Below are 57,671 nucleotides of genomic sequence, written 5' to 3' on the forward strand. Positions count from 1 at the left end.
AGATCGCCAACCATCTGGCCAAGCTAGCCAGGTAGGGCGATCTTTTCTGTTTCTGGTTAGAGACGTCTCAGAGTTATACATTCTTGATCCAGACTAGCTCGAAAAACTAGGCTTTATAAACAGCCTGGCCGCGGCACATTGGATGCCGCGGCTTTCTTTTTATGCTTTCACCCGCTCGCTAACGTCAAGGCAGTTCAACACCTTCTCCTGCAGCATCCGGGCCGTATAATAATAATGATTGCTCGCCTCATAGCCGATCCGGGAATCGCGCAGCATCAAATCGTACAGACGGCGGGCCGTCTCCAGCTCCAGCTCCGCGAGCTCCGTCATCCGGCGCCGGGACCGCTCGCGGTCGTCCGGATTGTCCGCATTAGCCAGCTTCTCCCGCTCGCGGACGAAGGCGATCTGTAGATAGGTGCTAAGGAAATGATAATAGCTTCCGAGCGATACATGCACTAAATCGGCGTACGCCGCCATTCGGCCCTCTTCCACGAGCGGGCCGGCTTCGGCCAAAGCCTCCAGCCCTTCTTCCCAGCCCTCCACCAGCTTGCGGAACTGCTCCTCGAACGTATCGGCCGGATAAATCGCGCGCCACCTGTTCACATCGTCGTAAGGAAATCCGACCATCGTGGCGGAATAACCGGTCGGCTGCACATGAAGCAGGTTCGACGGTCCGTAGTTTTGCGGAGCCGTATACAGCACCGACACATGAAACGGAAACTCGCGGAACGCTTTGCTGAATGCGGCCGTAGCCCGGGCGATCCCGTTCCCCGCTTGGTCCCCGAACTTGGCGGTCAACCAGTCGCCCACGCCCGCACCGGCCCCGCCGCTGACGCTCTGTTCCGGATCAGGTCCAGTCGTGCCTCCGGCGGCCGATCGTTCCGTCACCCAATAATTCTGTGAGGCCATCTCCAGCGTAGGTGACGGATAGCCGCCGAGCGTCCAGCTCAGCATCAGGCCGCTGACGCCTTCCCGGTTCAAGTTCTCGATATGCTCGCGGACGAGATCGAATACGGGCAAATACGGAACCGCCGAGCATTCCCACGAGTTGTTGAACTGGACTTTGGCGTAGGCCGGCAAGCCGTTCGCCCGGGCCGCTTTCCATATGCTTCGGGACTTGTCGCTCGGACCGACGAGAGAAATCGAATAATCGATCACTTGCCCCGCTACGCCGGCTATGTTCGTCGGCATTTCATCCTCGCTGACGTTCATGACGGCCATCCCTTCGGGAAGAAGCGATATGCCCCGCTCGAGCTTCTCTTCCGTAAACCCGAGCGATTTCCGCCAAGCCCACGCGTAGTTGACGATATGGGCATCCGGCTTCGCGCTGCGCGCTCCTTCGACAATGAGACGGTTTACTTCGGAGACGACCTCTTCTTCCGGACGGGCGGCACAGCGCGGACAATCCGTACGTCCGTTAGCCGCTTTGGAGTAGCAGTTGGTCAAATTCTCCGACATCGTAATCGTGTACAAGCCGGCCAGCTCCGGGGCCGCGCGGAATAGAGCGGCAGTCCCTTCCTTTAAATAACGCTGCACCTCGGGATGCGACGTGCACATCGAAGCATACGTACCGCTCGTTTGGCCGCGCCATTCCGGCCGGTTCTCGAAAAATTCGAGCGGCATCGAACGGGGCTCGTTGAAATACAAGTAGACGCCGATGCCGTAATCCGCCGCACGCCGAGCGAGCCTGCGCAGCCCTTCGATTCTTCGTTCCCACCCGACCGACATTTCCGGAGCTTCCGCGAACGGAACGAGCTGGTACAGCACGCATTGCAGCCATATCGCATTCACCCCGACCTTCGTCAGCCGCGCTAGCAGATCGTCCGGATAAGGGTCCAGCTCCGGGTCGAGCAAAGGATCGCCGTATACGGCAAAATAAGAATAGAGCAGCCGGAACTCGTATCGCGTATCGCGCCGGACGACACCGCGGGCAAGGTGCGGACCGCCCCGCTCGTCCATCTCCGCCGCCAACCACAGCAAGCCGCGCAGCAGCCCGTTCTCGTCCGAGGCAGTAACCCGGATGACGCTGTCCGTCACTTCGACGGCATGGCTTTCTTTCAGCTTCCCCGGAAGCGGCCCGATTTCGAGCTTCAATTCCGCCGATTCGCCTATGCTCGCGCTATCGCGAACATCCAGCTTGATACCCCATGTACGTTCGTGCTCGTCCGCGAACCGTTCGGCAAACTTGCGAACGCGCGGACGGCCTTCCGGAACGATAATGGCAAAGCGGTCGTCGAGCAGCGTCCTGCCCGCGCCCGACTTCTCTTCGCCGCCCGCCCGCTGCGGCCGCATCGTCGCGGCGTTCCGCGATTCGTGCAGAAAATCGAACGGCTTCGCCGGTTCCGTCACGGCCGGCAGCACGAACTCGCCGCTGGCCTCCTCTCCCGCAAGCCCCGGCTTCCGGAACGGGAGCCGATTCATGCCGGCCGGCGCCTCTCCCGCAGGCGGAAAATGCGCGCTCAGCCGCTCGCGGAGCCGCTCGGTCTCAAGACGCTCTTCTTCGCTCAGCGGCCGATAATGCACCGGCGGAACGGCCGGCTTCAGGCTGCCCATCTTGATCCATAGAAAATCGTCCTCCTGAAGCGCGAACGCCAACTGCTCCTCGGTCCAATCCAGCAGAGTAAGCAGCTGCCCGTAAGGCAGCAGATGCCAATTAGCCCGCAATATCGTAATATATCCGCGCGTCAGCCAGGCGGGATCGGCCTCCTCCGGTACCGGCAAGCCCATTCCGCGAGCAACTTCTTCCAGCTCGGCGACAGTCGCTTCTAGCGTGCGCGCCAGCCGTTCAGAGGGGACAAGACCCCAATTGCGCCATACAACCGCTTGCAAGCGTGTCGGAAAATGAGGATAAGCCAACGGCTGCCGTTTATCGGTTTCGGCAAAATGCTCCAGCTTCATAGTCGTAAGCTCCTTTCATCGGACCAACAAAGAAATATAATAATTTATATTTTATATTATATATAATGGTTGAATAGTTCAAGGCAAACTTTATCGATTCCACATCATTATTTCGGGACGCAAAGAAAAGGACTGCGCAGAACCGAACGCGTCCTCTCCATAATCTTTCGCCTCCGCGATCCGAACCGATGCGCGGTTGCGGCCTATACGCCGATGCCGGCAGGCTGCTTGCTCATCCGGCCGAGCGTCTTGTGCATCCAGATCGCGGCCTGGCTGCCTTCGCCCATCGCGATCGTCACCTGCTCCGAATGAACGCCGATGTCGCCAGCGGCCCATAAGTTCGGAACGGTCGTCATCTTCGTGCGGGCATCGGTCATAATATGACCGTTCTCGTGCCGCTCCGCCCCGAGCTGTTCGGCCAAGCTCGAACGGACTTCATTGCCTCCGAACGCAATAAAGCCGCGGTCCGCCCAAATCTCCCCACCGCTCGCGAGCATGACCCCTTGAAATAGGCCGTCATTCTCCTCCAGCACTTCCCGGATTGGCTCCGCGATAACGACGATGCCTTTCTCCCTCAAGCTTCTCGCAAGCTCCGCGGCAATCGGCTTTCGTTCGTGATTGATGAACAACAGCTCGTCGGTCCGCTCCGACAACGTAAGCGCCATAGCCGCTCCGGAGTCGCCCGAGCCCATTACGAGCGTCTTGCGATTCCGGATCTCGAACCCGTCGCAATCGGGACAAACGTAAACCGTCTTTCCGAGACACGGCACAAGACCGGGCAAATCGGGAAACCGGTCCATAATCCCCGTGGCCAGCAGCACTGTCCTCGCCTTGTATGCCCCGTCCCGTCCCTGAAGCACGAACAAGTCCCCAACGCGCTCCGCCTTGACGATTTCGTCCTTTACGAACTTAACTCCGGTCTTTTCGGCTTGGCTGCGTCCCAACCGGCGGAGCTCCATTCCGGATACGCCGTCCGGCCATCCGAGCACGTTATGATAGCTGCGGCATAATGCCGAACGGCCGCTGTCCATATCGGCCACAAGCGCCGAATGCCCGTATCGCCCGATTTGGATCGCCGCCTGCAGTCCCGCAATCCCTCCGCCTACAATGAAGCAATCGTATACGGTCGTCATCATCCGCCCTCCATATTATTTCATCTTCGCTTTAGTATGTCCTTCTCTCTGGCGCTCTTACGCGACAATTGATAAAATAGTAGAGGAGCCGCCTATTTCCGACGGGATACGGTCTTATTCGCAGTTCCCATTGTCGAATACCTGTGTTAAAATGAGTATTCCGGTTGGGTATATCTGGTAGTGCAGGTGTTATTTAGCGAATCATGATTTGCTGACTTTTCGTTTACATAGAACAAAAGCTGCTTATGTCTGCATGGACGTGCGGAGTAACTGTAATTTCAGCGAATTTACAAGGTTTCAGCAACATTTCGGCGACAATTTCGTCGAATAAGTGAGACCAATTACGTGAACTTTTACGCAAAATGTCGAAATTGAGGTGAATGCAATGAGTACGCCGATCGAAGCGAACGTCGCCCCTTCCATCGCTTCGGCACGAAGCGCCAAGACGGCCAAAACGGCCAAGTCGACCAAAAAATCGTACCTGTTGTTTTTCTCCAGCTGGTTTCTCCTGATCGCCTCGGGCGTGCTGGGAACGATGCTGTATACGGAGCATCTGAAGACGCAGCTCAGCTCGCACCTGGCCAGCCAGACGGAAGCGCAGCTTCAGACGATGCAGACGCAGTACCAGCAGCAGCTGGACCAGTTGAAAGCGAGCGTCACGACGGACATTTCGGCTTTGCAGGCGAAGGTCGATTCGTTCAATGAGCTGCTCGCCTTTACGAAGGACAGCGCCAACAGCAAAACCGACAACAGCAACCAATTGTATACCCAGCTGGCGGAAGTGAAGAAGAAGCTCGACGAGCTGAAAGCGAATTTGGATGTGCTGAAATGACGACCCGCGAACTTAACCGCTTTTTCCTGCTGTCCTGTGCTCCGTTTGTCGGCATGCTCGTATGGCTTGTATCGGCCAGCTTCACGCTGGACATGCCCGAGCTCAAACTTCCTTCGTTACATATGTTCGCCATATCCAACGAGGCGAATACGGTTCAACAAAACCTCGAGAAAGCAAAAGGCAATGCGGTCGCCACGAAGAGCACGATCGAGAAGTTTTACCAGCTGTATGAGCAAAGCGCGGCCGATACGGCCAACATGCTGAAGCTGGCGACGGCCCAAGCCGCACGTCCTTCGCTCATTTTCGACAGCCGCATCGCCGCCGAATTCGGCAAGCCGACCCGTACGGTCAGTTCGGCCAACATCGATTTGAAGCTGTATCAATTCGCCGATCCGAATTATCGAGGCTATGCGCTCAAAGTCGATATGAAATCGGACAAAGCGATGAAGATGACGCTCGGCAAAGATAAAATCGGCAGCTCCGAGACGACGCTTGCAGCCGCGAGCCGATACGGCGCCGTGGCGGGAATCAATGCCGGCGGTTTTGCCGATACGGACGACGGCAGACGGTTTCCGCTAAGCACGACGATGCTGAACGGCAAATATGTGTACGGCTTCGAGCCGACCTTCGACAATTTGGCCTTCGTCGGGCTCAGCACCGACCGGAAGCTGATCGGCGGCAAGTTTTCCCGGCAGGCCGATTTGGACAAGCTGAATCCGTCGTTCGGCGCGACATTCGTACCGATTTTGCTGAAGGGCGGAGCGAAGCAGCAAATCCCGGCTCAATGGCAAAATTCGCCTCGGCGGGCTCCGCGCACGGTCGTAGGCAATTTCGGCAACGACCAGCTGCTGTTCCTCGTCGCGGACGGGTATGACGAACGCGGCGGTTCCGGCGCGACACTCGCCGAGCTGCAGGACAAGCTGGCGAAGCTTCGCGTCGTCGACGCCTACAATTTGGACGGGGGAGGCTCCACCTCGCTCGTCTTCGAGGGCAGAACGATCAACAATCCGTCAGACGGACGGCTTCGTCCGCTGCCTACGCACTTTTTGTTTTTCAAATAAGGATGCGGAAATGTGACGCAAATGTTCACAATTCGGCCGTTTTCTTTTCCAGGTCTATTGGTTATAATAGGTTTAGCTTGTCACGGTATTTCGACTGGGAGGTGCACCAGACATGGAAATTTTCGCCTCGTCTACGTTCTGGCTTGTCATGACCGTATTCGTATTGTACATCGCAGCCATTCTGACGTCTTCTTACAACGAAGATAAGACGAAAGGCTTGTAATCGTACCGGCACAGCCGACGCAACCGATGCCGCTCTACCGCACTCATCGTGCAGGCAGAGCGGCTTTTTGCGTTCACCGGCATTTCGCTCTCTCGACGATCCACAGGGCAAGCTCGGCAGGACCGACCGTCTCTTCCCCGGTAGCCATATCCTTCAAACGAACAAATCCCGCCGCCGCTTCATCCGCACCGATCATAACGATGAAGCGGACTCCTTTCGCGGCTGCGGCAGCAAGCGTCCGCTTCAGCTTGCGCGACCCGCTCTCCACTCTGGCCCGAATTCCTGCCGTACGGAACATGGAGGCCGACCGCAGCGTCTCGGCAATCGTATCGCCGATCGGGACGAAACATACCGCCGGAGCATCGAAACCGGGATCACCGGCTCGCAGCAGTTCCATGATCGAATCGAGGCCGAACGAAATGCCGACCGCCGGATACCGTACGTCCTCGCGTCCTACAAGCTTCCCGATGATCGCATCGTATCTCCCTCCGCTACCCAAGCTCGACTTGTATGATCCGTCAGCCGCGAATATTTCATACACCGTTCCGGTATAGAAAGACAGCCCGCGGGAGAGGAAAGGATCGAACCGGCATATTCCCGCAAGCCCCGTATCCCGCAGCAGCGTCAGCAGCTTCCGCACTTCCGTCGTTCCGGTCGTGCCCGCAAGGGCGAAACGCTCAACCAAAGCTTCGAAACCCGAAACGTCTTCCCGAATGAGCCGAGCAATCCCGGCTGCCGCTTCCGGGTCGGGCAACTTGTCCCCAAGCTCGCTCAGTACACCGTCGACCCCGATTTTGTCGAGCTTGTCGAGCGTAAGCATGACCGACAACGCGCTTTCCCCGCTGATGCCAAGACCGCACAGAACGTCTCCGAGAAATCGCCTGTTGTTCCAGCGTATGACGATGTCAATCCCGAGCTCCCGGAATACGTCGGCTGCAAGCCCGATCAGCTCCACCTCCGCCTCGGGCCCTTCCGTCCCGGCAACATCCGCATCGCACTGCGTAAATTCGCGCAGCCGTCCGCGCTTTACGGGACCGTCGCGGAACACTTTGCCGATTTCATACCGTTTGTACGGCAATTCCAGACCGGGATTCATCGCGACCACTTTGGCGAAAGGCACGGTCAAGTCGTAGCGCAAGCCGAGGCTTCGGCCTCCCTGATCGGTCAGATGGTACATTTCCCGCATAATCTCTTCCCCGCCCGCATATTTCGATCCAAGCAGCGACTGCTCGTTCAGAATGGGCGTCTCCAGCGGCTCGAAATCGTACAGCGCGAATTGCCGCTCCAATGCTGCCCGGATCCGGTTTCTCAGCTTCTGCTCCCCGGCGCGGAAATCGAATGTTCCTTTTACGTTTTGCATAATCCCTCTCACCTCTACTTGGAATTAAAAACAAAAAACGCGCCGGACCTCTTGGTCCCGCGCGCGTCGTATGCCGCAGGGAGGCCAACGCGAATAGCGTTAGCCCGCCCCGTTATATCGTAAGGGGGTGCTAACGCTTCTTGTGATGATGAAGTTGTGCGAACCGGAACTGAAGCTGTAATCGTGTCATGACCGTCCGCCTCCTTCTGCGTAATGGTTCTCATTATAGCTCTCCGGAGCGCGACTAGCAATACCAAAACAAAAAAAGCACCCCCGACTTCATTGCGGTGATGCTTGCGTCTTTCGTGCAGTCTCACTTCGGTGATGACGCAAAGTCATTGTATATAACAATTACAAGGAGATTAATGTCATTTCCTTCAAACAGTTCGCACAAATGTGCTTCTCCTTATACTCCGTAACCCCGTTCATTTCTCCGCAAAACACACATTTGGGGCGATACCGCTCCAATAATATGTGATCGCCGGAAACTAAAATTTCCACGGGATCCCCTTCGTTCATGCGGTATCTTTTTCTGAGCGATTTGGGCAATACGATTCTGCCCAATTGATCCACTTTCCGTACAACGCCTGCCGGTCTCATCTCGACTCACCTCGCTTTTGCCTATGAAAGCGGGACGATTTTATCGCCTAGACGCTTTCCAGCATAATAATTCGCCAAAAGCACACAAATTCCTTCTTTTCGACTAGGTCTTTATGCCAATTTGAGATATTTCTGTAAGACGCTCTCCGGGATCGGAGCAAGCGCCGCATCATTTGCATGCAAACGCAAAAAACGCCGGTCGGACAGCTTGCGGCCAATGCCCGGTACGGCGGTTCTTTGTTCACTTCAGTCCCAGGAATGCCTTCTGCCGCAAGCCTTCGAACAGGACGATCGCTGCGGAATTCGATAAATTGAGCGACCGGACGGCATCGGTCATCGGCATCCGGATGCACGTCTCCCGGTTCGCCTCGACGATTTCCGGAGGCAGCCCCTTCGTTTCTTTGCCGAATACGAATACGTCCCCGTCTTCATATTCAAATTCGGTATACAGCTTGTGCGCCTTTGTTGTAGCAAAGAAAAACCGCCGGCCGTCAAGCGCTTCGCGAAGCTCCCCGAATGAATCGTAATAACGGACGTCGACCGAATGCCAATAATCGAGTCCCGCGCGCTTCAGCGTCTTGTCGTCCGTCGAGAAGCCGAGCGGCCGGACCAGATGGAGGGGCGTTCCCGTAGCCGCGCACGTCCGGGCGATATTGCCGGTGTTGGCTGGAATTTCGGGCTCGACCAGTACGATATGAAAAACCAAAACTAACCTTCTCCTCGCTGTGGAACCTGTCTCGTGATGCAGCTTGATGACATAACAGTCCCCGGATAATCGATAAACATAAGATTATTATACATCAATTGTTTCAAAAATTTTAACATCCATTTTACGAAACCTTAATCTTCGCTTTATCATTGGGGCTCATAATGAAGGTACGATAATCCGAAAATGTTCCTCCATTACACTCGCAAAGGAGAAGAAGATGATAAAGAAGAAAATACTGGTCGTTGATGACGAGCCTTCCATCTCCATGCTTATCGATTTCAATTTGAAACTGGTCGGCTTCGAAGTATTGTGCGTATACGACGGCGAAGCCGTATTCGAAGTCATTCCGCAGTTCCGTCCCGATCTGATCGTGCTCGATCTGATGCTTCCGAAGCTGGACGGCATTCAAGTGTGCAAACGGCTCCGCGAACAAAACAACTTCGTGCCGATTATTATGTTGACCGCGCTGCAGGACTTGTCGGACAAGATCGCCGGGCTTGATAACGGTGCGGACGACTATATGACGAAGCCATTCAGCCCTCAGGAGCTCGTATCGCGCATTCAGGCGATTATGCGCCGGACAGGCGCCCTGCCCGCGGCCGAGCCGGAGACTCTGCATATCGGACCGATCCGCATTCAGCCGGAGCAGCGCGAGGTGCTGATCCACGATCAGCCGATCGAGCTGACGCCGAAGGAATTCGAGCTGCTGCTGTTTCTGTGCAAGCACCGGGGCAAGGTGCTTAGCCGCCAACAGCTGCTGCACGGCGTGTGGGACTACCATTTTATCGGCGATACGCGTATCGTCGACGTCCACATCAGCCATCTGCGCGACAAAATCGAGAAAAACGCCCGCAATCCCGAATATATCGTCACGATCCGCAACGTCGGCTACAAGCTGATGGAGCCGGTAGTCAAGGAATCGCTGGCCTAAGGGAGCCCCCTAATGATTCCTAAGACACCCTCCCTAGGAACCCAAGTCATAGCTCCTTGAGCATTTTCTTGAAGCTGTCGAGCATGTTCCGGCAGTTGGACAAATCCGCCGTTTCCGCCATATAAGGGGTGAAGGAGAAGTAGCCTTTATAGGAACGCTTCAGCAAAATCGAAGCCAGCTCCTTCACCTCCGCATTTCCTTCCCCCGGGAGAACGGCCGTCCCGTCCTTGTACAAGCCGTCGTTCACCCGCAGAAACCGGATATCCCCTTTCAGCTTGCTGTTGTAGTAGACGTGAAAAAACGGATGAGCATTCATGTGGACAAACTCCAGCGGATTGAAGACGATTGCGGTGTTGTCGTCTTTAATCCGGCTGTATACGGCCGTCATCGAGCGATCGTCGGACAAGATCGACCGCGAGTCGTTTTCGATGACAAGGCCGATCCCGTAGGCTTTGGCGGTTTGAACGAGCCGGCGCAGCGGTTCGATCTCGGCTTCCGCGTCCGCCCCTTGGCCGCTCACCGGCACTTTCACGTTCTCCGCCTGCAGCATCAGCGCTTTGGCAAAAAGCTTCTTGTAATAGTCGTAGTCGGCTGCCGGCTTGCTGCCGTTCAGCAGTACGATTTTTTTGTGATGCTCGATAAGCATGCTCCGATACCGCTCCAGCTCCCCGCCGGTCAGCTCGGCAATAAGCTTCCCGCCCGCTTCGTCGTTGATTTCCATGTACGGAATTTGGAGCTCATCGCACATGTCGATCTGCTCCGCCAATCCCGCGGCCGCTCGCTCGTCCGGCCTTAGGCTGAAATTAAACATAGTTCCCGCCCTTTCTCCCAAAATAATGACAAGAGTCGGTCCGTCACTCTTCAACCGCGCAAATTTCGCACGTCCGGTCGGCGCATCCGTTCCCCCGGTATCTCGCATAATCGATCGTCTCATCCGTGTACAGCAGCCGCGACCAATGACAGGAGTTGCAATTCGGATTACGGCAAATGAAAAAGAGCGGATCGGCCCTGAGCAGCTCCAGCCCGATATCGAACACGCTGCGGACATCCATCACGAGAACGGCGGCATTCCCGATTCTCCCTTCGACGATTGCATCCCGCTCGCGCAGAACCGGCGTCAGCTTTAGAAAATCGCGGTGGCCGGGCGGAAACTTGTGCAAAGTGAACGTCTTATGCTCATGCCCTTCGATATAAGTTGGAGCGGGGATCGTTGCCGTTTTGAGATAACGGGCGTCTATCTCTTCCTCCAGCGCGTGCATAATCGTATTCCGGTCCATGTCGACGCCGAGCAGCATCACTTTGCCGCCCATATCCCGTATTTTATAATAAGGCGTTCCCGGACCGCAGCCGGTTTCGCACCGCTCATGACCGGCAGTGATCCATTCCGCCTGCTTGCCGACGGCCGCCACCGAATGAACGGGATGCAAGCTCCGGCGCGCGTCCGGTCTTCGTCTGAACGTTTCCGATATTTTGCCGACCGCCGACGGAGTCGATGCCGCATCGAAAGGCTCCGTCCATCCGGTCAAGGTGGACATGACGATCGTGCCTTCCGGACCGACGGCCTCGAGAAGCGCATCGACGACCGCACCCGCTCCTCCTTCGACATAACCGATGCTTGTCAGCGAGCTGTGGACGAGCACGATGTCGCCTTGGCGAATGTCCATCAGCCCGAGAGCCGCTACCATGTCCCGCTTATTTACCATCCCCGGTCTCCTCCTCCATCACGATCGCCCGGCACGGAACCGCGCTTGTTCCCGGTATATGGAGCGGCAGCGCCGTCAACCGGACGTCCGGCCTCCTCACAGCTTCCAGATTCACACACGGTGCCAGCATCAAAATGTCCGCCGCGAAAAATTCCGAAAAAAACCGCTCGGACTTCGTCAAATGGTCCCAGCGCGGAAAATCGCTTCCGAGCAAAAACGGCTTTTTGCCGATCAGCCATTTCATCGCTTCATAGGTGAAATACGGCGAACGATCGAGATAGCAGCCGTCCATCCAATGCTTCCCCCAGCCGGCCGCCACCAATACCGCATCGCCTTCGACAATCATGCCGCTGCCCGGGCAGCTCTCCAGCATGGAGACGTCTATGGGCACTCTCGATTCCGCGTCTTCAAATAGGCGCTCATCCAGCTTCAGCACGATACAGCGTATATCGACCAGCTTGGCGACCGGAATGTCGGCAACGTAGTAGCTGCCCTCGCCGCCGTAATAGTGGGCCGGCGTCTCCAAGTACGTCCCCGTCTGCGAATGCAAGCCTTCGAACACTTCGGCGTACACTTCCGCCTCGACCCAAGAGACGCGGTCAAGCGCTCTCATCCGGAATTTCGGAAACGGCTCCTCGTAGTTCCACATGCCGTTTCGAATCGCCCCGGTTATATCGATCACGTTCATCGGCTGCCTCCTTTCGCGGGCTGCCGCCGCGAAGCCGCGCGCACCCGTTCTGCTTTTCTCGTCTAGGATGTCACTAAACCGATGGACTTGCAATAGTGAAAATCGCCGCCATATTTGTCCGAAAACGTCGTTTGACCCGCTTGCCTGTCCGCCGCCGATCGTTCATAATAGTAGCCATATTTGTCGATCCCCGCCAAACTCGGAGGAATCCCGTTCATGAACCTATTCCGCTGGAGAACGCTGCTCGTTACAGGCTCTTACTACAAACGTTTGATCGGCTTCGGATTTTTGACCGTGTGCGTTCCGATTGCGCTGGTCGCCTTTTTCTCCTATACGTTGATATCCGGTCATTTGCAGCGGGAAGTAAACCGGGCGAACCTGGAAATGATCGGTCAAATGCAGCAGCGGATCGACGCTTCTCTCCAATGGGTATCGAAGACGGTCCGGGGACTTATTCTGGACCCCGAGCTCCAGCAATATATTTACCAGAACGACCGGAGCCGCTACATCGATATGATGCAAATTACGGACAGACTGAATGCAATATCCCGCTCCATCGAATACGACAATGCCGTCAATTTGCTGCTCCCCGGTGAGCATATAATATTATCAACATCACGCGGTTATGAGACGGTCGACGACTTGGCCGGCCAATATCCGTTTCTGAATTCTATCGGTTTGGACTCCAAGCCGAAGTGGATCGTGAAAAAGAACGAGCGCGCTGTCACGTACGTGCAGCCGCTCCCTTTGTTCACGAACGTGCCGCTCGCCTATTTGACGATCGACATTCAAGAAAACGCTTTACAGTCGATCTTAAGCTCGACGGAGCAATTGCGCTCGGGTCCTATTGTACTGCTGGACGAAGCCGGCACCTTAATCTCCTACTCCGGTCCATCGGCCGGCATCGGACAAGTCGGGGAACGCGTGGACTGGATCACGCAGATCATGGAAGGTCCGGAACAGGCAGGCGTACGTGCCGGCATAGTTCCGCTGGATCGTCCGTCCGCCCAGATCGTTTACTCCAAATCGCCGACTACCGGCTGGATTACCGTGCTGCTCGTACCGACATCGGCCATGAACGCCATAAAGGCGGAGGTCGCGTACACCACGCTGTTCATTTGCCTGATCGCTTTCGTCGCCGGAATATTGCTGCTCTATTTCAACTCCCGCAAGCTGTACGCCCCGATACGCAGTCTGCTCAAGCAGCAGCTCGTTCCGGACGGGAGCTATCCGGTCGACACCCGCGGCAAAATCGACGAATGGAGCTGGATTCGTCAGGAATGGGGCAGCCTAAAAGACCAACTCGGCCGGTTCTATGAACGATCGAAGCAGGACGAAACCGCACTTCGGGAATTTTTGTTCCTCAATCTCCTATACGGCCATTATGACAATGAAAGCCGCGATCGAGTCGGCGAATTGTGCGCGCAGCACGGCTTGAATCCGGATGCCGGATGGGACGTCATGATCGTCGAGGCGGAGAACTACGAGCTGCACGGCCATTTCGGGAAAGAGGATCGTTCCTTGGTTCTGCTGGCCATCTCCAGCGTATGCCAGGATATTCTGAACCAGCATAATGCAGGCTGTCATTTCGTCTACGGCCTAGAGACCGTTCATGTCATGATCGTCATGCAAACCGCCGGACGCACGACGGACGCGCACGACCGGACGATGAAGCATCAAATCGCGGAGACGATTCGGCTGTATGTCGGCACCTATTTGAAGGTACAAGTTTCGGTCGGCATCGGAACCCGCGGCGATCATCCGAAGCATATCCGGGCATCGTACCTGGAAGCGCTGGAAGCGCTCAGCCTCCGGATGGTCGCAGGCGGCTGCCGGACGGTTCATTATCGCGATCTGGAGCCGCTGCAGCACGACTTCCGCTATCCGATCGAGGCGGAGACGGCGATCGTGCAAAGCTTGCAGAAAGGCGGCCGCGAACGCGTTCAGCATGATTTCGCGCAGTTCGCGGCTGCGGTCACGGACCGGCGATATCCGATCCCGCACATCGAGCGGGCTTTTCATATGCTGTATATCCGGCTCGTTCAGACCGCCGCCGACATAACCGGACATGAGGCCAACCCGCTCGCGGAAATGGACGTACTGGAGCGGATGAAGGCCGCCCGGACACTGGATGACATCCGGCGTTTGTTCGCGGACGAAGTATTTCCCCGTCTTCTGCCCATATTCGAAGAGGCGACCGCCGATCGGGGGAAGAAGCTGGTGGAAGCGGCCGTGCAGTATATGCGCGAGCACGCGTCGCAGGACCACTCCCTGACAACCGTAGCCGACTATGTCGGGGTCAGCCATTCTCATTTCAGCCGGCTGTTCAACAAGCATACCGGGCATAGCTTTGCGCAATTCGTCGCGGAGCTGAAGATCGAACGTTCGAAGGAACTGCTGGCCCACACCGATAAAACCGTCGTCGAAATCGCCGAAGAGATCGGCTATACCGAACGCACGTTCCGCCGCGTGTTCAAGACGCTGACCGGACGAACGCCGGCACACTACCGTCAGGAACAAGGTATGTAAACTCCCTGGAAGTACCGTCTATGCGGCAGCCGCCCGGCGCATAGGCGGTCTTTTTTTGTTCCAATCGCCGCATATCGGAGCAAAAAAAGACCTCTCCGACCGTCCCGGATCAAACAAACCCTCGATACGGCGCTCTTTCTCTTCTTCCGATCTGCCGGCCGGTCCGCTCAACTATTCACCCGTATTCCTGCCGCCTCATAACGTTCTATCATGAAACGCGAAGGAGGAAATCATCCGGACCGGGAACGACAAACGGATAGTCCGGCAGCGCCAATTTGTACGATTTTACAAGGAAAGGCAAGGGGAGTGCTTATGCAGGCAATGAATGGCTTCAGCGGGCGATTGTTAGGGAAGCTGCTTATTTGCGTCTTGCTGGAATTAGCCGTACTGATGGTCGGTGGAACGTCAGGCCGCGTCAACGCCCAAGACGTCAATATCGCTCCGGCGGCCGTCCCGACCGCCAGCTCGACAAGCGTCTCGGGCGGGGTTACGTATTCGGCGGACAAAGCGGTCGACGGCATCAAAAACTCCAACGACCACCGCTGGGTGTCCAAATGGGACAAAGCGGAGCCGCATTGGTTCCAACTGGAATGGCGGTCGGACAGAAAAGTAGGCCATGTCCAAGTATGGAGCGGTTCGTCCACAGGCATCAACTGGCAAATCGCCGCCTTCGATGTACAGTACTGGGACGGCAGCCAATGGTTGACCGTCGCGTCCGTCGCGGGCAACGATAAAGACGGATACCTCGGACAGTATAACGATATTTCGTTCACGCCGGTTACGACGCGCAAGCTGAGATTGCACATTACCGACTCCAGCACGATCGATACGATCGCGAGATTGCTGGAGATCGAAGTGTACGAAACGGTGCCGCCGCAAATCACGATTGGGGTGAACGCGGCCGTCTACCATCAAGCGATCGACGGCTGGGGAGGCAATATTTACACGAGGCAAATGCGGCGGTTCGCCGACGCCGATCCGAATTATTTGGACAACATGCTGGTCGGACTGACGACGACCCATGTGCGAAATGTGAGCTTGTGGCACAAGCTGGAGGAACAGAACGACAACGCCGATCCGGCCGGCTTCGAGTGGAGTCAGTTCGCTGCGGGAGACACCGGCGAATTGCATGAGGAGTTTCTCGGCTTGCAGGAGCTGATGCAGAGGGGCATCGAGCTGCATTTCAGTCCTTGGAGATTCCCAAACTGGATCGCGGGCAAGCCGGCTGATTACGATTGGAACGGCGCGCAGATGGAGCTTCCTGCGGGTATGGACGACGAGTACGTGGAGAGCCTTGCCGGTTATTTCCTGTACGCCCGCGAACATTACGGCATCGTCTTCGACTACATCTCGATCGTGAACGAGCCTTTGTACGGAGGAGTTTATATTAAGGGCATAACGGCGGAACGTTACGTATCCCTGACGCAAAAGCTGAAAACGAAGCTGGAAGCCCACCAATACGACGCCCAATATGTCGGAGGCGAGACGAACAGCGCTACCACTACTTCGGCGGCATGGACCGACACTGTATTTCAGAACGATACGAATAACATCCTGGATGTTTTGTCTGTTCATTCCTACGATCGTACGCTTGAAGGTCTCAGAAGCTACCGCGACACATCCGCCGCCTATCAAGCCAAGCTTGTCGTAGGCGAAGCCGAAGCCCAGACGCACGGGCAGCTGTCGGACAAAAATACGTGGCTGCGGGCGATGCGCAACGCGCTCGCTTATTATGACCTTCTCGCCTACAGCAACGCGAATCTGATTTATTACTTCTGCTATTCGGCTACCGATACGGGCGGCCTGACCGCCTACAACCATTGGACGAAAACATGGTATCCGGTATATGACATGCTGAAGCATTACCATAATGGAATTCCGGCCGGATCGGTCCGAATCGGGGCAGACTCCGTAAGCGACGTGCTTACGCTTGCCTTCCGCAAGCCGGACGGCAAGCTGGAACTGATTCTGATCAACACTTCGACCGCAACGAGCCATTCCGTGAAGCTGATGGTCGGCGACGGTACGTTCGACATCCGTACGAGCGACGACAGCTTGCGCTATCAGCCGCTGCCCGCCGTCACCAGCACAGCCGCAGGAGGTACCGCCTTAACCTTGACGCCCAACAGTATTACATCGCTTTCTCAACAATAGTCAGAGCCACACACTACTCAGGAGGTTTTCCCATATGTTTGCAGCCAACAACAAAGCAACGAAATTCGCGGTCCCGCTCCTCTGCATGTCCGTGCTCGCCGCATGCGGCGGCCAAGACAAGGCCGGCAGCCCGCCGAGCGCCCAAAGCGCCGACAAGCCCGACATCGCCTCCCAGCCGGCCGAGCTTACGATCTATGACAGCTCCGGCAATAAGCTCGAATGGATTATGGACAACTATGGCAACAAGCTGAAAGAGAAATTTCCGAACTACAAAATTACGATTGTCCCGCAGGAAAACGCCAAATCGCTGGAAAACTTGATTGCATCCGGCGGCAACGCCGACATCGTAACGAGCGCGACCGGCAGTATCGTGTTCGATATGCAGATGCAGAGCGATATCAGCGACCTGATTGCGAAATACAAGTACGATTTGTCCAAGCTCGAACCGACTAATGTGGAAATCCAGAAAAAGCTGGCGAACGGCGGCCTGTATGCGCTGCCGGCCTGGACTACGACCGGAGTGCTGTTCTACAATAAGGATATATTCGACAAGTTCGGAGTGCCTTACCCGAAGGACGGCATGACGTGGGACGACATTTACGAGCTGGCGAAGAAAACGACCCGCATGGACAATAACGTCCAGTACAGAGGGATGTCGATGGCGTTCGAGCATATTATGATGCTGAATCAGCTCGGAGCCGCGCATATCGATCTGAGCACGAACAAGTCGCTGTTCACGGCGGACAATTTCAAGAAAGCGTTCGAAAATCTGGTCCGGTTTTACCAAATACCAGGAAACGGAATGGCGGGGAACAAATTTTTCTTCGCCAATGAGCAGGATCCGTTCTACAAAAACAACACGATCGCGATGTTCATGACTTTGCACGGCGGAGGCCGGACGTACAAAGATTCGGTGAATTGGGATACGGTTACATTGCCGGTATTTAAAGATAAACCGGAAATCGGCTCGCAGTCGTACGCGAACTTCTTCTTCCTGTCCAAAACGAGCAAAAACCGCGATGCCGCGTTTCAAGTGCTGTCCTACTTGACCTCGACTGAATTTCAGCAATTCGTCGTCCGCAACGGCTACATCCCGATCTTGAAAGATCAATCGATAGCCCAGCAGATCGGCGCCGATATTCCGGAATACAAAGGCAAAAACATCAAGGCCGCCTTGCCGAAAACGTTCGCTCCGCCGACGATCAAGACCAAGCATCAATCCATCGCCAACGCCGAGACGAGCGCTGCGCTGAATGCCGTCGTTTCCGGAACGGACGTCAATACGGCGCTCCGCGAAGCGGGCGAACGCGTCGACAAAAAGATCGCGGAACAGTTGGGCAAGAAATAATCGGAACACCGTCAGGAATCCGCCCGTTCACGAGGGCGGATTCCCTTTGCACATTCGTTCGAAGGGGAGGGACGATCTCTGCCATGCCAACATTCAAACCGGTGAAGAAAGCACCGCTTGTCCTGCTGACGTTCGCCGTGCTAACAGGCTGCATCAAGCTCCCCGACGCCCGTGCGCCGGCATCGCCCCAGTCGCCGTCGGGTTCGGACGAGAGGACGGCGATCGGCATCACGACCGTTCTATACGGCGATGCCCCCGATTTTTCCAGCCCGTATTATCGTGAATTGCAGCATAGAATGGGCGTCAGCCTGGCAATCCGGGCGATTCCGTACAACAGCTACCACGATCAGTTCCGTCTGGATGTGACTTCCCAGAAGCTGACCGATGTCGTGTTGAATTTGGACCCGTATTCGTCGATCAGCCTCGGCGCAATCCGACAAGGAGCTTTTCACGACCTTACACCGTTTCTCGGCGATGCCCGCAAATATCCGAACCTGGCACGCATTCCGAAGACGGTATGGAACAACACGAAGATCGGAGGCAAGCTGTACGGCATTCCCCGTCCGACGGGGTTGACCGATCTCGCCCTTCACATTCGCAAGGACTGGCTGGACAAGCTGGGCCTCCCCGTCCCGGCCACTTTGGACGAATATACGGCGGCATTGCGGGCATTCGCCCGCCTTGATCCGGACGGCAACCGCAAACGCGATACGTACGGACTGGCCGTATATGGACCTACCCTGAACGCGGCGGCCGGCCCGCTCGGTTCCGCTTTCGGTGCCAATACGCCGACGTTCGAAGGCGATCATCTGCTGATTCCGTTCATGACCTCGGGCTACCGCGATATGGTGGCCTGGTTCCGCGACTTGTACGCGGAAGGCGTCATTCCGCCGATGTACATGCTGCAGCTGTACGGCCAGGAGAGGGATTTGGCGAAGAACGGCAAAGCCGGCTCGCTCGGCAACCCGTTGAACGGCTTATGGGAAATCCAGATGACGGCGCAAAGCCAAGATCCGCAAGCGGAATGGATCACCTTGCCGCCGCTGCGGGGACCTGGCGGCTACAGCAGCTTTCAGCCTCCGGGTTATATCGGCGTCCTGATGATAGCGTCGCACGTTCCGAAGGAAAAGGTGGAAAGGATCATTTCTTTTCTCGATCAGACGGCTACGCAATCGTTCAAAGATTTTGAGCGATACGGGCTGGAGGGCCGGCATCATGTAGCCGACAACGGGACGATTCAAATCCATGAGACGCTCCGGAAGCAGGAAATCGGAGATATTACGATAGGGGTCGGCTATTACGAGCCTCACGCCAAAGCGGTTACGCCGAAAGCTCCGAGCGCGTTCAACGAGCGTCAAATCCGCTTGTCGGAGCAGTACGCCGAAGTCGGGGTGCCGACTCCGCTGCAAAGTCTTGTGTCCGACACGTATACGAGCCGCTCCGCCGATTTGTTCAAGGACAAAAATATGCTGCTGACGAAAGTAATTACCGGGGAAAGCCCGCTGCAGGAATGGGATGATTATGTGTCCCGTATAAAGGCCGATCCCGATGTGCGCAAAATGATGCGCGAATATGCGGAGCAGTTCCGGATGCACCATGCCGAGACGGTGCTTTGGGGCCAAACTACTTCGCGTTAAGGGGGCGCGGCAGCGGTGGATCAACGAAATCGGGCCTCCCTTATCCGGGGGCCCGACAACTTGATGAGAAAGTCAAAAAGAGAGATTTGGAATACAAAAAGAGATGGGGGAGATGTGCGTAAAGCGAAGCGGCTGACTTTAAAATCGTGTTGTATCCGCTTAAATTCCAAAAAAACAACACGATTTTAACGGAAGTGGAGCGCATTCCCCCACCTCTTGCCTCCAGCGCTTCCTCTCTTTGCAGACTTTTTCACCTGCCTTTCGGGCCTCCCTTATCCGGGAGGCCCGATTTTGCGTTTCCTACACGTTCAACAGCAGCAAAATGATCGACATCATGCTGAGACATACATTGACGAGCCACAGAAAAGCGACGACCTGCTTCGGCTTCATGCCGGTCGACAGCAGCCTGTAATGCGCCTGGCTCGCATCGGCCTGATAAATCGGCTTGCCCTGACGCAGCCTGCGGAATACGACGAACAGGTTGTCGAAGATCGGCACGCCGAGCGCCAAAATCGGGATGAAGAGCGACAGCAGCGTCGCCTGCTTGAACGCGCCGTCGAGCGCGATGACGCCGAGCAGGAAGCCGAAAAACGTCGCCCCCGCATCGCCCATGAACACTTTGGCCGGAGCTTTGTTGTAGCGGAGATAGGCGATCGCGATCGCCACTACGATGATCGCCATCATCGCCGAGCTTGATTGGCCCTTGGCCAAGGCGACGATAAACAGCGTGCCCGCGGAAATCGCGGACAAGCCTCCGGCCAAGCCGTCCATGCCGTCGGAGAAATTGATGACGGTCGTCACGCCGAAAATCCACGTGACCGTCAGAACGAGCTGCAGCCATTCCGGGAGCAGCACCTCTTGGCCCGTGAACGGATTGGAGAAGCCGTAGAACACGATGCCGGACTTGTACACCAAGTACGCGGCCGCTACCTGCACGAGAAATTTCGGCATTGCCGGAAATTCTTTGCGGTGCGTCTTGTACCAGTCGTCGATCGTGCCGATGACGAGCACCATGAACGATCCGGCCAAGATGGCGACGGTCTGGCTCGTCTCCTTATGAGCGAACAGCAGAAACGTGAAGACGAAGCCGATGAAAATCGCGATGCCGGCCGTCAGCGGGATCGGCTCCCGATGAATTTTGCGCTCGCTGTCTTCGCGGGGCTTGTCCACGAAATCGATGCGGAAGGCTAGCTTGCGAAGCGGCGGAATGAGTACGTAAACGATTGCAAAAGCAACGATGAATGACAGCAAATAAAAGATAACAATCCCTCCGACATGGCTGGAATTTGGGTTCATAGGTTTTGACGGTGTAGGGTGGAGTTCGGTTCAATTCGTCCCGCATAAAATTCATATCATTTTCGCCCTGTCGGGAACACTTGTATGTTATAATCACACCGTTGAATACTTGTGACGCGATATCGTTATCGGAGCAAGGAGGAATAACCAATGGCGCTCTTCCCGCAGTATCAGGACGCCAAAACCGACGACCGGTTCCTGGTCGGCCAGCAAAAAGGTCTGCTTCCCTTCTACATTTCGTACAACGAACCCGGGGCGCATTACCCGATGCACTTCCACGATTTCGCCGAGCTTTCCTTCGTCATGGAAGGAACCGGAACCGAGTCGATCAACGGGCTCACCCACGAAATGCGGCGCGGCACGATGTCTTTGCTGCTTCCCCATCACATTCACGAGCTTACGAGCAGCAGCGCAAGTCCGATCAAGCTGTACAGCTGCATGTTCGACCTCAATATCTTGTTCGGCAATCCGTACGAAGACTATATGAACCGGTGGATTCACAAAATCGGCTCGGAGCTGCCTTCGTTCCACCATTTCGAAGGCGAGCGTTTGAACGCGGTTACAAGCCTGATAGGCCAAATCGTCAAGGAATACAAAACGTCGCACATGGGAAGGGACGCCGTGCTGCGCGGCAAGCTGATCGAGATCGTAACCTTGCTGCTCAGAGCTATGGTCGAAGGCGGCGAGCCCGCAACCGTTCGACAAAATCATCCGAATTTGCGCGTATGGAACATACTGCGGTATATTCATTTGCATTATAACGAGCCGATTACGCTGAACTCCGTTTCGTCGCATTTCAGCATGCATGCGTCCTATATCAGCCGGATGTTCAAGGAGCATACCGGCAAGACCGTGGGCGATTATATGCATGAATTGCGCATTTCCCGCGCCACTACTTTGCTAAGGTCAAGCGAGATGTCCATCTCCGATATTTGTTTGGAGGTCGGCTACGACAATTACCGTACGTTTGCGCGGGTATTCCGCGAACATTACAGCATGTCCCCGTCCGATTATCGGATGTCGCATAACCGGCCGGTCATCTCGCCATGACCTCTCCCGATACACAAAAAGGACTGGAAGCGCCTGTATAGGCACCCCGGTCCTTTTTGCCGTATTATCCGTTGCGCTGCCGGAAATCGTTCATGAAATCGGCCAACGCCTTGCAGCTTTCGTATGGAACCGCATTATAGGTGGACGCCCGCATATGACCGACGTCGCGGTGACCTTTCAATCCGATGAAGCCCTGCTTCTCGGATTCTTGAATGAACTTCTTCTCCAGCTCTTCGTTGCCGATTGCGAACGTAATGTTCATCAGAGAACGGCTGTCCGCCTCGACAAGCCCTTGATAGAAACCGCCGCTGCCGTCAATTGCGTCGTAGATCAGCTTCGTCTTGTCCCGGTTGAACCGCTCCATCGCCTCGAGTCCGCCGAATCCTTTAATCCACTTCAAGACGAGGTTCATGATGTAAACGGAATAAACCGGAGGCGTATTGTACAGCGACTTTGTCTTCGAATGCGTCACGTAACGAAGCATCGTAGGCAGGTGCTTCGCTTCGTTCTGCAGCAAGTCGTCGCGGACGATGGCGACCGTGACGCCGGACGGCCCCAAATTTTTCTGGGCGCCCGCGTAGATGAGCGCGAACTTGGACACGTCCGTCGGACGGCACATAATGTCGCTCGACAAGTCTCCGATCAGCGGAATCGCACCCGTATCCGGGTAAGCGGCATACTGGGAGCCGGCAATCGTCTCGTTGGACGTGACATGAATGTAAGCCGCGTCCGGACGCACCTCGACCTCGTTCGGGGCCGGAATGCGCCGGAACCCGCTCGCTTGACCACTCGCGGCGACATACGTTTCCCCGATGCCCTGCGCTTCCTTGATCGCTTTATCCGCCCAGCTTCCGGTCAGGACGTATCCCGCCGTCTGCCCCTGCTTCAGCAAATTCATCGGAATCATCGCGAACTGCGTGCTGGCGCCGCCTTGCAGAAACAGCACCTGATACCCGGCCGGCACGCCGAGCAGCTCCTTGACGAGCGATTGCGCTTCGTCGTTCACCTGCTCGTACTCTTTGCTCCGATGGGAAATTTCCATGATCGACATGCCGATTCCGTGAAAATCGACGAACTCTTCCTGCGCCTGCTGAAGCACCTCAAGCGGCAGCGCGGCCGGTCCGGCGTTAAAGTTGTAAGCCCGTTTCGTCACTGGTTACCACACCTTCTCCGTTTGTTTAATATCGATATGATAGCAGTATTCCGCAAGTCGTTCAATACAACCGGACAATTTGTCCGAAAGTTGTCCAAAATTAATCACCGATTTGGAGTTTTCATACAAAAACGGTAATATAGTGCTCGAAAGGAGATGATGTCTTATGACACAGCCGACTACGTCCGAGCAGCCTAGACTGTTCGTCGCGGTGCCAATTCCCGCCGAGCTGAAAGCGAAGGCCGGGGCGACCGTGAACGGCCTGAAACGGCAGCTACCGTTCAAAAAGTGGGTCCACCCCGACGATCTGCACATTACGCTGAAATTCATCGGAGAAGTCGCTCCGTCCGCGGTTCCCGCCATCGAAACGGCGCTTGCGCGCATCGCCGCCCGGAGCAATCCGTTCGCGCTGCAGCTGTCCGGCGCAGGCACGTTCGGCGCACCGCAAGCTCCCCGCGTCCTATGGGCCGGTCTCGGAGGCAAGCTGCAGCCGCTGAAATCGCTTCAAGCCGATGTCGAGAGCGAGCTGGCCGGGCTCGGATACGAGCCCGAGAACCGGCCGTACTCTCCTCATATCACTTTGGCCCGCCAATATTCGGGAACCGAACCGGCACGCAAAGACGCGCTGGCCGGCTTATTTCGTCCCGAAGAAGATACCCCGCTCGAATGGACGGCCGACCGCCTTGTGCTGTACCGCAGCCATTTCGGACGGACGCCGATGTACGAACCGATCCGCACCATCGTATTCCATGCGGGGGGATGAGAGCCCCCCGCAAACCGCTACAGCATTTGCAGTCCCATCGCCCGGCGCACCTCGGCGATAACCTGCTGCGCGGACGCCTTCGCCTTATCCCGACCGATCCGCAGCATGTCGACCGTATCCGCCTCGCTCAGTCGTTCGCGTCGCCGCCGGAAAGGCTCCACGATGTCGCTCATGCTCCCCGCGAGTTTCCGCTTGCATTCGACGCAGCCGATTCGGGCTCCGCGGCACTGATCGGCGATGTCCCGCCGCTCCGCTTCTCCGGTGAAAAACGTGTGCAGATGGTACACGTTGCAGCCTTCCGCCGTCGGATGCCCGGGCTGGTCGCGGTATACCCGCAAAGGGTCGGACACCGCCTTCCGTATTTTCTCCTCCACCGCCCGCTCGTCGTCCTTCAGGCTAATATAAGCGGCCGCCCCGTCCGACTTGCTCATCTTCCCCGCTCCCGACAAGGAAGGAATCCTGGCCGCATTGTCGATCAGCGGCTGCGGCTCGGGAAAAACTTCGCCGTACAGCTGATTGAACCGCCTCGCGATCGTTCGCGCGATTTCCAAATGAACGAGCTGGTCTTCGCCGACCACGACCGTCTGGGCCTTGAACAGCAAAATATCCGCCGCCATCAATACCGGATAGCCGACCAGCCCGTAGTTGACGTTGTCCGGATGACGCTTCGCCTTTTCCTTGAACGTCGGCACCCGCATCAGCTCCCCGAGCGGCATGACCATGCTCAAATAAGTGTGTAGCTCGCATATTTCGGCGGCAACCGACGATTGCACATACAGCGTGCACCGCTCGGGATCGAGCCCTCCGGCCAAATAGTTGCGCGCCGTAGCGATCACATAGCCCCGCAAATCGTCCGGCTTCGGATGCGTCGTAAGCGAATGAATGTCCGCGATAAAGTAGCGGGCGTCGTAACGCTCTTGCAGATCGACGAGCCCCTTCAACGCTCCATAGTAATTGCCGACGTGCAGCTCTCCCGTCGGACGGATGCCCGATATTAATCCGGGACGGTGATCGCGCTTCGCTTCTTCATGTAACCTAGTCATGGAAATCCCTCCAATTGAATATGCCTCTTCCGCATTTGCGGCTTTTGTACATTGCTGTTGGACTTGCATACGTATTCCGCCACCAACCATCGCTCATAGCGACCACCTCCCTTAGTCCCCTATTTCCCGCGAAGAAAACAAAAAGAGCCTCCCGTCCCTGTACAAAAGGACGGAAAGCCCGCGGTGCCACCTTCAATTAGTTTGCCCTGCGGCAAACTCGCTTTTGCGATACGGAGCAGCGTCACCATGCTTTAGCGCCGAAGCGGCGCACCGATGCGTTGTCGATACCGTGCCTGCGGATATCGGGCAGGCGTTCCCGCCAGAGCCTACCTGTCCCGTACGGCATAAGCTGCCGTATAGCGGAACGTTTCGGTCCGGTTGCTCGGAAGTCCATTCGGCATGCCGTCCGCACCGGTTCGCACCATCCACCGGCTCTCTGACGCTTCCAGCATGCGTACTCCTCTTCTTCATCGCACATCGAATATGGAATAATGGAAATCATTATACAGTAAGGCTGCATATTCCGGCAAGGATTGCTTTGGACTCATTTTCCGGAACGGCGGCGCAACCGCTTTCGACCGCCCTTAGCGTTCGGATTTTAGATCTATTGGCAAAGATAAGGTACATTTGTACTTTATTTTCTCTCATGTCCATACTTGGCCGGCATGCGTAGTAGAGCAAATCGCATTAGCCTTTAAAAGGGAGAGAGAGAGAAATCGACGCAGGCGTCGCAGAATTAATGTTGCCCTTGAGGCTCCCTTTCCCGGAATCATGTCGAACGGTGGCGCAATCGCTTTCGATTCCCCGCCTTTTTTTTCCAAATTGCGACTTTAACCAAAACTTTTCAACGATAGTTGACGTCTAATCAATGTTCGGACACAATAGTACTATTGAATTTGGAAACGGGTGAAACCAAACTACATGAAATCCGTCAAATACGTCATCGTTTTTCTCATAGCCGTTCAATTTCTGTTCCCTTACGCCTTCTCGCTATCCGACGTATACCATAACCGGATGGACTATACCTTGATGCTGGACAACAGCAACATGCACGACGTCGATTCGGTGCTGCAGCAGATAAAAAGAGATATCGACAGCAACAATCGGCAAGATTATATCGTCATCCTCGGCGATTCGATTTTGTATGGAAGCCCGGGCAATTCCGATCAGCCTGTCAACGTTTTTTTGCAGCAAAAGCCGGGAGCCCCGGTCATTTATAATTTGGCGTTTCCGGCGATGCAGATCGGCGACTTCTACACGATGCTGCTGAAGCTGGACAAGTTCGGCATTTCGAGCGACAGACTGCTGTTCAACATCCGCTATGCGTCCTTCATCCCGAGGGATCCTACCCCGCCGGCCGTGTTTTGGCTCGCGGAGGATTTGCGCAAGCTCGATCATGCCGCTTACAAGCACGCGCTGCCGCAGCTTACGAGCGCGGGCTTCAAGGCGCCGGACAACCCTTACGAGTATTTCAAGCGCGCTCTGCACGAGGATTGGCTCCCCCATCTGTCCCTGATGCGCTATAAGGATTACTTCCGCAAGCATATGTATAACTTCTGGCTCACGAATGTGCGCAAGCAGGAGATTCCCGACGATGCGCTGGACGATTCGCGCGCTTGGTATATCAAGAAGGAATGGCAGGAGTCGATAGGGTTGAACTTCGACGATCTTCTGCATGATCCACAGCTGATCGCAAGCTTTACGGACGAGCCGTTCGATCTTTCGGAGACCAACTGGGACGTTTACTTCCTGAACAAAATAGTGGCCCATCAAGAAGGCAAGAAAACATGGGTCATCCTTAGCGGCACGAACCACGATCTGATGAAGGAATCGGTGCAGAAGCCCGGCTACAAAGCCAATCTTGCGGCTATCGACCGGATGATGGCGTCCAAACCCGTCACTTACGTGAATTTGGAAGGGGTCATTCCGGGAGATTATTTCTCCGACCATACCCACATGACACCGGAAGGCAACGCTTTGCTTGCCGATCTATTGTGGCCGTATTTGCAGAAATAGACTTTTGATCGGATAGGAGAACGACGATGCTCTTCCACACTCCCGAGTTTATCGCTCTAATGATCGTCTCGCTTGTTTTTTTCTACGCGTTCCCGCGCTGGCGAATTCCGATCTTGACCATAGCGAACATGATCTTCTACGTCGTCGCCGGAGTAGGCAACCTGCTTCTATTCCTGGCGATGACGGCTTTCACGTACTATTGCTCCAAAGGGCTGAGAGGGCCTTACAGCCGCTTCTTCCTCTGGTTCTCGATCGTCATCAACGTGGCCAACCTGATTTTCTTTAAATATACGACGTTCCTGATCCGTTCGGCGGAAAGCTGGTTCTCGGTCAAGCTGCTGACGGACGACGCATTTCTGTTGAAAATCGTGCTGCCGATCGGCATCTCGTTCTATACGTTCCAGATGATCGCCTATTTGGTAGACGTCTATAAGAAAAGATGGGAGCCGGCGCAATCGGTGTTTCATTTCTGGGTGTTCATCTCGTTCTTCGCTCACCTGGTCGCCGGGCCAATAATGCGCGGCAAGGAATTTATGCCGCAAATCGATAATTTGTTCAAAATCCGCTTCAGCACCGCGAATTTCCGGCTCGGCGCTTTCTTCCTGACGCTCGGCATATTCAAAAAAGTCGTGCTGGCGGACTATTTGACGCCTCACGTGGACGAATTTTTTTCGCGAACGGCCACGCTGACCGGCGCGGAGGGCTGGATTGCCGCTTACTTGTTCGCCTTTCAAATCTTTTTCGATTTCTCGGCATACAGCGAGATGGCGCTCGGCATCGCTTACTTTTTCGGTATGGAGCTTGCGGTCAACTTCCGTACGCCTTACTTGAGCCAGAATCCGACCGAGTTTTGGCGCCGCTGGCACATTACGCTGTCCAACTGGATCAAGGACTACATCTACATCCCGCTCGGCGGCTCCCGCAACGGCGAGGTTCGGCAATATACGAACCTGTTCATCGCGATGACGATATCCGGCATCTGGCACGGCGCTTCCTGGACGTTCGTCGCTTGGGGTATGTTCTACGGCGCGCTGGCCACGGTTCACAAATTGTATTTGATCGTCAAAGAAAAGCTCGGACTCGGCTTCCTCGACAAAAGCCTGATTTACCGGTTTATCGCCATCGTCGTCTTCTTCCATATCACCTGCATCGCCTGGGTGCTGTTCCGGGTAACCGGCTTGAATGACGCCCTGTCGCTGATCGGACGGATGCTGAAGCCGGATGCGTTCCATTTTGCGGGCTTACGCGTCTATTTGGGCATCGCCATCCTGCTGTTCGCCCTGCATATCGTCGAGCACTTCCTGCACAAGCACCGCTCCGGGCTGTCGGTTTGGTGGCACAAATACTTTCCGGCGCCGATCCGTGCCGTGCTGTATACCGCCATCGCGGCGATCCTCATCCTTTACTTGAAGGGCGAGCAAAATACGTTCATCTACTTCCAATTTTAAATGCGCAAAAGCCGGCCGATCGGGCCGGTTTTGTTGTTCGGCCTACTATTCGACCGACGAGCTAAAAATTTGACACTAGAAGATCGCCGACTATCACAGGAGATGTCGGAACGTACAGTCTCGTTCGGTCTTTCGGAGGATTGCGCGATACGGTTAGGAATGTTAATTTTTAGGTGATATCGGAAAATGGTCCGAGGAGGTTCGAACGAATATGCGGCATCCGGCTACCAAACGGTCAGCAGCCCGCCCAAACCGCCCTTCCCCTGAAGAGGCGCGGAAGAATGCCGAGAACGTTTCCACCCCGGGCGCTTCTTTGTCTTACGCGCCGGCTACGGCGCGGCACATCATGCAGCTTCAGCGGACAATCGGCAATCGCGCCGTCCAGCGCATGTTCACCTCTCACACCGGAACCTCCAGGCTTATCCAGCGAGAGATTCCTGAAGGGATCAAGAAAGACGATAACGTCTTTTACAAGGACGGCATGAAGGAAGCCGAGGGGAGAGCCCTCATGCAAAGAATTACGACCCAGGACAAGAGCGCGTTGGACGGTTTAAGCGGGGATGAACTGATGATGGACTATTACAAGAGGGCGCCTTCGAGAATTTTTTCCCAAGAATGGGGGCTGGGCTTGGACAGAACCGATGCGGGCGGGGACGTCGTGATCATCTCCGGGGGCAAAACAGGCGTGAGTTGGGGGCCGTATCTGGAGCATCTGATTCCGCTCGCCCATTCGCATCCGTATGAGAAAAGCCGTCAAATCAAAGACAATTTCGTTCTGTTCGACCAAATAAGCGGCGACGACGGCGAGCAGAAAATGATGCAGCGGCTGCTTATATTCCCTTCCGCCGGGGACGTCGAGTTTAGCGCATACCAAGGCGTCGCCGATCATACGGTATTCACACCTTATTCGGTGCTGACCCATCCACAAAGCGGCAAAAAGGCGATAGCGAACCCGGGGCACTTCGACGGAGCGCCTCCGCTAAGCTTCACCATCCTGAATGCCGTTCAGGACACGGACAACCCCAAGCACTACCTGTGTACGTTGATCGCCCGCGAAAGGGATACCGAGTTTTGGCGCAAAGACGGCGTGCTGGCCGATTTGACGAAGGGGCCCCAGTCGACATTATACTTTTAAATTGGCGAGCCTCCGATTGTGCCTGAATCACCCGCGTTACTGGAAAATGTACAGCTATTTCGGCACAAAGGAGCCGTCCGGATGTTTTTACTGGAAAACCTGCATGTAATCCGCACCATTCGCCGCTTTATGGCCCGTTTCTGCAAAATTAGATGCAGGTTTTCCAGTAAGAGTCCCCTCTTTCGATTGCCGAAGCACGATTAGATGTATGTTTTCCAGTTGCGTTGCAGCTGCCCCGCTCAACTCCGGACTACAGGCACGCCAGTTGCCCTTGCTCCGCCGATCCGCTCGCGCGAAAACAGAACGCCGGAACATTTCTCCTCCCCAACAGCCCGTCCCTACACAAACGCTTCCCGCAACCGCCGAACGACCTCCTCCGGCTCCTCCATATTCGCCCAAAACATCCTCAGTTCGTTGCGGAGGGTGTCTAACTCATCCATCGGCAAATTCAAATCCTCGTGGCCTCCGAACGTAGGAACGATTTCACGGTACATCGAATAGCGGGAAGGGCGGAACAGCGTCTCGCCGCCCGATTGTTCCGCGGCCAGCTTATGAGCCGGAATATCGTACGAATGCTGCCGCATGAGCGTCTGGGAGCTCTCCGACGTCAAGAAATCGACCAGTATCCGGGCAGCCTCCTTGTTGGCGGAACCGCGATTGATGCCGAAGCCGGTGACGAGCAGCAGCGTCTTGGCCAGCTGTCCGTGCGGCAGCGGCGCGAGATCGTATTCGAAGGGCACCCGGCCGAGCTGGTTCAAACTGTAATACGTAGTCATGATCATGGCCGCTTTTTGCTGGGCAAAAACGGTTTCCGCATCGGCGTCCGTCTCCGACAAAAAAGCGGGAGCGCCGCCTTGGCGGTAAATGACCTCCCGGCACCGGCGCAAGCTTTCCCATAAGCGCGGATCGTCCAGCCCCGCGGAAGGATCGTCTTTGTCGAAGCGGAACGGCTGCTGCATCAGAAAAATCGGGAACCGGTTCACCGACGAGATATGGGCGTAAAAGCCGAACAGGTCGCGCTCCCGTTTGATTTTGCAGGAAACGTCCATGAGCGTCTCCCAAGTCCAGCTGCTGTCCGGTTCCGGAATTCTCATCTCGCGGAACAAATCTTTGTTGTAACACAACACAACGGGAGAGAACACGAACGGAGCCGCATAGAGCAGGCCGTCCCGTATAAACGCGCGGTTCAGAAACGGGTAACATTCCGCTCGCACGGACAGCGGCTCGAACCGTTCGAGAGCGTCCGCTTCCGCCATTTCGAGAAAATTCATGCCGTTTAGCGTGACGGCATCCAAAATATCGTTGTCCATATACAGCTCGATCGCTTGCTTATAGTTCACATAAGGTACGGTCAACGTATCGACGCGTATATCCGGATGCGTCTGCCGAAAGCGGTTCAGCAATTCGCGGAACCCGGCATTATCCATTACCGAAGGGTAGCAGCCCAATTTGACGGATGCGGTCTGCCGGCCGGAGGCTCCAGTAATTCTATTCCCCACACGCGGAACTTTCTCGACGAGTCCATCGGATACGAGAATGTGAAGCGCTCTGCGAACCATCTTGACGCTCGCCTGAAACTGCTCCGCAAGCATCCGCTCGGACGGCAAATAGTCCCCGTTCCTCCGCGTGCCGGAGCCGATATCCCGGCGAAGGGCCGTGACGATTTCATCCAACCGGTTTTGAAACGTAAGGCGATCGGGTTTGTTGCCCATAATAGGTTGCTCCTTCTGGTTCTGGTCATCCTCGCATTCGAATGATCCCATTATACCATAAACGGCGCATGCAGCAGACGTTATTCGCACTTATAGGAATCACATAGAATCCAACTCTTCGGCGGATGATGAACTTTTTTTACTTTGCAGCGAATTCCTGCGAAATTTTGTTCAATCTGTACCTATATCGGTCTTCTGCAGCCATTTTATGTTCTATTCATACTATAATAACTGATTTTATCGAATATGGACCATCACCGATTTGACACCCCGGCTAGTTTTTCTATAGTATCGGTATCAGATGGGAATCAACACATCATGAACCCGGCCATCAGCAGACCCATTTGAAAGGGCTTACATTAAATTGTCAAAAAGGAGGATTGTCCACGATCCGCATCGTTCGCCGCTGCCGCGAATATCCGGCACTTGCACCCGGGACCGACCAAACTTTCAAAGAAACGGGGTATTGAGAATTGAAAGGAAAAAGTAAACCGTCGTTAGCGCTTCTGCTGTCATTCATCGTCTTCTTATCCGCCGCAACGTGGATCGTCCCGCTGCCTGCCCATGCCGCGATCGCCACTCTGAGCTTGGCTAATCCGGGCTTCGAGCAGCCGCCCGCAAGCGGCAAAATACCGGGATGGACTTCCTTTTTCGCCGAAACGGGAACCGACTTCCGCTACGAATGGACGGACGCGAAGAGCGCATCCGGCTCGCACAGCTTGAAAATAGCCGATTCCCGCCGAGACAAATCGGTCGCCGTTATCAGCGATCGGCTGAACGTCGTCCCCGGAGTCGCTTATACGGGCAGAGCGAAGATGCTGCTCGAGAACGGAAGCACGGCCAGCTTGAACTTGCGCTTCTACGATGCAAGCGACAAGCAGATCGCCGAGGCGCCGGTTCACAACGAAACGTCCAAAGGCTTTCCGGTCAATCAGTGGAAGGAAGCCGCGACTCCGGCTCTCGTCGCTCCCGCGAACGCCAAGTACGCCAGATTGATGGCCTATACGACGGCCTACGCGATCGGCGTCGCCTATTACGACGACATGTCCATTACATACGAAATCAACGATATGCCGGCCGTGCTGGGACTTGTCGGCCCTTCGTCGGTTGCGCCGGGCCAATCGCTCTCCGTAATGCTGCGCGCGACGGAAGTGAACAATCTCGCGAAAGCGAGCGCCCATCTGTTCTATGACCGGCAGAAGCTGCGATTCGCGGGAGTACAGGCGGCCGGAGCTTTCGCCAATGCGGGCGCTTCCGTCAATCCGTCCGTGCTGGACGGTACGCTCGTAATCGATGCCGTTCAACCGACTGACGTGAAGCTGAATGCCGACACGGACATCGCCGAGGTCCGGTTCGAAGTGATCGGCGACGGAGGTGACACGTGGATCGGAATCGGCAAGGAGTCCATCCTAAACGGCACCCATCCGGTTGCGCGGGACCGGGTTTCCCTTATGACGATCGGCACCGGGCATTGGCCCGCCTTGTCCGATAAAGTGTTCGGCGCTCCGGAGAACCTTGGCGCTCCGATCGCGGATACGATCGGGCTCTTCGACGGAACCGCCGGCAAGGAAGACGGCCATAACGTCATGTACACGACCGTCAAAGGCATTCCGCAAATGTTCCATGAGATCGATATCGACGACTACAAGCTTGTTCGCAGCATTCCGCTCGATGATGCGGGAGATGTTTGGAGCCATCGGGTCGCTCCGGACGGGACGGTCTATATGGCCGCCGGCGGACAACTGTGGGCCTATTCGCCCGTTACGAAGCAGGCGCGCAAAGTATTCACCTTTCCCGGGGAGAACGTGTTCTGGGCGATAGATATCGATGCGGCGGGGAAGGTGTACATCGCCACGGGACCGGGCGGCAAAGTGCTCCAATACGATCCCGTCACGCAGAAGGGCAGAGACTACGGCAGACTGATGGGCTTGATCGGCCAAGAATACGCCAGATCGATCGCCTACAGCAACGGCTACGTGTACGTCGGCACATCGCTCGCCAAAATCTATAAGCTCAACGTGGACACCGGCGAGAAGGTCGAGATCGGAGCTCCTTTGAATGAAGCGGGATACTGCTACGATATTGACGTCGTCGACGACAAATTCGTCATCGCCCGGTTCGACACATCCCAGAAACGATACATTTACAACATCGAAACCGGCCAGTGGCTCGACCTCGTCATCGAGAACAGCTCTTCCGGACTGCACATCGCCAAGAAGTCGCTGAACGGCAAAGTATACTTTCCGGCCGACAAAAAAATCAGAACGTTCGACGTCAACACGTATGCCGTCGAGGATTCCGGCATGAAGTTCGGCACAGGGTTCCGGGGTGCGGATTGGGTCGAGGTGGACGATCCGGATTTGCCCGGCAAAAGCATAGCGAGCATGGACTTCAGCGGCGGCGTTCACTTCTTCAACCCGCAGACTACGACGGTAAAATCTTATCCGAACCTGCTGCCTCCTTCGCCGTCCATTACCCATACTTTCGAAAAAGGACCGAACGGCAAAATTTACATTTCGGGCATGCAGGCGTCAAGAGCGGCCGAATACGACGTCTACACCGGACAAACGAAGCTGCTCAGCATGGGACAGGCGGGGAGCATTACGCCTTACGGAGGCAAAATTTATTTCGGCTCTTACCCGAAAGCGCTGTTCCGGGTTTACGATCCGGCCATCGCGCCGAGTGCAACGAATCCGAAAACGCTGTTCAATTTCGGGGATGACCAAGACCGGCCGGGCCAAGGCGTCGTAGGCGGCAATAAAATTTATGTGGCTTCGATTCCCGACTACGGGCAGCTTGGCGGGGCGATTACGGTCTACGATCCCGCAGTGACCGATCCGGCCCAATCGTTCAAGGTGTACCGGAATATCGTTCAGGATCAAAGCATTATTTCGCTCGCATACAAGGACGGCAAAATTTACGGATCGACATCGATCAATGGGGGACTCAGCTCCCAGCCGACGACCGAAGAAGCGAAGCTGTTTGTCTGGGACGCGGCAACGGCTCGGAAAGTAACGGAATTCAAGCTGGATATTCCGGGGCTGAACAAGCCGCCGGCGATCGGGGGCTTAAGCATCGGGCCGGACGGCTTGCTGTGGGGCGGCGTGAACGGTTATATTTTCGCGGTCGATCCGGGCAATCTGAAAGTGATCAAATCGAAAAATGTGTTCCCGCAGGACGGCAGTTGGGGCCAATGGGGCTCCTACAAAACCGAATGGTCGGAGGACGGCCTCCTGTACGCGGCGCTCGGCCGCCGGCTGGCGGTTATCGATCCGATTACGCTGGAGTCCCGCTATTTCGGCGATTCCGAGGCGTTCGCGCTCGGCGAAGACGGCAACCTGTATTATTCACCCTACGGGAACAAAACGCTCCTGCACAAAATTACGGTTCGCAACGCGGATTCCGAAAAACCCCGCTCCGAGGCGGTCATTACGCCTCAGCCGAACGAATATGGCTGGTTGAACACGGACGCGGTCGTTCGGATTACGGCGACGGACGGATCGGCAGGCAGCGGAGTTGTGAGCGTAACGTATTCCGCATACGGAGCACAACCCTCGGCACCTGTTACGGTGCGTGGAAATGCCGCAGCAATCGCCATTACGGCCGAGGGCGTCACGACCGTTACCTACGGGGCGACGGACCGTGCAGGCAATGAGGAGCCGGCGCATGCACTGACCGTACGTCTTGATAAGACGGCTCCGCAAATCCGCTTTGCCGGGGCCGCTGCATACACGGTAGACCAAGTAGCGTCGATCGGCTGCACCGCGACCGATCTCGGTTCGGGTCTCGCTGTCGACCCTTGCACGGCGCCCTTGATGCAGCAGCCTGCCTATATGCTGGACCTAGGTGTCCATAAGCTGAACGTACAAGCGAAAGATAAAGCCGGCAATGCGGCATCCGCCGAATTTGCCTTTACCGTCGCCGTCACATTCGACAGCGTATGCAAGCTGGCCGAGCAGTTCGCCTCCTCGCGCCCTGACTCGGTCGAGAAATCGCTGTGCGCCAAGCTGATGGTCGCTCAGAAAGCGCAGGAGAACGGCAACGAGAATGCGAAGAAAGCCGCAATGAAAGCATTCGAGCTTGAAGTGAGGGCGCTTGCCGGGAAGGCGTTCACGCAGGAGAAGGCGGATCTTTTGATCCGATTGGCGGGGTATTTGTAACTATAGCGCAAAAATAGAAGAGGAAAAGGCCGGTCGTTTCGGACCGGCCTTTTCCTACCAAGAAAGTCTAGAGAGAATGAGGTGCAGATGACTTTCTTCTTAAGAGTTCAACGAAACTTCTTTGCGCAGGTCGGACGAATCGTAGATCGCCTGAATGATCTGGGACGATTTGATGACGGAATCGATATGCGCCGGCGATTTCTCGCCCGTCCGAATGCAGTTCAGGAAGCTGTCGATTTCGTTCTGGAACATGTTCACCGAGGAGTACTTCGGCGTCGTTTCGAGCAAAGCGCCGTTTTTCGCGCTGTAGATGACGAACTCTTTGCCGTACTGCAGACGGATGCCCGCTTTGTCGCCGATAAAATCGATAAACGACTCGCTGACGCCGATGTTTTGCGCCCAAGCCCCGTTCACCGTAATCGTCGGACCTTCCGTGCGGATCAGCGCGGTAACGGAATCGTCCACGTCGTACGTGCCTTCATAGTTTGGAGGTCCCGCCCACATGCTGGTGTATGTATAATTCGGCATGTCTTTGCCCAGTTTGCAGAACGCTTCGCCGGTAACCGTAAGCGGCTTCGGATCGCCAGAGCAGTACATGACGATATCGAGGTAATGAACGCCCCAGTCGATCAGCGCGCCGCCGCCGGCGATCGCTTTCGTCGTGAAAGCTCCGCCGAGTCCCGGAATGGAACGGTGCGAGCGGAAGCTGACATAGACGTGGTACAGCTCGCCCAGGTCGCCGTTCTCGATCATCTTCTTGATGATGTTGACGCCGGAATTAAAGCGGTTGACTACGCCGATATTGAGCACCTTGCCGGTTTCGTGCTGAACCTTCTGCATCTCCAGTGCCTCGGCGTACGTTCTGGCGGCCGGTTTTTCGCACAATACATGTTTGCCGGCCCGCAGGCAGTCGATCGAGATCGCGGCATGTCCGTTGTTCGGCGTGCAGATCGATACCGCCTCGACTTCGGGATCTTCCAGAATGACGCGGTAATCTTCCACCGCGATACCGCAGCCATAGTCTTGTACGGCCTTATCGGCTCTCTCCTTGATAATGTCGCAGAAATATTTGATCTCCGCGTCAGGATTGGCCAAATAAGCTTTAATATGCTGGCCGTTCGCGATCGTGCCGCACCCGATAATGGCGACTTTTATTTTACCCACCGTATATCCCTCCATAAATATCGTGTGAACAAGTTAATTGTATCGTCCCGGGCAAAATAAACAACACTTTTTTTCAATTTTTTCGAAAAATTCGGAGTCCGGTTCCACAACGCGAATCGGAGGTCGAACATGAAAAAGCCCCCAACGGCAGTTGCGCCTTGGGGGCCAAGCGAAGTCTTTAAAAATCGAAGTTGTCCGGGTCGGGGCCGACACGGCGGTTTTGGTTGAGCGCGTCGATCCGGTCCATTTCTTCCTGCGTCAGCTCGAAATCATAGAGATCCGCATTTTCGATAATCCGGCTTTCCTTCGTCGACTTCGGAATCGTAATCACTCCGTGCTGCAAGTCCCAGCGCAAAATAATTTGAGCAATCGATTTGCCGTGCTTGACGGCGATTTCTTTCAGCACCGGGTTGTCCAGCAGCTGCCCCTGCATTAACGGCGACCAGGCTTCGAGCTGAATACCTTGCTGTTTCGTATAGCGGAGCAGCTCCTTTTGCGTCAAGAAGGGGTGGAATTCGACTTGGTTGATCATCGGTTTGATTTCGGCATCGTTCATCAAATCTTCCAGATGATGAATCTGGAAATTGCTTACGCCGATCGCTTTCACCCGGCCCGCTTTGTACAGAGCTTCCAAAGCTCTCCAAGCTTCCTTATATTTGCCCGCCACCGGCCAGTGGATGAGGTACAGATCCAAATAGTCCAAGCCCAGCTTGCTCAGGCTTGTCTCGTAGGCGGCCAGTGCGGATTCGTAGCCCAAGTCGGCGTTCCATACTTTGGAAGTCACGAAGAGATCTTCACGGGACAGATTATGACCGGCGAGAGCTTCTCGAATTCCTTGGCCCACGCTGCTTTCATTTCCGTAAATGGCGGCGGTGTCGATGCTGCGATAGCCGTGTTTTACCGCCGATTTGATCGCTTCGACGAGTTCGGAGCCTTCCTCTACTTTGAAAACGCCGAGTCCGAGCCAAGGCATTTGTACGCCGTTATGAAGTGCAGTTCTGCTTTGTACATGTTGAGTCATGGTATAATCCTCCAGATCTAATTATTTTTTGTTTGCATTCCGCGATCATCTTCGCTCGAGTTTGGCAGAAACGCCGGTAAGGACGACAGCTGCCGCAACCATTACCGCGCCGACCCATGGCGTGTGTACGAGTCCGAAGGAGTCGACTACCGTTCCCCCTACCACAGCCCCAATCGCAATGCCGACGTTGAAAGCCGCTATATTCAACGCCGATGCGACGTCTACGGCCGATGGAAAATAACGTTCGGCCAGTTGCACGATAAACAGCTGAAGGCCGGGCACGTTCATGAAAGCGAACAGACCCATTAAAAATACGGCGATCAATCCGGCCGCTTGGAAAGGAAGCATGAAGGTCATCGCAAGAAGTACGGCGGTTTGAATGAGAAACATCCGGAATAAGGCGCGTACCGGGTTGCGGTTCGCCCATCTTCCCCCGATTTCGTTGCCGATGGCGACTGCGATCCCATAGACGAGCAGGACGACTCCGACCATACTCGGGCTAAGCTTGATCACCTCTTGCAGGATCGGAGTCAAGTAAGTGAAGGCGACGAACGTCCCTCCGTAACCGAGCGCCGTTATCGCGAATCCGAGAAGCAGCCTGCGGTTCGCAACCAATCGGAGCATATCGGAGAATTTGGCTGGCGGCGATTGTTTTAGATTGTTCGGAACAAGCATGCCGATGGCCATAATAGCAATGATGCCAAGCAGCGCTACACCCCAGAACGTCGCTCTCCAGCCGAAAGCTTGACCGATATACGTCCCGAGCGGAACGCCGGTAACGGTAGCTATTGTCAGGCCCGTAAACATAAGCGCAATAGCGCTGGCCTTTTTCTCCTCCGGTACGAGCTGCACGGCTATAGTCGATCCGATCGAGAAGAAAACTCCGTGCGAGAAGGCCGTAATGAAACGGGCGACAAGCAACAGTTCGAACGATGTCGAAAGTGCGGCAACCGTATTGCCGATAATGAAAACAACCATCAGTAGCATTAGCAACAATTTGCGATTTATCCGGTTTGTTACCGCAGTAAGAATAGGCGCTCCTACCGCTACTCCGATCGCATAGCCGGAAATCAAAAGACCGGCGAGCGTGATGCCGATATTTAAATCGCCTGCTATGGATGCAAGCAAACCTACGGGCACAAATTCGGTAGTGCCGATGCCGAATGCGCTTATGGCTAGGGCAAGAAGCGCCCAAGTTCCCGTCCTGGCCTTCACGTTCGGCCGGGAAGCCGATTGTATGGTCGAATGGCTCATATATAAACTCCTCCCTCGAAGCAATGTTCGGATGTCGGCAGTCTTGTTGATTTGCCGCCTGGGTGTTAGTATAGAGCCATACGATCGATAAAGTAAGTACGTACTTTGAAGTAATATAGGTACTTTAAAGTGATATAGGTACTTAAAAGTACCCTATAAAGATAAGGAGGTATTTGTGTGGGATACAACATACCGGTCGAAGCTACGCTCGATGTTATCGGCGGCAAGTGGAAGGTTGTAATCTTATGCTTCTTGGACAAAGGAGATCGAAGAACGAGCGAATTGAAAAGGCTGATGCCGGACATTACCCAAAAAATGCTTACCCAGCAATTACGGGAGCTTGAAGAGGATGGAGTCGTAAAACGGACGATCTACGATCAAGTCCCGCCCAAAGTCGTCTACTCGCTGACCGACTACGGATGGTCTCTGAAACCGATTCTCGATGCGATGTGTTCTTGGGGCGAGAAGCATATCGAACAAACGGTCGAACCGGCTGTGTCGGGAAGAGCCGAATAAGGATCGGGCCATAGGGAAAAATACGCGGGGAAACAAGCCGCTAGCGCAATGACATTCGGGCCCCGTTCAAGTATAATTAGCCAGTGAAGCTACCAGCAACAGAAAGTGCGGAGTGATCATGGTGGGTCCAAGCTCGAAACGGTCCGGCTCGAGAACGAGACTGGAGCGAATGGTCGAAACATTGAAGGAAGAAATCATTACCGGCATGAGAAGCGTCGGCGATTACCTCCCCCCCGAATTGGAATTAAGCAAATTGTTTCAGCTTAGCAAAAATACGGTCCGCAAAGGGTTGGACGTACTCGTTCACGAAGGATATATCGAGAAAGTCCCGAGAATCGGGGCGCGTATCATTAGGACCGCCCGTAGCGATGCCGTCGTCTTGAAATTCGCCTATTCCCCCAAACTGGTCAAGGAAATTCACTTGATGGAGATGATAGGGGCTTTCCAAAAGCAGTATGCCAATATCCAGGTTCAAGCCGTTCCGATCTCTTATCAATGCAAGCCGCTGAACGAAGATCGCCTGATCATGGACCAACTGGACGTTTTGACAATCAACGCGCATGATTTCGAGCACTTTGTCGATCCAGTCGACGGGTCTGTCCGATTAGAGCCTTTGGAACCGGTCGGCGGCATATACCCTTTTCTTGAAACGCCGTTTGCAAGGGATGGGAAGCTATTTGCCCTGCCATTCGTTTTCACTCCGGTCATTCTTTGCTACAACCGGGAGCACTTTCTGGAGCAAGAGCTGCCGGAACCGGACAGCGGCTGGACGTGGGAAGATTTGCGCCAGGCGGGCAGAGCGCTTACAAACGGAAACGGCCGGTTCGGATTTTATTTTCATCTCCCGTCTGCAAACCGATGGCCGATCTTTCTTCTGCAAAACAACGTTGTCTTCCGGCGAGACAAGCAGGGCGGCTATGGCCTGAACGATCCGAAAGCGAAAGAAGCGCTGGAGTTGTGCAAGAGCCTCGTCCGCGATCCGCAGCTGTTCCCGAACTTTTTGTCGGAAAACAACCAGGACGTCCACGCCCTGTTTCTGAATCAGAACGTATCGATGATCTTGTGCACGTATGACAGCCTGAACGATTTCCGGGACGCTCCGTTCGTGTACGATATTGCGCCGCTTCCGCGTTTCCGTGAATCCAAAACGTTGGTCGGAGCAATCGCCCTCGCGCTGAGCGCCGCTTCCGAAAACAAGCTTGCGGCCAAGCTGTTCATTGATTTTTTTCTGTCCTGGCAAGCCCAGCTGTTCATCCGTCAAAACACGTTGAGCATACCCGCCCTAAAGCGCGCCGCCGAGCAAGCTGGCGAAGGGGACCGGATCGCGAACCGTCCGTATCGGTACCCTATGTTTCGCGATATTATCCCTTCCTTTCATTTTTTCTCGGATCTCCAACTGCCGGCCGATCATTTGATTCAGATGGGACAGGAGCTGAAGCTTTATTGGTCCCACTTCGAACCGCTGGAGCCTATCCTGCAAAAGCTGGAGAAACAGCTTTCCGAACACGGCGGCCAATAAGCCCATCAAAAACTAAGGCTTGCAACGCGCAATTTCGCGATGCAAGCCTATTCACGATTAGCTAAACTTCCATTACCTTTTTAAGAACGGGACATCGTTTATCGAATATCCTCCTTTTTGAATCCGGCAAGCAATCTTGGAACGTCCTTCGTGATATAAGTTTTAATATCATCAATAAGTTCTTTGTCGAGTCCTTTGTTTAGCAAGTTCACATCATCACTTATTACAACAAGTCCATCGTTATCTTTGAAATAAAACTTACCCAGCGATTTCACCAAAGATTTCAGCGGGAGAACAAGTCCTTGTTCCATCATTTGTGCCGGCACTTCGGTTTCTTTCATTTTCCCGTCAACCGAATATTGGCTTTCCCCCACCTTTATTCGAATGACTTTGCCATCCACATGAATGACTGCCGATTGCGTCTCCGGAGTCCACTCCACCCTTGCATTCATAGCTTGAGTAAAGAAACTGGACGGCACTAATGTTTCGCTATTCATAGCTATCGCAATGGCATGCTTATTTGCAGGGTCTATTAGCTTAGCTTTTCCATTCGCTGAAATGCCGTTTTGACCGGTAAACAGTACGACCGAATCATTTAATTTCCCCGAGATTGCACTGTACTCCGTTTCCGTAAGCTCCGAAACCGTCATTCTATAAAGCTTGTGAGTATCGGAAGAAAATCCGGTATAATACATATTCCCGTCCGTTGCAATCGTAGGATAAGTCATCTTTATGGGAGTCTTCTTATATTCCAATGTAACCGGATTAATCATGGCGAAAAAGCCGTTCGTATTTGTATATAGCAAGCCATCCTCACCAAAAATCATATGCGCTATTGTAGGCAGCGTTCTTTTATCCGATATTTTGTCGACGATGATTGCTTTCACTGTGTCGAGTGTTACCGGGTCCAAAGCAAAAACTGCGCCTGTAGAAATGCCCCACAAATTCCCATCCGGTCCGAACTCGATATCTCCTATAAGCGTGAGCGGGGTTTCCACTCCTTTTATTTTTGGAGCTGCCTCTTTAACAACTTGCCTTGTAGCCATATCGAAAATAAATACTTTGGCTTCCTTCTGAGTTGGAAATGAGCCTCCAAATATGCTGGTGGACCCATATACTTTGCCGTCCTTATAGGCCAATCCTTCAACACTTTGATCGGGAATTATATTTTTGTAAAACTGGCTGGCGCCTGTTGCAAGATCATATATGGCAATACCTCCACCTTGAAAACCGGCCCTTGGATAAGTCCCCATTACAATCTTGCCATCCGCTTCAACGATATCAAAAATTCGATCCTGCAGCTCCGTCCCGAAGTAAGCCAATTTTTTGGGATTCGTTGGCCCTATCGGTTTTGCCAAATCTAATTCATACAGCGTTGCTTGTGTATAGCAACCAAGATAAACTTTATTCCCTATTCTTTTGATAGCCTCCGTCTGTGTAGTTGCGAACTCTTGACTGGCGCCGGTTTCAGTGTCATAGATGACACCATTGTCAAGCATATATCCGCCCATAATAAGTTTGTTATCGGGTCCCGCTTCGAGGTCCTGGATATGGATACCTATAGCCGGGAAATTCGATTCCTTAAGGAACTCCGCTTTTTTAGTCGCCAGATTAAAGGCCAGCACCATGCCATTTTGTACGGTTACAAGAGATTTACCCGGCAAATCGGGTCTATTTTTAAGCTCTACCCATCCGCCTCCGGTATAGTTTCCAAAATACCTTATGCCCGTATCCTCTGTTTTCAATGTCGTCATATCGATGGAATACAGCGCATTTGTCTTGCCTCCGTCGCTCGGAAGACCGCCCAGCAAGTAAACTTTCCCATCCAGCTTGGGAGATACATAGTGGCCGAAGGACCTGGCAAATGCTTTCACCCACTTTTGCTGGTTAATATCATAGATGCACATGTAATACACGCCGTTCTCTGCTTTTATCTGTGCAAAAATGAGATTGTCTACGATACTCATCATGTAGTAGGAAATGGGCTTAAACCCTGCCGGAAGATCCGGAGTATTAGGGTTCGGAATCGGAGTCTTCTCGCCTGTAGCAACATTTATTTTAACAAACATACTGTTCTGATCTTGCCCGCCTGCATAAAGGAATCCCTCATGATATACCATGGACATGACATACTTTTGTCCGGGAAAAATAGTTCCGAAATCAGTGAGTTCATTTGTAACGGGATTGTATTTTATAACTTTGGCGCTGGGGAATGTGCCGAAATATACATTATCGTTTTCATCCATATTCAAGCCATATGTAGCCGTTTCTCCTGCTACCAGCTCACTTTGTTTAATCTGTTTTGTTACCGGCGAGTACTGATACACTCTTACATAGCCATGAGGGAGCATATAAACATTTCCCTTGCTATCGATTTTATGACTCCATGAATTTTTAACTCCCGGTAATTCAAATGTATTCATTACCGTATGGGTATCTAGATTATAGACGATGAACTGACCATTGGGCTTTCCGCTCATTGTCGTATAGAGCATGTTGTGTCCGTCTTCCATACCAAGTGCAGTATGGAGCAGAAGCGTTTGCGTAAGAGGTTCCCCCAAGTATTCGGGTTCATATATTTTCTTATGCGGGGATATCGATCCCTCTACCTTTGCGGGTGTCAATGTACCCATAATCGATGTCAAAACCATAATCGCGATTACCCACTTCCATCCTTGTCTTTTCATATTCATTTCCATCCCTTTCGCTTCGGCCCGGAATGATCGATTGACGTTCATTTTTCTGCGGCTATATAGGCGTCGATTTGTTCCTGCGCCTCTCTCAGAGCGGTGTTGACATCGATTTTGCCGGCTACATAATCTTTGTACTTGGCCTCGAGAAATCCTCTCGCTTTCGTAAACTTTGTTTGGGCCACGTAAGGTGCGGGCTTCGTTTTCAAAATCGCGTCGATATGACTGTTTTTCAGCAGCGCATGGTCCGCGCCGAAATGCTTGTTGACTTCCCCGCTCCTCAGCGGGCTCATCATAAATCCGGAACGGCTTAGCGCCGTCTGCACCTCGTCCGACACCGCCAGCTTGATCACCTCCATAGCCTCTTGTGGATGCTTGCTGTTCGCGGCGATCTGGAGCACGAACGTCTGAACCATGCCAGAAGTATGCGGCCTTTCGGGAAAGCTGGGATATTCGGCGATGTCCCATTCGAAATCCACGCCGGCCAAACTATTGAGCACTTCGGGAGCGGCAAGCATCGCAACATTTTTGTCCTTTACAAACCGATTGACCGTATTGGCATGGCTCGTAATCTGGAACTCGTTTCCCGGAATGTCGTGGATGCGCTTGACGAGCTCGAACACTTTTCGCCAACCGTCCGTATTGACGGCCCCCCTAAGTGTTGCCGGATCGACATACGGCAAGGACAACGAGCTTCCGACATGAGCTATCCCTTCCGGATCGAGACCTTTATATTGCACCCCGTTTTCCATCCGGGTCAGTTTTTTGCCCAGCTCGACCGCTTCATCCCATGTCATGCCGTCGGGAGGATAGGAGACGCCGAATTTGTCGAATATGTTCTTATTGTAAAATGTCGCATAATAGTTGTACCCGAATGGCAGAGCCATCAGACTGCCTTTGGCGATCGTATCGGATTGAAGACGGACGCCTTCCAGATTGGACTTCTCGAACCGGCTCAAATCGATGCCGTACTTCTCCATATACGGAGTCAAGTCGGCCAACAGCTTGTAATTGCCGAATTCATCCAGCAAGCTGCCCCAACCGGTCACAATATCCACCTCGTTTCCGCCGATTGTCAAATTGGCGATCGCAAGCGAATTCCGCTCGATAACTTGAAGCGTAATATGGGGGTACTTCTGTTTGATAGGTAGGACGAATAAACGTTCGATCATGTCCGGGTTCAAAGCTCCGAAGTTGTACAGCTTCAACGTAACAGGCTCTGCACGGTTACCGGTTTCTTTCTTGCTGTTCACGTTATCCGACGAATTGCAACCGCTTGCAACGAGCAAAGTACTTATAACCAAACAAACGAACCATTTATTCATGCCCTCTCCTCCTGCTCATGAAAGAATGACCGATGCGTCACTTGCTTTGTTCTTTTTTGATCTCTTGCCTGAGCTTCTCGTCGAGTTCCCGCAGCGCCGTGTTTGCATCCGTTTTGCCGAGAGCAGCATTATGAAAAGCTTCGTTCATCAAATTTTGCTGCGTGCCGCCGCTCACGTCAGCCAGACCGGGCTTGCGCTTCGGCGAAGGGGGAGCGGGAGGATAGTAATTGACCGCCTGCATATGTTTCGTCTTGTAGATGGGATGATCCTGACCGAGCACTCGCCGGATATTCTCGTTCACCAACGTTGTCGGAATGCCGTTGCGGGAATCCTGCGTCTGTATTTCGTCGGACAACATCGTCATGATCGCTTCGAACGCTTCCTCCTTATGCTTGCTCTGTTTCGTAATCGACCAGTAGGCCGGACCCCGTTGGCCCATCAGTTTCGGGCCGTTGGCTGCAACGGGAACGGCTGCTATATCCCAATCGACATTGTCGGGATACTTCAGGTAAATGCTGTGTTGGTTTATGTCCATCGCCACCGTGGCCTTGGAAAAAAAGACGTTTTTTTCAACGCCCTGAGTACTCTCGATCGTATTGCCCGGCAACTGGAAGAAGCGCGTGAAATTATCGAACAGTTGCTTCCATTTATCCGCATCGTGCAATTGGTCTTTCTCCGGATCGAGAATCGGCAGCGACAGCGGATTGTCGCGCGTGACCGCCACCGCGTTGGCGCTGAAACCGCGATACATTTTATCGCCTTCCGCACGGTTTACCTTTTTGGCGATTTCGTATACCTCATCCCAAGTCATGCCGTCCTTCGGGTATGCCACGCCGAATCGGTCAAAAATGCTTTTGTTGTAGTAGAGGACGACGGGAAAGTACGGGGGCACAGGAACACCGTACAAGGCGCCCGACTGCCCCGCATCCTTGATTTCCTGAATAAAACTGTTTTGAAAGCGCTTTATATCATAACGATACTTGGTGACCAATTCGTTCAAATCGTAGGCCAACCCTAGGTCGAGGTAATTCGATTTTAGCGTCGGGATGTCCACTCGGATCAGATCCGGGATTTTCCCTTCGGCCAGCATTTCGCTCAACCCGTAGCCTTTTCGATTCGTCTGGTAGTCGAACGTTATGTGCGGAAACTTTGCTTGCAGCACCTGCCCGAACCGATTTTGGAATTCATCCGGAGTAACTCCTTCCGCATAGACCAGCATCGTAAAAGGGTCTTTCTTCACTTTTTGCTCCATAGTGCTCTGCTGCGGACCGGCCGTGTTGCCGCCGCACGCGGCTGTGGTCAACACCATCCCCCCGACCGCCGCCGTGAACCATAAACGTTTTCCCCTGCCGCCGAAAACTTGCTCCAGGCGCCTTCTTCCTTGCAAATTGGCGATGATCAATAAACAGCACTCCCTTGTTATTTTGGTATACTTAGGTTCATAAAAATTATAGAATGCAAAAGATTAACTGTCAATTCAATCTTCAAATAAATGGCAGGCCAATAAAGAAGAAAAGAAATAATCCGCCAAATATCCATATATACCAACGAAATCGGGATACAATGGACAACTTCATTGCGTTAAATTTATAACCCAAAGTAATCCAATGATGGAGCCATAGCAGGGTCAAGAAGGGTAAGCTACAAGGCGACTACGAATTCGATCTTTCAGGTTATGGGCTCGTGAGCGGCGACATGAGGGCACGGCTTCGATATGTATTACCGGATCGCCCGAACGTTGACGCCGCACGACTAGGTGGACAAGCAGCGCGAGACGGTCGGCAAGTACGAGTTGGGGCTGGACTGAGTCTCTTGTTCTACGACGGTACAGTAGTGACTGTTATTAACTTCAACGATGATCCATATGTGCTGACACCACACTGAATTTACAGGGTTGCCGAAGCTGATCTTGGCGTTTCCCGGATAGTGCTGTCGTAGTTTTTTCGGTAAATTATCACGTGATTTTTGGCGGTATTGCCTATATGATGGAGAGTAGCGGAGATGCCCGAACCGTAGCAAGAATGGTCGAAAGGCGCCGTACTTATCGGCTTATGTCGTTTTCTTCTTTTTGCTTTGTCCGTTTACGCTGTCCGATCGCGCCGTCGACACGCCTCGGCCAATCGAATCTGCCGTCGCTTTTTTCCGTCGAATCGGCGCTGTCGAACCGCTGTCGGCCCGAGCGTCAGGATTGTCGAAGAGGTTCCGATTCGCTTTTACAGGATTCGGCATGGATGTACAGGATTGATTATTTATCGAGGAGGTATGCTCGACAATGGCAACCTTAACTATTGTATCCGGCAGTCCGTCGAGAAACTCGCGGCTGCACGGATTGACCGGCTACGCGGAGAACAAATTGGCGCAGGCGGGACATACGGTCGAGACGATCTATGTCGCCGATCTGCCCGCGGAAGATCTGATCAAGGCGAACTTCGCCAGCACCGCGATCCAACAAGCTGTTCAAACCGTCGAGAAATCGGACGGGCTTATCGTCGCGAGCCCGGTATACAAGGCGTCCTATACCGGCGTGCTGAAAACGTTTCTGGACCTGCTGCCGCAAAAAGGGCTGCAGGGCAAAGTCGCGCTTCCGCTGTTCATCGGCGGCTCGATCGCCCATTTGCTCGCCATCGACTATGCCTTGAAGCCCGTTCTTGCCGCTATGAGCTGCACGAACATCTTGTCCGGCGTATACGCGATCGATCCTTGGGTTGCCCGCTCGGAAGACGGCCAATTCGTCTTGGCGGACGAGCTGACGACCCGCTTGGACGATTCGCTGGCTCAATTCCATGACGAACTGCACTGGAGAGCGCAGCGGCAATAAAGGCTGATTCCTTCTCACAATTTCCCATAATGTTTTCATGTTTCTCCCTCATTTCTCCGTTACAGTAAGGATGCAGGGAACCCTGAATGTTCTGACACGGATCGGAGGACGATTGCATGAAACGATTGCAAATGTTGAAGAAATCATTGCTGCCCGCCGCACTGGCGCTCGCCCTGATCGTTCCGGCCGCCGCTTACGCCGCCGGACAGACGACCCCGGATACGAATTCCGGTTCGGCCTCCAAACCGCAGCAGCAGCAAGAAATCAAAAAGAAGCAACTGATCATCAAGCATATGGGAGATATCCGCGACCGCGCGCACGGAGCCTTCCAAGCACCGATGATCAAGCACAGAATGGCCGATCAACAAGTGAATCAGCACAAATATTTGGAGCTGCTGGCCGAGAAGTATTCGCCCGATACGCTCGCGGATTGGAAAGCCGCACTGACGGAGCAGCAATCCCTACACGAACAGCTCCAGTCGCTGATGCGGGATCAAGGCGTCCAAGACGCGCTCAAGGCAGAGAGAGAACAGCATCAGAAGCAATGGAAGGACAAGCAGGAAGAGCTGAAGAAGCAATGGAAAGACAAACAGGAAGAGCTGAAGAAGAAAGTGGAAAGCGGCGAAATTTCGAAGGAGCAAATCCGCGAGCAAATGCAATCGGGTCGACTTCCTTTCGGCGCCGCCATGAAGGGCGGACTCCAAAAAGCCCTCCCGAAAGAAGCCGCTGCGGCCATGCATGACGCCATGAAGCATCGGCAAGCGTTGACTGAGGCGGTTAAAGCGGACAATGCCGACGCCATTCGCGCCGCTCTCGCTCCGATTCTGGAGGACGTGAAGAAAGGAAACGAGCAAGCCGCCGCGAGAATCGCCAAGCTGAAGCCGAGCGCAACCGGTCAAACCGTGCAGCCGAAGGAGCCGAAACAAAAAATTGAGAAACGGGGTCCGATGCTGAAGAAGCCCGGGACTCCAGCGGATAGCAAATAAGCATACGAGAGCGAAGCCCGACCGGATCACGAACCGGTCGGGTTTTTCTTGCAACAACGGGCCGCTCCCGGCATGCTATAATAAAGGCATGAACGTTGGGAGGAGGGCTCGGAGCCGTGTCGTTTCGCGTGAATCTAGTGGAGGATGAGAGCAATTTGAACCAGGTGCTGTCCACCTATTTGCACAAGGAAGGCTGGCATGTCCGCAGCTTCCTGCGGGGAGAGGAAGCCCGTGAGGCGATTCCGGAAAGGCCCCACCTGTGGATACTGGATATTATGCTGCCCGACCTGGACGGGTTTCAGCTCATACGCGAGATTAAGGCGGATTCTCCCGGCATGCCGGTCATTTTCATATCCGCCAGGGATGCCGACCTCGACCGGGTTATCGGTCTGGAGATGGGTAGCGACGACTACTTGGCGAAGCCGTTTCTGCCGAGAGAGCTCGTCATCCGCACCCGCAAATTGCTGGAGCGCATCTACGGCGCCCCACAGACCGAGCCGCAACCGGCAGCGGCGTCGATCGCCATCCCGCCGTATCGGATCGACATCGCGAAGCGCCTCGTCTACCGTGAAGACGATGTAATTGAGCTCACTTCAAAAGAATTCGATTTCGTGCTGTTCATGGCCAAGCATCAAGGAAAAGCGTTCGCACGCGAGCAGCTGTTGAACCATATATGGGGCGAAGATTATTTCGGCACCGACCGCGTCGTCGACGACCTGGTCCGCCGCATTCGCAGGAAGCTGGCCGATCTGCGGCTGGAAACGCTGTACGGTTACGGATACAGGCTGGTGCAATCGTGAAAAATAAACCGTTGTTCGTCCAAATCTGGCTCGTCATTACCGCCATTACGACCGGAATCGCCCTTCTGCTGCTTCTCGTCATCCCGCTATTCCTCGGCAGCTATTTTACCCGGGAAATATATCGGACGATTGAGGAAGCGCAAAACTCGCTGCTCTCGAACCGGCTGCAGGACCGGCTTTCCGATCGGCTGCTGGAAGATCCGGCCGCCGTCGAACGCGATCAGGAGAAGCAGAACATCCGTACGGTCCGGCATCTGTTCATAACGCCGGACGGAAGACTGCTGCCGAATCCGGTGACGCTGCCGAACGAATTCAAGCAGCTGCTTGCCGCCGAAGCCCTCGAGCAGAAGCAGCAGGTGCAGCGGTACGAATACCGGTTAAGCAGCGAGAAAATGTATTATGTCATCAGCATCGAATCGTTGCGGGGCAGGAAACTGTACGTGCTGTCGTACATGTGGGACGAGCATCGCAACAAGCTGGTGAACGAGCTGACGCTTCGGCTATCGCTTATTATGGGCCTTATTCTCATGTTCAGCTGGATTCCGGCGTTGTGGCTGGCCAAATATTTATCCCGTCCGCTTGTCAAGCTGGAGCATGACGTCAAGCATCTCGCCGACCGGAACCGGACGGAACCGATCGTGCTCGACCGCAAGGACGAAATCGGCCGCCTCGCCCATTCGATGGAGCAGGCGCGGCAGCAGCTGATCCGCCAAGACGAGACGCAGCAGACGCTGCTGCAGCACATTTCCCACGAGCTGAAAACGCCGGTCATGGTCATCCGCAGCTATGCCCAATCGATTCAGGACGGCATCTATCCGAAGGGCAGCCTGCAATCGTCCGTGGAGGTGATCGATCGGGAAGCGGAACGGCTCGGCAGCCGGATACGTTCGCTGCTTTATTTGACGAAGCTCGATTATTTGTCCACCTACAAGCCGGTATCAAAGGAGCCGTTCCGACTTGACCGTCTGGCCGAGGAGGTTGTCGAACGTCTGCGCTGGCAGCGTCCGGAGCTGACATGGACGCTTCGGCTGGAGCCGCTGGTCATTCAGGGAGACCCGGATCAATGGACGGTTGCTCTGGAAAATTTGCTGGACAATCAGATCCGTTACGCGAAGTCGGAGATTACGGTTGCTACGAATCCCGTACGAAACGGCGCCGGGGGCACGCTGACGATCGCCAACGACGGCCCGCCGATCGAGGCGGAATTGATCGAGGAGCTGTTCGGACAGTTCCGCTCCGGCTCGAAGGGCGAGTTCGGTCTCGGACTTGCCATCGTCAAGCGGATCGCCGTCCTTCACCATGCAACCGTTCGTGCGGATAACGAGCCGAATGGCGTTAGCTTCCGGGTCGTATTCGAGCAGCCTGATAGCCCAAACTCCTATAAAACTTAAAACCGCCGGTTCATTTTTCTTTACCGGCGGTTCCTAATTTATCGGTTGTATTAGTTAAAATGGTTTAAAATACATTAGAGCAATGAGCAGAAAAGCCAAAACGTGCGTTACGCCTTCGAGCTTAGCCGCTTTCTTGCCGGCTTCTATGTACGCCCCGGGCAAATCTTCTCCGGTATGGTTCGCGAGAATGTCCGCCTGCGCCTTCATTTGCTTCGGCAGCATACCGATGACGATAACCTGCGCGGCCAAATACAGCACGATCGAGGCGATATACCATCCGCTCTTAAATAAGGAAGGCGTAATGATCCCGAGTATAAGACCGGTAACAAGGAGTGCGATGCTTCCCACTTTAGGGAGAATTTCAAGCCGCTTCAGCAGTTCGAGCGTGTGCTTCGCCTGACTGGCCGTCTTGGCTGTCTTGGCTACGATCGGAAAGCCGAACGCTGCCCCCAGGCCCATAATGGCCGAGACAATGTGAATAAAAAGTAAAAAGTTATACATGCTTCCACACCCCTTAGTCCCATCGGATATCATTACCAATGTCATTATAGAGTGTCGAACGCAATCATGTAAACGTTTTTTTTGTAAATTTCATACAACAAAATGCGACAAAAGCCCTAGGGATTCATCCCAGGACTTTTGCTGGCATCCGACTAAATTTGACTTTCGATGGTCGCGCAGTATTGTTTGATTTTCGACAATTCATTGCGGATCGCTTCGTCCGTTTCCATGTTTTGCAGCTTGTTGCAGCTTTCCACGATTTTTTGCGCTTGCTGCTTCACCTGTGGACTTGCCATCTTCTCACCTCCTGCCGTTCCACCCGTTAGCATGCACCGTTCTGTTTGCGGCTATTCGCCGCTTCGATCATATTTACGATGACGGCGGCATATATTTGGTGTCATCATTCCGTCATGAAGTTGTCTCGAATCTGACATAACCGGCAGCTCCCGGCTGTGTGCGACAGCGGTATAATTAGATCAAGAAGTTCCCGTATGGGTACATTCTGTGAGGAGGGATCCGGATGGAAGCATCGCTTGACATTCGCGAACAAACGCCGCATACAGAGGAAACAGCCGCATTCGATCCGTTTTATGTGGAATTCAAACTTGCCGACGATTTGCCGTTATGGCTGAAGCTTCAATACGAAATACGCGCCAAGCTGGAGAAGCTGTCGGCGGAGAAAGAGCGGGCGCTGCCCGCGGACTTCGGCGCGGGTCTGTCTGCTGTCAACGAGCGCATTACCGCATATAATAAACATGTTCCCAATGCCTATCTGCGCAAACCGCCGATCACTGCACACAATTGGTTGGAAGAGTACGAGAACTGGCAGTAACCACATTCTACAAGGTTAGGATATTACATGAAAACGCGCCGACCAACAGGTTCAGCGCGTCTTTGTGCTATTATCCGATAAATCCGATATTTTCGTACGTTTTCGCAAGCGCGCTTTTCGCGTCTCCTTGAAGCCATCGATCGACGAGCGTATGGTATACGGAGCGGAAATCGACCTCGTATTTTAAATCCCCGTTCCGATCGACATTCGTCAAGCTCGGGTATACCCCATACATCCCGCCCTTGACCTTGTTGCCCATGACGAACACCGGCGCCGCCGTACCATGGTCCGTTCCCCCGCTTCCATTCTCCTTGACCCTGCGCCCGAACTCGGAGAAAGCAAGCGTGACAACGCGGTCCGCCAACCCCTGCTCCTCCAAATCGTCATAAAAGGCGGATACGGCAACATCCAGATCCTGCAGCAGCCTTGCGTGCTGCTCCTTCTCCTGGGCATGATCGTCGAAGCCGCCGAGCTGCGTATAAAAGACGCGGGTTCCCGACTGACCGCTCAATATTTGCGAGACGAGCTGCAAATCTTTGCCGATGCCGGTCTTCGGATACACAACCTTATTGCGGTATGACGTTCCTAGCGATTGGATCGCCGCGACGCTTTCATATGCTTCCAATCCGCGGCGGCAGGCTACTTGCAGCTGCACGCCCTGCCTCTTCGGATCGTACATATCGAGAAACGCCTGCGCGATCCGATTCTGCTCGACGGGCGGCGTCTTCGGATCGACAAGGCGGAACGTGTCCAGCGTTTGGATGACGGGTACGTTGACTTCGTCCGAATCGAACGCCTTGTTCGAGATGTTGCCGATCTGCAGCGCTTTCAGCGGATTGCGTACGTCGGACAGCGACGAGGCAACGTAGCGGCCCAGCCATCCGTCACGGCCCAATTTATCCGGCTCGGCCGTCTGCCATATATCCATCGAACGGAAATGCGAGCGGTCCGGATTCGGATAGCCGACGCCTTGCACGATCGCGAGCCGCCCTTTCTGATACATGCCGTACAGCCCTTGCAGACTCGGGTGCAGACCGACTAACCCGTCGATGTCGAGCACTTCGCTCTCCTTCAGCGCAAGTGTCGGCCGGGCATCGTAATAGCCGCCCAATCCGTAAGGGATAAGCGTGTTGATCCCGTCGTTGCCGCCCGAAAGCTGTATGACGACCAGCACGGTCGGGTCGGCAGAGGCCGTTTCCGATGGGGCAGCCGATTCCGCATACAGCGGCTGGCCGGTTTTCGAGAACAGAAACGGCCCGCCAAGCCCCAATGTCGCGAACAGCGCCGTTCCCTTGACGATAAATTCCCTTCTGCTCATCTTCATGAGACTGTCTCCTCCTTGCGCCTCGCCTTATACCGCGAAGCGTCCGTCCCTGTCCGTTATTTCATCTGGGCCTCGGGGCTGATCATGAGCAATTGCAGCGTTCCCCTCATCCCGTTTACTTTCGACGCCGCATGGACGAACGTCTCGTCCGCATATTTCGCGATTACGCTTCGGCTCCGTTCGCTCAAGTCCCACAAGCCTGCTTGACGGCTCCATAAATCGACCCATTCCTCTGCCTTATCTTTGCGCTCCGGCATATAGGAAGGCGACGTAAACATATTCGTCTTGATCCGCTTGGACACCGATTCCGCGAACTGGGAGCGCGATAACAGCGAGCTGGCCATGAGCCAGGCAGCCCCGCCATCCCAGCCGGCTACGTCCGGAGGCATATACAGCTCCTGTCCCATTTTGCGCATGTTCCCGATGAAGCTTTTCGAGATCGGGATCTCGAATGCGCGGAGTATGCCCGCCACATATTCGGCCGGCGATTTGACGACCGTAAGCCGGTACTCCGGCTTGTAAAATTCATCGGACTCGAACAGCGAGCGCAGCACCTCCCCGATCGTTTCTTTCTCGGCAAAATCGGCCGCCACCTGAGCCACCCATCGCTCCGGCGGATTCGGCGTCCCGAAAAACGTCAGCAGGTTGCGCGCCATGAAGGGAGCGAGCGCCTTCTGCCGGAACAGCACATCGACAACGGTCTTCTCGTCGAAATTGCCGGTCTCCCCCAGTACTTTCTTAATGCCACTATCATGCTGTCTCGGAGCGAACATCACTTGCTTGGTGTTTCGGTTAAATCCCCAGCCTGTAAATGCCCGCGCCACTTCCTTAATATCTTCCTCGGTGTAATTGCCGAGACCGAGCGTGAACAGCTCCATCACTTCGCGCGCGTAATTTTCGTTCGGCTGGCCTTTTCTGTTGCTGTTCGAATCGAGCCAAATGAGCATCGCCGGATCACGGCCTACCTCAAGCACTAGCTCGTGGAAGCTCCCGAGCGCCAAACTCCGGAACATCTCGTTCTGCTGCCGCATTAGCGCGGCATCATTTACTTTCCGATGCGATGTAGCGAAATGATCGTGCCAGAACAGCGTCATCTTCTCCCGAAGCGGCTCGTCGCTCGCGGCCATCCGATACAGCCAGTACGTTTGCTCGTCGTTGATCTCGTTCGGCTTCAGTTGCTTGCCATCGGCCATCGTCTCCTCGATCGGCGGTATCGACTTCTTGTCTCCCGTAAGCGAAATGCCTTCGATCAACCTTCGCACGGTCTCTTCTTGGCCAAGAGAGAGCGCGGCGTTCACATCACCCGGCGACACATGAAATATCGTCCGGCTAAGCAAATGCACCGCATCGTTTTCCGTCCATCCGGTTCCCATAAACCATCCTCCCTGCCTCTTAACGAACCTCCGGGCTCTATTAAGAAGCATACGACGAAAATGTTACAAAAGAATGACCCTCCCGTAACCGGGAGGGTCAACGCCGCATTACTCTTTATAGCCGCCTGTCGATATAATCGTCGAAATCCGTTGCGCCGCATCGCTCTTGATCCGGTCAAGCTTTTCCTTCGTAAACGCCTTGTCGCTTTTGGCAGCCAGATCGAGTGATTGGTTGAGCCAATCCACGAGCCGATCATGAAGCTCCGTTTGATTCAAGCCGGATACTTCCACCAAACTCTTGCCCTCTTGCAATAAATTTCTCACTTCGCTATCTTCCCGGTTGGCGATAGCTACGACGTAACTGATCAGACCTGACATATGACGATCGATAATTATTTTGTAATCCACATCACGCTTCGTATCGTCATAACCGCTTGTCGATATAATCGTTGAAATCCGTTGCGCGGCATCGCTCTTGATACGGTCAATCTTTTCCTTAGTAAACGCCTTGTCGCTCCGGGCAGCCAGATCGATCGATTGGTTGAGCGAAGCTGTCAATCGCTTCAACAGTTCCGAGTCCGACAAGCCGGAAAGCTCCACCAAACTTTTGCCTTCTTGCAACAATTCCCTTACCCTACTGTCTTCCTGGTTGGCAATAGCTCCGACGTAGCTGACCAGACCCGACAAGTGACGATCGATGATGATTTCGTAGTCCACATCTCGCTTCGTGTCGTCATAACCGCCTGTCGATATAATCGTCGAGATCCGTTGCGCGGCATCGCGTTTGACCAGGTCGACCTTTTCCCTAGTAAACGCCTTGTCGCTGTTGGCAGCCAGATCGATCGATTGGTTGAGCGAAGTTGTCAATCGTTTCAACAGTTCCGACTCCGTCAAGCCGGACAGCTCCACCAAACTTTTGCCTTGTTGCAATAATTCCCTCACTTCGCTGTCTTCCCGGTTGGCGATAGCTCCCACATAGCCGACCAAACCCGACATGTGACGATCGATGATGATTTCGTAATCCACGTCTCTCTTTGTATCGTCATAACCATCTGTCGAGATGATCGTCGAAATCCGTTGCGAGGCATCGCTCTTGATCCGCTCGAGCTCTTCCTTCGTAATCGCCTTGTCGCTCCGGGCAGCCAGATCGATCGATTGGTTGAGCGAAGCGGCCAATCGATTCAACAGTTCCGATCCGGTCATGCCGGATAGTTGGACCAAGTTTTGCCCCCGCATCAGTTCTTCTCTAATTTCGCTATCTTCCCGATTGGCAATTGCCCCGACATAACTGACCACACTGGACAAGTTACGTTCGACGATCGCCTTATAGTCGACCTGCGTTGTAGCCGCGTATGCGGATACTCCTCCGATACCAGCAAACGTCCCGCCGAACAGAATGGCAGCTGCAACTCCGCCGATGATTACACCTTTTTTTGCAATATTCAATGTTTTCATGTTTGGTTTCCACCTAATCCGATTTTTTTGTTTTTTTGTCTCTCTCCATAACCCATTGTAAGGGAATGATGAAGCCGAGAAATCGGACTGTGGATTGTTTTTCCAACCGGTCTTTGGTCTAGGTCCTTTTCGGACCCGGGTCCCTGCCGGTCATGACACTTGTCATATGCTCCCGCCCACACAAAACAAACGCCCCCGGCGGAAAGCCGGAGGCGCGGTATTGCTTATTTGATTAGCAATCGAAGTACAAGGAATATTCTTGAGGATGAATGCGGATATTGACCGATTTCGCTTCGCCGCGTTTCAGTTCGATATAGTTGCTGATGAAATCTTTCGTGAACACGCCGCCTTGAGTCAAGAACTCGTTGTCCGCTTCGAGCGCGTCGAGAGCTTCGTCAAGCGTGCCCGGTACGCTGCGGATTTCGTTCTTCTCGGCATCGGACAGCTCATAGATGTTCGTGTCGAACGGACCGTAGCCCAGTTTGCGCGGGTCGATTTTGTTTTTGATGCCGTCCAGACCGGCGAGCAGCATCGCTGCGAACGCCAAGTACGGGTTGGCCGTGGAGTCCGGCGTACGGAACTCGATGCGGCATCCTTTAGGCGTAACAGCCGCGATCGGAATACGCACCGCTGCGGAACGGTTGCCTTTGGAGAACACGAGGTTGACAGGCGCTTCATAGCCCGGTACGAGACGTTTGAACGAGTTCGTGCTCGGGTTCGTAATCGCGATCAAGGCAGGAGCATGGTGCAGAATACCGCCCAAATAGTAAAGCGCTGTTTCACTTAAGTTCGCGTAGGCGCCTTTCTCATAGAACAGCGGAGTGTCGCCGTTGAAGATCGATTGGTGGACGTGCATGCCGGATCCGTTGTCTCCGAACAGCGGCTTCGGCATGAAGGTTGCCACTTTGCCGTATTGGCGCGCCGTGTTGTGCACGATATATTTATATTTCAACAGGTTGTCGGCCGTTTTCGTCAGCGTGTCGAACCGGAAGTTGATTTCCGCTTGGCCCGCAGTCGCCACTTCGTGATGATGACGCTCGATGCGCAGCCCCGCTTCAGCCATCAATCGACACATTTCGCTGCGGATGTCCTGCTGCGAGTCCATTGGAGCTACAGGCAC

At 54.3% G+C, this 57,671-nt stretch carries 45 protein-coding genes and 1 other annotated feature (1 of these 46 running past the window's edge); of the genes, 20 read left to right on the forward strand and 25 right to left on the reverse strand.

Annotation, left to right across the window (positions count from 1 at the left end; translation table 11 throughout):
- Positions 1-159 precede the first annotated feature (159 nt).
- Together FE783_RS29135 and FE783_RS29140 are read right to left on the reverse strand one after the other, a co-directional pair.
- Positions 160-2,898: a hypothetical protein gene (locus FE783_RS29135; protein WP_138882913.1), complete on the reverse strand. Its 2,739-nt coding sequence runs from the start codon at positions 2,896-2,898 to the stop codon at positions 160-162.
- A 203-nt stretch (positions 2,899-3,101) separates the two neighbouring features.
- Positions 3,102-4,034, reverse strand: a complete 933-nt coding sequence (locus FE783_RS29140; RefSeq protein ID WP_138882914.1) for an NAD(P)/FAD-dependent oxidoreductase — start codon at positions 4,032-4,034, stop codon at positions 3,102-3,104.
- A gap of 382 nt (positions 4,035-4,416) precedes the next feature.
- On the opposite strand from FE783_RS29140, the gene FE783_RS29145 reads away from it, so the two are divergent.
- Together FE783_RS29145 and FE783_RS29150 are read left to right on the forward strand one after the other, a co-directional pair.
- The gene (locus FE783_RS29145; protein WP_238403299.1) at positions 4,417-4,863 is read left to right on the forward strand and encodes a hypothetical protein; all 447 of its coding nucleotides are present in this window, start codon (positions 4,417-4,419) and stop codon (positions 4,861-4,863) included.
- Positions 4,860-5,924, forward strand: a complete 1,065-nt coding sequence (locus FE783_RS29150; RefSeq protein ID WP_138882915.1) for a phosphodiester glycosidase family protein — start codon at positions 4,860-4,862, stop codon at positions 5,922-5,924. The genes FE783_RS29145 and FE783_RS29150 overlap by 4 nt, the downstream gene beginning before the upstream one ends.
- A 296-nt stretch (positions 5,925-6,220) precedes the next feature.
- On the opposite strand, the gene hisS is transcribed toward FE783_RS29150, so the two are convergent.
- The 3 genes from hisS to trmL all read right to left on the reverse strand — a co-directional run bounded on the left by hisS (position 6,221) and on the right by trmL (position 8,813).
- Positions 6,221-7,507: a histidine--tRNA ligase gene (hisS, locus tag FE783_RS29155; RefSeq protein ID WP_138882916.1), complete on the reverse strand. Its 1,287-nt coding sequence runs from the start codon at positions 7,505-7,507 to the stop codon at positions 6,221-6,223.
- Between the two features lie 351 nt (positions 7,508-7,858).
- A complete protein-coding gene (locus FE783_RS29160) occupies positions 7,859-8,107 on the reverse strand; it encodes an AbrB/MazE/SpoVT family DNA-binding domain-containing protein (RefSeq protein WP_138882917.1) in 249 nt (82 codons plus the stop codon).
- A gap of 241 nt (positions 8,108-8,348) precedes the next feature.
- Positions 8,349-8,813: a tRNA (uridine(34)/cytosine(34)/5-carboxymethylaminomethyluridine(34)-2'-O)-methyltransferase TrmL gene (gene trmL / locus FE783_RS29165; RefSeq protein WP_138882918.1), complete on the reverse strand. Its 465-nt coding sequence runs from the start codon at positions 8,811-8,813 to the stop codon at positions 8,349-8,351.
- Positions 8,814-9,033: 220 nt separating this feature from the next.
- Here trmL and FE783_RS29170 point away from each other — a divergent pair, with 220 nt between their 5' ends.
- On the forward strand, positions 9,034-9,747 hold the full coding sequence (locus tag FE783_RS29170) for a response regulator transcription factor (protein ID WP_138882919.1): 714 nt from the start codon (positions 9,034-9,036) through the stop codon (positions 9,745-9,747).
- A gap of 46 nt (positions 9,748-9,793) precedes the next feature.
- Here FE783_RS29170 and FE783_RS29175 read toward each other — a convergent pair whose 3' ends face one another.
- The 4 genes from FE783_RS29175 to FE783_RS37735 all read right to left on the reverse strand — a co-directional run bounded on the left by FE783_RS29175 (position 9,794) and on the right by FE783_RS37735 (position 12,356).
- Positions 9,794-10,558, reverse strand: coding sequence for a sugar phosphate isomerase/epimerase family protein (locus FE783_RS29175; RefSeq protein WP_138882920.1), 765 nt, complete (start codon positions 10,556-10,558; stop codon positions 9,794-9,796).
- Positions 10,559-10,601: 43 nt separating this feature from the next.
- Positions 10,602-11,450: an AAC(3) family N-acetyltransferase gene (locus FE783_RS29180; protein WP_138882921.1), complete on the reverse strand. Its 849-nt coding sequence runs from the start codon at positions 11,448-11,450 to the stop codon at positions 10,602-10,604.
- Positions 11,440-12,138, reverse strand: coding sequence for a cyclase family protein (locus FE783_RS29185; protein WP_138882922.1), 699 nt, complete (start codon positions 12,136-12,138; stop codon positions 11,440-11,442). Before FE783_RS29185 ends, FE783_RS29180 begins: the two co-directional genes overlap by 11 nt.
- Before the next feature lie 62 nt (positions 12,139-12,200).
- Positions 12,201-12,356 (reverse strand): hypothetical protein, encoded by a 156-nt coding sequence (locus tag FE783_RS37735; protein WP_158302093.1) that lies wholly within the window; start codon positions 12,354-12,356, stop codon positions 12,201-12,203.
- Here FE783_RS37735 and FE783_RS29190 point away from each other — a divergent pair.
- The 4 genes from FE783_RS29190 to FE783_RS29205 all read left to right on the forward strand — a co-directional run bounded on the left by FE783_RS29190 (position 12,355) and on the right by FE783_RS29205 (position 19,806).
- The gene (locus tag FE783_RS29190; RefSeq protein WP_138882923.1) at positions 12,355-14,667 is read left to right on the forward strand and encodes a helix-turn-helix domain-containing protein; all 2,313 of its coding nucleotides are present in this window, start codon (positions 12,355-12,357) and stop codon (positions 14,665-14,667) included. The genes FE783_RS37735 and FE783_RS29190 overlap by 2 nt on opposite strands.
- Before the next feature lie 312 nt (positions 14,668-14,979).
- Entirely contained in the window at positions 14,980-16,821 is a 1,842-nt protein-coding gene (locus FE783_RS29195) for a discoidin domain-containing protein (protein ID WP_158302094.1), read from the forward strand.
- A gap of 34 nt (positions 16,822-16,855) precedes the next feature.
- Positions 16,856-18,169, forward strand: a complete 1,314-nt coding sequence (locus tag FE783_RS29200; RefSeq protein WP_138882925.1) for an ABC transporter substrate-binding protein — start codon at positions 16,856-16,858, stop codon at positions 18,167-18,169.
- A gap of 83 nt (positions 18,170-18,252) precedes the next feature.
- Positions 18,253-19,806, forward strand: coding sequence for an extracellular solute-binding protein (locus FE783_RS29205; RefSeq protein WP_138882926.1), 1,554 nt, complete (start codon positions 18,253-18,255; stop codon positions 19,804-19,806).
- 300 nt (positions 19,807-20,106) lie between these two features.
- Here the strand turns inward: FE783_RS29205 and FE783_RS29210 are convergent, their stop codons facing one another.
- Positions 20,107-21,102 (reverse strand): MraY family glycosyltransferase, encoded by a 996-nt coding sequence (locus FE783_RS29210; protein WP_138882927.1) that lies wholly within the window; start codon positions 21,100-21,102, stop codon positions 20,107-20,109.
- 150 nt (positions 21,103-21,252) lie between these two features.
- On the opposite strand from FE783_RS29210, the gene FE783_RS29215 reads away from it, so the two are divergent.
- Positions 21,253-22,152, forward strand: a complete 900-nt coding sequence (locus FE783_RS29215) for a helix-turn-helix transcriptional regulator (protein WP_138882928.1) — start codon at positions 21,253-21,255, stop codon at positions 22,150-22,152.
- Positions 22,153-22,216: 64 nt separating this feature from the next.
- Here FE783_RS29215 and serC read toward each other — a convergent pair whose 3' ends face one another.
- A complete protein-coding gene (gene serC, locus FE783_RS29220; protein WP_138882929.1) occupies positions 22,217-23,305 on the reverse strand; it encodes a 3-phosphoserine/phosphohydroxythreonine transaminase in 1,089 nt (362 codons plus the stop codon).
- A 166-nt stretch (positions 23,306-23,471) separates the two neighbouring features.
- Here serC and thpR point away from each other — a divergent pair, with 166 nt between their 5' ends.
- A complete protein-coding gene (gene thpR, locus FE783_RS29225) occupies positions 23,472-24,068 on the forward strand; it encodes an RNA 2',3'-cyclic phosphodiesterase (RefSeq protein WP_138882930.1) in 597 nt (198 codons plus the stop codon).
- Positions 24,069-24,085: 17 nt separating this feature from the next.
- On the opposite strand, the gene trpS is transcribed toward thpR, so the two are convergent.
- The gene (trpS, locus tag FE783_RS29230) at positions 24,086-25,111 is read right to left on the reverse strand and encodes a tryptophan--tRNA ligase (RefSeq protein ID WP_138882931.1); all 1,026 of its coding nucleotides are present in this window, start codon (positions 25,109-25,111) and stop codon (positions 24,086-24,088) included.
- 162 nt (positions 25,112-25,273) lie between these two features.
- Positions 25,274-25,591: a binding site (T-box leader), on the reverse strand.
- A gap of 441 nt (positions 25,592-26,032) precedes the next feature.
- On the opposite strand from trpS, the gene FE783_RS29240 reads away from it, so the two are divergent.
- The 3 genes from FE783_RS29240 to FE783_RS29250 all read left to right on the forward strand — a co-directional run bounded on the left by FE783_RS29240 (position 26,033) and on the right by FE783_RS29250 (position 29,710).
- Positions 26,033-27,127, forward strand: a complete 1,095-nt coding sequence (locus tag FE783_RS29240) for a hypothetical protein (RefSeq protein WP_138882933.1) — start codon at positions 26,033-26,035, stop codon at positions 27,125-27,127.
- A 26-nt stretch (positions 27,128-27,153) separates the two neighbouring features.
- The gene (locus FE783_RS29245) at positions 27,154-28,575 is read left to right on the forward strand and encodes an MBOAT family O-acyltransferase (protein ID WP_138882934.1); all 1,422 of its coding nucleotides are present in this window, start codon (positions 27,154-27,156) and stop codon (positions 28,573-28,575) included.
- A gap of 211 nt (positions 28,576-28,786) precedes the next feature.
- Positions 28,787-29,710, forward strand: a complete 924-nt coding sequence (locus tag FE783_RS29250; protein ID WP_138882935.1) for a hypothetical protein — start codon at positions 28,787-28,789, stop codon at positions 29,708-29,710.
- A gap of 338 nt (positions 29,711-30,048) precedes the next feature.
- Here FE783_RS29250 and FE783_RS29255 read toward each other — a convergent pair whose 3' ends face one another.
- The gene (locus tag FE783_RS29255) at positions 30,049-31,422 is read right to left on the reverse strand and encodes an extracellular solute-binding protein (RefSeq protein WP_138882936.1); all 1,374 of its coding nucleotides are present in this window, start codon (positions 31,420-31,422) and stop codon (positions 30,049-30,051) included.
- A 473-nt stretch (positions 31,423-31,895) separates the two neighbouring features.
- Here FE783_RS29255 and FE783_RS29260 point away from each other — a divergent pair, with 473 nt between their 5' ends.
- Positions 31,896-35,582, forward strand: a complete 3,687-nt coding sequence (locus FE783_RS29260) for a hypothetical protein (RefSeq protein WP_138882937.1) — start codon at positions 31,896-31,898, stop codon at positions 35,580-35,582.
- Between the two features lie 99 nt (positions 35,583-35,681).
- On the opposite strand, the gene FE783_RS29265 is transcribed toward FE783_RS29260, so the two are convergent.
- The 3 genes from FE783_RS29265 to FE783_RS29275 all read right to left on the reverse strand — a co-directional run bounded on the left by FE783_RS29265 (position 35,682) and on the right by FE783_RS29275 (position 39,021).
- Positions 35,682-36,746, reverse strand: coding sequence for a Gfo/Idh/MocA family protein (locus tag FE783_RS29265; protein ID WP_138882938.1), 1,065 nt, complete (start codon positions 36,744-36,746; stop codon positions 35,682-35,684).
- A gap of 178 nt (positions 36,747-36,924) precedes the next feature.
- Positions 36,925-37,767 (reverse strand): aldo/keto reductase, encoded by an 843-nt coding sequence (locus FE783_RS29270; protein WP_138882939.1) that lies wholly within the window; start codon positions 37,765-37,767, stop codon positions 36,925-36,927.
- A gap of 45 nt (positions 37,768-37,812) precedes the next feature.
- Positions 37,813-39,021, reverse strand: coding sequence for an MFS transporter (locus FE783_RS29275; protein WP_138882940.1), 1,209 nt, complete (start codon positions 39,019-39,021; stop codon positions 37,813-37,815).
- A gap of 177 nt (positions 39,022-39,198) precedes the next feature.
- Between FE783_RS29275 and FE783_RS29280 the strand changes: the two genes are divergently transcribed.
- Positions 39,199-39,537, forward strand: coding sequence for a winged helix-turn-helix transcriptional regulator (locus tag FE783_RS29280; RefSeq protein WP_138882941.1), 339 nt, complete (start codon positions 39,199-39,201; stop codon positions 39,535-39,537).
- Between the two features lie 169 nt (positions 39,538-39,706).
- Entirely contained in the window at positions 39,707-41,056 is a 1,350-nt protein-coding gene (locus FE783_RS29285) for an extracellular solute-binding protein (protein ID WP_158302095.1), read from the forward strand.
- Between the two features lie 98 nt (positions 41,057-41,154).
- On the opposite strand, the gene FE783_RS29290 is transcribed toward FE783_RS29285, so the two are convergent.
- Genes FE783_RS29290 through FE783_RS29300 form a run of 3 tightly spaced genes read right to left on the reverse strand, consistent with a single transcriptional unit; the run spans position 41,155 to position 46,473 of the window.
- Positions 41,155-43,743, reverse strand: a complete 2,589-nt coding sequence (locus tag FE783_RS29290; RefSeq protein ID WP_158302096.1) for a stalk domain-containing protein — start codon at positions 43,741-43,743, stop codon at positions 41,155-41,157.
- Between the two features lie 47 nt (positions 43,744-43,790).
- Positions 43,791-45,071, reverse strand: a complete 1,281-nt coding sequence (locus FE783_RS29295) for an ABC transporter substrate-binding protein (protein ID WP_138882944.1) — start codon at positions 45,069-45,071, stop codon at positions 43,791-43,793.
- A gap of 37 nt (positions 45,072-45,108) precedes the next feature.
- Positions 45,109-46,473: an ABC transporter substrate-binding protein gene (locus FE783_RS29300; protein WP_138882945.1), complete on the reverse strand. Its 1,365-nt coding sequence runs from the start codon at positions 46,471-46,473 to the stop codon at positions 45,109-45,111.
- A gap of 870 nt (positions 46,474-47,343) precedes the next feature.
- Between FE783_RS29300 and ssuE the strand changes: the two genes are divergently transcribed.
- The 4 genes from ssuE to FE783_RS29320 all read left to right on the forward strand — a co-directional run bounded on the left by ssuE (position 47,344) and on the right by FE783_RS29320 (position 51,066).
- Positions 47,344-47,889, forward strand: a complete 546-nt coding sequence (ssuE, locus tag FE783_RS29305) for an NADPH-dependent FMN reductase (protein ID WP_138882946.1) — start codon at positions 47,344-47,346, stop codon at positions 47,887-47,889.
- Between the two features lie 116 nt (positions 47,890-48,005).
- Positions 48,006-48,875: a hypothetical protein gene (locus FE783_RS29310; protein ID WP_138882947.1), complete on the forward strand. Its 870-nt coding sequence runs from the start codon at positions 48,006-48,008 to the stop codon at positions 48,873-48,875.
- 116 nt (positions 48,876-48,991) lie between these two features.
- Positions 48,992-49,675 (forward strand): response regulator transcription factor, encoded by a 684-nt coding sequence (locus FE783_RS29315; RefSeq protein ID WP_138882948.1) that lies wholly within the window; start codon positions 48,992-48,994, stop codon positions 49,673-49,675.
- Complete coding sequence (locus FE783_RS29320) at positions 49,672-51,066, forward strand: sensor histidine kinase (protein WP_138882949.1); 1,395 nt, start codon at positions 49,672-49,674, stop codon at positions 51,064-51,066. The genes FE783_RS29315 and FE783_RS29320 overlap by 4 nt, the downstream gene beginning before the upstream one ends.
- 54 nt (positions 51,067-51,120) lie before the next feature.
- Here FE783_RS29320 and FE783_RS29325 read toward each other — a convergent pair whose 3' ends face one another.
- Positions 51,121-51,567, reverse strand: coding sequence for a DUF2269 family protein (locus tag FE783_RS29325; protein WP_238403300.1), 447 nt, complete (start codon positions 51,565-51,567; stop codon positions 51,121-51,123).
- 152 nt (positions 51,568-51,719) lie between these two features.
- Positions 51,720-51,863 carry a hypothetical protein gene (locus tag FE783_RS37740; RefSeq protein WP_158302097.1) on the reverse strand — a complete coding sequence of 48 codons (144 nt, stop codon included), beginning with the start codon at positions 51,861-51,863 and terminating at the stop codon, positions 51,720-51,722.
- Positions 51,864-52,087: 224 nt separating this feature from the next.
- Between FE783_RS37740 and FE783_RS29330 the strand changes: the two genes are divergently transcribed.
- Positions 52,088-52,399 (forward strand): hypothetical protein, encoded by a 312-nt coding sequence (locus FE783_RS29330; protein WP_138882950.1) that lies wholly within the window; start codon positions 52,088-52,090, stop codon positions 52,397-52,399.
- Positions 52,400-52,469: 70 nt separating this feature from the next.
- Here the strand turns inward: FE783_RS29330 and FE783_RS29335 are convergent, their stop codons facing one another.
- The 4 genes from FE783_RS29335 to glnA all read right to left on the reverse strand — a co-directional run.
- Positions 52,470-53,723, reverse strand: coding sequence for a DUF1501 domain-containing protein (locus FE783_RS29335; RefSeq protein WP_138882951.1), 1,254 nt, complete (start codon positions 53,721-53,723; stop codon positions 52,470-52,472).
- Positions 53,724-53,779: 56 nt separating this feature from the next.
- Complete coding sequence (locus FE783_RS29340) at positions 53,780-55,096, reverse strand: DUF1800 domain-containing protein (RefSeq protein WP_138882952.1); 1,317 nt, start codon at positions 55,094-55,096, stop codon at positions 53,780-53,782.
- Between the two features lie 108 nt (positions 55,097-55,204).
- Positions 55,205-56,551 carry a hypothetical protein gene (locus FE783_RS29345; RefSeq protein ID WP_138882953.1) on the reverse strand — a complete coding sequence of 449 codons (1,347 nt, stop codon included), beginning with the start codon at positions 56,549-56,551 and terminating at the stop codon, positions 55,205-55,207.
- Between the two features lie 232 nt (positions 56,552-56,783).
- A protein-coding gene (glnA, locus tag FE783_RS29350) for a type I glutamate--ammonia ligase (protein WP_138882954.1) crosses the window boundary here: on the reverse strand, positions 56,784-57,671 show its 3' portion. Its footprint extends 537 nt past the window's final position; the window shows 888 of its 1,425 coding nt (coding positions 538-1,425); its start codon lies beyond the right edge, outside the window; the stop codon is at positions 56,784-56,786.

This window comes from Paenibacillus mesophilus, from assembly GCF_005938385.1.
Taxonomy (GTDB): domain Bacteria; phylum Bacillota; class Bacilli; order Paenibacillales; family NBRC-103111; genus Paenibacillus_AB; species Paenibacillus_AB mesophilus.

What these genes read in the sequence shown, in the direction of transcription:
- FE783_RS29190 (WP_138882923.1), top strand. Translation starts at nt 12,355, where the DNA reads ATGAACCTATTCCGCTGGAGAACGCTGCTCGTTACAGGCTCTTACTAC.
- FE783_RS29210 (WP_138882927.1), bottom strand. Translation starts at nt 21,102, where the DNA reads ATGAACCCAAATTCCAGCCATGTCGGAGGGATTGTTATCTTTTATTTG.
- FE783_RS29195 (WP_158302094.1), top strand. Translation starts at nt 14,980, where the DNA reads ATGCAGGCAATGAATGGCTTCAGCGGGCGATTGTTAGGGAAGCTGCTT.
- FE783_RS29200 (WP_138882925.1), top strand. Translation starts at nt 16,856, where the DNA reads ATGTTTGCAGCCAACAACAAAGCAACGAAATTCGCGGTCCCGCTCCTC.
- FE783_RS29140 (WP_138882914.1), bottom strand. Translation starts at nt 4,034, where the DNA reads ATGATGACGACCGTATACGATTGCTTCATTGTAGGCGGAGGGATTGCG.
- FE783_RS29205 (WP_138882926.1), top strand. Translation starts at nt 18,253, where the DNA reads ATGCCAACATTCAAACCGGTGAAGAAAGCACCGCTTGTCCTGCTGACG.
- FE783_RS29170 (WP_138882919.1), top strand. Translation starts at nt 9,034, where the DNA reads ATGATAAAGAAGAAAATACTGGTCGTTGATGACGAGCCTTCCATCTCC.
- trpS (WP_138882931.1), bottom strand. Translation starts at nt 25,111, where the DNA reads ATGACTAGGTTACATGAAGAAGCGAAGCGCGATCACCGTCCCGGATTA.
- FE783_RS29180 (WP_138882921.1), bottom strand. Translation starts at nt 11,450, where the DNA reads ATGGTAAATAAGCGGGACATGGTAGCGGCTCTCGGGCTGATGGACATT.
- FE783_RS29245 (WP_138882934.1), top strand. Translation starts at nt 27,154, where the DNA reads ATGCTCTTCCACACTCCCGAGTTTATCGCTCTAATGATCGTCTCGCTT.
- FE783_RS29145 (WP_238403299.1), top strand. Translation starts at nt 4,417, where the DNA reads ATGAGTACGCCGATCGAAGCGAACGTCGCCCCTTCCATCGCTTCGGCA.
- FE783_RS29340 (WP_138882952.1), bottom strand. Translation starts at nt 55,096, where the DNA reads ATGGGAACCGGATGGACGGAAAACGATGCGGTGCATTTGCTTAGCCGG.
- FE783_RS29215 (WP_138882928.1), top strand. Translation starts at nt 21,253, where the DNA reads ATGGCGCTCTTCCCGCAGTATCAGGACGCCAAAACCGACGACCGGTTC.
- FE783_RS29325 (WP_238403300.1), bottom strand. Translation starts at nt 51,567, where the DNA reads ATGTATAACTTTTTACTTTTTATTCACATTGTCTCGGCCATTATGGGC.
- ssuE (WP_138882946.1), top strand. Translation starts at nt 47,344, where the DNA reads ATGGCAACCTTAACTATTGTATCCGGCAGTCCGTCGAGAAACTCGCGG.
- FE783_RS29285 (WP_158302095.1), top strand. Translation starts at nt 39,707, where the DNA reads ATGGTCGAAACATTGAAGGAAGAAATCATTACCGGCATGAGAAGCGTC.
- FE783_RS29310 (WP_138882947.1), top strand. Translation starts at nt 48,006, where the DNA reads ATGAAACGATTGCAAATGTTGAAGAAATCATTGCTGCCCGCCGCACTG.
- FE783_RS29345 (WP_138882953.1), bottom strand. Translation starts at nt 56,551, where the DNA reads ATGAAAACATTGAATATTGCAAAAAAAGGTGTAATCATCGGCGGAGTT.
- FE783_RS29135 (WP_138882913.1), bottom strand. Translation starts at nt 2,898, where the DNA reads ATGAAGCTGGAGCATTTTGCCGAAACCGATAAACGGCAGCCGTTGGCT.
- FE783_RS29255 (WP_138882936.1), bottom strand. Translation starts at nt 31,422, where the DNA reads ATGGGCAACAAACCCGATCGCCTTACGTTTCAAAACCGGTTGGATGAA.
- FE783_RS29150 (WP_138882915.1), top strand. Translation starts at nt 4,860, where the DNA reads ATGACGACCCGCGAACTTAACCGCTTTTTCCTGCTGTCCTGTGCTCCG.
- FE783_RS29250 (WP_138882935.1), top strand. Translation starts at nt 28,787, where the DNA reads ATGCGGCATCCGGCTACCAAACGGTCAGCAGCCCGCCCAAACCGCCCT.
- FE783_RS29335 (WP_138882951.1), bottom strand. Translation starts at nt 53,723, where the DNA reads ATGAAGATGAGCAGAAGGGAATTTATCGTCAAGGGAACGGCGCTGTTC.
- FE783_RS29175 (WP_138882920.1), bottom strand. Translation starts at nt 10,558, where the DNA reads ATGTTTAATTTCAGCCTAAGGCCGGACGAGCGAGCGGCCGCGGGATTG.
- FE783_RS29160 (WP_138882917.1), bottom strand. Translation starts at nt 8,107, where the DNA reads ATGAGACCGGCAGGCGTTGTACGGAAAGTGGATCAATTGGGCAGAATC.
- FE783_RS29270 (WP_138882939.1), bottom strand. Translation starts at nt 37,767, where the DNA reads ATGACTCAACATGTACAAAGCAGAACTGCACTTCATAACGGCGTACAA.
- FE783_RS29290 (WP_158302096.1), bottom strand. Translation starts at nt 43,743, where the DNA reads ATGAAAAGACAAGGATGGAAGTGGGTAATCGCGATTATGGTTTTGACA.
- FE783_RS29185 (WP_138882922.1), bottom strand. Translation starts at nt 12,138, where the DNA reads ATGAACGTGATCGATATAACCGGGGCGATTCGAAACGGCATGTGGAAC.
- FE783_RS29330 (WP_138882950.1), top strand. Translation starts at nt 52,088, where the DNA reads ATGGAAGCATCGCTTGACATTCGCGAACAAACGCCGCATACAGAGGAA.
- thpR (WP_138882930.1), top strand. Translation starts at nt 23,472, where the DNA reads ATGACACAGCCGACTACGTCCGAGCAGCCTAGACTGTTCGTCGCGGTG.
- FE783_RS37735 (WP_158302093.1), bottom strand. Translation starts at nt 12,356, where the DNA reads ATGAACGGGATTCCTCCGAGTTTGGCGGGGATCGACAAATATGGCTAC.
- FE783_RS37740 (WP_158302097.1), bottom strand. Translation starts at nt 51,863, where the DNA reads ATGGCAAGTCCACAGGTGAAGCAGCAAGCGCAAAAAATCGTGGAAAGC.
- hisS (WP_138882916.1), bottom strand. Translation starts at nt 7,507, where the DNA reads ATGCAAAACGTAAAAGGAACATTCGATTTCCGCGCCGGGGAGCAGAAG.
- FE783_RS29240 (WP_138882933.1), top strand. Translation starts at nt 26,033, where the DNA reads ATGAAATCCGTCAAATACGTCATCGTTTTTCTCATAGCCGTTCAATTT.
- FE783_RS29275 (WP_138882940.1), bottom strand. Translation starts at nt 39,021, where the DNA reads ATGAGCCATTCGACCATACAATCGGCTTCCCGGCCGAACGTGAAGGCC.
- FE783_RS29295 (WP_138882944.1), bottom strand. Translation starts at nt 45,071, where the DNA reads ATGAATAAATGGTTCGTTTGTTTGGTTATAAGTACTTTGCTCGTTGCA.